Source organism: Pseudomonas sp. MM227, assembly GCF_947090715.1.
Taxonomy (GTDB): Bacteria; Pseudomonadota; Gammaproteobacteria; order Pseudomonadales; family Pseudomonadaceae; genus Aquipseudomonas; species Aquipseudomonas baltica.
The window spans coordinates 3,492,944-3,542,500 of sequence record NZ_OX352319.1; the positions used below are offsets into that span (position 1 = coordinate 3,492,944).

Genomic DNA, 49,557 nt, shown 5'->3' on the forward strand with positions numbered 1-49,557 from the left:
TCCAAACATCTAGAGCAGACAGAAGTTATTGGAGTCGTTGATAATCCCGACGACAAGTAAACCTGTAGATCAGACTTCAGCAAAAACGTAGACGATGCGGATTCATCCGACTAAACGATGACTGAATCGTCCCAAATGCGCATAAAGCACCAGTAACGTGACTCGAGGATGCAACTCTTCTAGTATGCTCCTTTGACAGGAGACTCTTGAATGGATGCCGCGCTTCTCGATAACGCCTTGGGCACGATGTGTTTGCTCCTTGATGCAGAGGGAGAGTCGGAGGCGGCTCAAATCCTTCGCGTTGCAAATGCACGTTGCGAGGAGGTTGGTTTTGACAATTGGAATGGGGGTACGGAGCTGTGGGACGTCATCCTGTCGCTGGATACCGCGGAATATGCGAAGCTCGGGAATAGACGCGAGGGCATCATCGCCATCCTAGAGCGCAGCCTTAAAGAAGTTACGTCTAATCTAACGCCTCACTGGTATTCGATAAAAATTGCCCCGCTTATCAATGTCAAACCAAACTGGCGGGCGGTGGGTCCGACGCTTTCGATCGAAGCTCGTCAAGACATCGCAGACACCTTTCGTGACGGAGTGTCTTGGTCCGGGGCTTTAGATGAAGTAACTTTTCTGAAGCGTCTCTACGATCTCCAAAACCTGCCATCCAACGATTCACGATACGCGTCTGCTGAGGGCGACATCTTCCAGCACCGCATAAACAATGATACTGGGACGAATTCTGGATATTCGACGACTCACGATTCGGCCTGATGACAAGTTCCGCTGACAGCTTCTTGAGATTCGTGTGCGAAACCCTCAACCCTCTCGTGCGCCCAACTCAAGCCGAAGCAAGATCTATCGCTGAGAACATCAACAAACCGCTGCGTTCTGAAGGGTGGGAGATCGTAGAACAACACAGAATGGGGGCACGATGGCGCTACACAGCACGCCGAACGACCCAGTCGAACGCCCGGGCAATTAGCCGGGCGAAATCAGCAGCCGATCTGCTTGATGCTAACCACATGGAGATGGAAATTGAGCGCCTAGAACGGGCTATCGAATCCGATCCAGGGCTCGCTATTGGCACCGCGAAAGAACTCGTCGAGAGCTGCTGCAAATCGATCCTAACAATTCGCGGAATCGCATTTACCCGAACTGCTGACGTTGGTGATCTCACTAAGCTCTTGGCAAAAGCGTTGGACCTCGTACCGGATGGTATTTCTGATCAAGCCAAAGGCGCTGAAAACATCAAGAGCATCCTCAGAAGCCTCACAGCAATACCTCACCACCTCGCCCTTCTCCGAGGTCTGTATGGAAGTGGGCACGGCCGAGATGGAGCGCATAGAGGCTTAGAAGCACGTCACGCTCGCCTCGCCGTCAACGCGGCCGTAAGTTTCATCGACTTTGTCACAGAGACGCATAAGCATAGAGGCCAGTAACGGCGAGGCTATAGGTAGCCCCTGCTGGTTCCATCCCACGCAAGCAGGTCCACACCAGCAGCCTAGGAAACCTTCTTAAGGAGTACGCGGAGGCTATCTTAGGAAGATCCTGGCATACACCGAGCCTCTCACATTGGAAAGGTCTACCGAGGATTAACTGGGCTCGAAAATCGAGGCATGCATTAGCCATGTACGAGATTTCAGCTATGAAATTCGGGCACGATCTTGCGGACGAAAAAAAGCCCAACCGTGGGGTCGGGCTTTTTCAACAAGTGGGATCATTGTGGGATCACCGCCAATTTTACTGCACACCCAAAAGTCTGAAAAAAATCAAACCCTCGATAAATAATGGCGGAGAGATAGGGATTCGAACCCTAGGTACCGGTGAAGGTACAACGGATTTCGAATCCGTCCCATTCGGCCACTCTGGCATCTCTCCAACGGCGCGAATCATACCAGCGTCTGCGCCAAACGCGAAGCCCCTGATGCAAAATAATTTGCGAATTCAGGCGCTTGCGCGTCTGCAGCGGTGTTACAGCGGCACGCCCAGGCGGTTGGCCACTTCTTCGTAGGCTTCGATGACGTCGCCCAGGCCCTGACGGAAGCGGTCCTTGTCCATTTTCTTGCGGGTGTCCTTGTCCCACAGGCGGCAGCCGTCGGGGCTGAATTCGTCGCCCAGAACGATAGAGCCGTCGCTGAACACGCCGAACTCGAGCTTGAAGTCGACCAGCAGCAGGCCGACGTCGTCGAACAGCTTGGTCAGCACGTCGTTGACCTTGAGCGACAGCTCTTTCATCTTCGCCAGTTGCTCGGCGGTGCCCCAGCCGAAGGCGACGACGTGGGATTCGTTGATGAACGGGTCACCCTTGGCGTCGTCCTTGAGGAACAGCTCGAAGGTGTACGGGTTCAGCTTCATGCCTTCTTCGACGCCCAGGCGCTTGACCAGGCTGCCGGCGGCGTAGTTGCGCACTACGCATTCGACCGGAATCATGTCGAGCTTCTTGACCAGCACTTCGTTGTCGGCCAGCAGCTTGTCGAATTGGGTCGGGATGCCAGCGGCTTCCAGTTTCTGCATGATGAAGGCGTTGAACTTGTTGTTCACCATGCCCTTGCGGTCGAGCTGTTCGATGCGCTTGCCGTCGAACGCCGAGGTGTCGTTGCGAAACAGCAGGATCAAGCGGTCGGCGTCGTCGGTCTTGTACACCGACTTGGCTTTGCCGCGGTAGAGTTCTTCACGTTTTTCCATGATGGGCTCCGCTTGCTAAAAGTATGGGCTAGGCGCCCCTTTGGGACGCTAGGCGATGTGGCGCCAGTCGAGCCCTGAATCTTGGTCGGCCAGTTGCAGCCAGTCCGCATCGCACCCCAGGGTGTCGACGAAGCATTGCCGGGCCAGCTGCGGCAGGTTGTTCTTGCTGCTCAGGTGGGCCAGCACCAGGTGTTGCAGGTTCTGCCAGCCCAACTGTGCCACCAGGCCGGCTGCCTGGTGATTGTTCAAATGGCCCCAGTCACCGCCGACGCGCTGCTTGAGAAAATAAGGGTAGTGCCCACGGGCAAGCATGTCGCGGCAGTGGTTGCTTTCGATCATCAGGGCATCCAGGCCCTGGTAATGGTCACGCACCCTGGCGCAGTGGGAGCCCAGGTCGGTCAGCAGGCCGAAGCGTCGCTTGCCGTCGCTGAACACGTACTGCGTAGGCTCCAGGGCGTCATGGGCCACGGCAACCACTTCGATACGCAACGCACCGATTTCCAGCACGTCGCCGCAGCGCACATGGGTGCGTACCGGCACCGGCTTGCGCAGGCCGCGCTCGGTGCCGAGGCTCATGTAGACAGGCACGCCATGGCGGCGCGCCAGCAGCTCCACGCCATGCACATGGTCGGCATGTTCGTGGGTCACCAGCACGGCGCTCAATTGCGCGGCGCTCAGGCCCAGGCGGGCCAGCCGACGTTCGGTTTCGCGCAGGGAGAAACCGCAATCGACCAGCACATGGGTGTCTTCGCTGCTGATCAGCGTGCCATTCCCTTGGCTACCGCTGCCGAGAACGGCAAAACGCATCGCTTAACCCAGGTTGTCTTGAATCACACCCAACACGCGGCGGGCAACATCTGCCGGGGCCACGGTGTTGATGTTCTTCTCGACGGTGACCTGGACGCTGTCGCCCACCTTGCTCAGGCGCACCTGATAACGCTCGGCGCGGGCTTCGATTTCTTCCTTGCTCGGCGCATTGCCGAACACGCGGCTGAAGAAGCCGGGCTTGTCGTCGGCGCGCTGGGCGGACTCGGCAACGTTGATGTAGTACAGGCCCAGGCTGCGGTTGATGTCTTCGATGCGCCACTGGCCCTGCTCCAGGGCACGGCCCACGCTGGACCAGGCACGGTCCAGGTCGGCACCGACGTTGAGCACCGGGTTGCCGCTGCCGTCTTCGCTCATGGCCACACGGCTGGGCGCGTCGAAATCACGCGCGGCAACCAGAGATACGGAGCCACCGCGCTCTGAGTCGCGGGTCATGCTGGCGAGCATCTGGTCGACCAGGATCGAGTCCAGGCCGGTGTTCACCGAGCGCGCCGGGAAATCGGGCTCGGTGCTGCTGCCGGCCGGGCGCTCGACGCTGACCACGTAGATTTCGCTGCTGTTGCGCTGTACGCCTGGTTCGATGCGCACGCGCACGCGGGTTTCGCTTGCACTGGAGGTGGTAGCACCGCTCAGGCGCTGTGCCATGGACGCGGAGAGCTCGTCGAAGCGCTGCCAGGTGGTGGTGAATTCACCGGTTTGCGGACGTTCTTCGGCGATGCGGAAACCGTTGTCCTCGAAGAACTGGTGAGCGATCGGCCAGACCTCGGCAGGCGCACGCTGGGCCATGATCCAGCGGTTTTCGCCGCTGCGCTGCAGCGAGAAATCACTGGCCTGCGCAGCCACCTGCAAAGGCAGTGGGCGCGGCACTTCGAATTCGGAAGCCTTGGCGTTATCGTCGGCGACGTTGCGCGGGATCGGCAGCAGCGGATCCAGACGCTTGTCGGTTTGCACGCCGGGCGGCAGTTGCATCGGGGCGGTTTGGGTCGCCTCGAGGTAATCATTGCCACGATCGCGGAAGTAACCGTTTTCGCCCCAGAGCCACCCGCAACCGCTGGTGCTCGAAATGACCAAGGCAAGGGCAGAAAGGCCAGCCAATCGCTTCATGCGTCTTACTTCCTCAATTAAACCAGGACGCCGGACTGGCGCAGGGCCTGCCGCAGCGGTTCATGACAGGTGGCGCTCAACCAGGTGAGCGGCAGGCGAATGCCTTCGGGCATCAAGCCCATTTCATGCAACGCCCATTTGACCGGAATCGGGTTGGCTTCCAGGAACAGGTTCTTGTGCAGCGGCATCAGCTTGTCGTTGATGGCGCGGGCCAGTTCGGCCTCGCCCTTCAACGCCGCATTGCACAGGTCGGCCATGGCGCGCGGGGCGACGTTGGCGGTGACCGAAATATTGCCCTTGCCACCCAGCAGAATGAGCTCGACGGCAGTGGGATCATCGCCCGACAGCACGAGGAAGTCGCTGTCGACACGGCTGATGATGTCCTTGGCACGGGCCAGGTCGCCGGTGGCTTCCTTGATGCCGATGATGTTGGGCACGCTGGAAAGGCGCACGACGGTGTCGGCCAGCATGTCGCAGGCGGTGCGTCCGGGAACGTTGTAGAGGATCTGCGGAATGTCGACGGCTTCGGCGATGTGCTTGAAGTGCTGGTACAGGCCTTCCTGGGTCGGCTTGTTGTAGTACGGCGTGACCAGCAGGCACGCATCGGCGCCGGCCTTCTTGGCATTGCGGGTCAGCTCGACGGCCTCGCGGGTGGAATTGGCGCCGGTACCGGCGATGACCGGGATACGCCCGTTCACCTGCTTGACCACGTGCTCGATGACCTTGATGTGTTCTTCGTAGTCGAGCGTCGCCGATTCGCCGGTGGTGCCGACCGCGACGATGGCATGGGTGCCCTCCTTCAGATGGAAGTCCACCAGTTTGCTCAGGCTGTCCCAGTCCAGACGCCCTTGGGCGTCCATGGGTGTGACCAGTGCCACCATACTGCCCGCAATCATGCAACCGCTCCTGCCGGAAAAAGAGAGCGGTAATGGTACTGGCGCTATCCACCTTGCACAAGCGAAGTACCACGCCGCGAGCATTCCCCTTGGCGCCGGTTTTCTATACCCTTTCAGACTTTGATCGGCAGGGGTTGCCTTTCTTGCCTGGTCATCGCCTGCCGTAACGGCGCTTCGAACCCCGTCCCTGAGCCTTGCCACCTGGCTTTACCCCGTATTTGCGGGCGTTGCCGGGCGGTTGGCAGGGGTACGCACGAGGTACGGCGCAGGCCTTGAACCAGTCATCCGGCCCCTTGACGCCGCCGACCGCTCATCGCTTTAGGAATGCTGCATGTCCACCCCCACAGTTCGCGAACAATTCCTCGTCATCAGCGCCCTGGGCCGCAATCCCATGGAACTGACCAATGTACTGTGCCGCGCGGCCCACGACGCCCGCTGCTCGGTGTCCACCTCGCGCCTGACCCGCCACGGCGAATACAGCGCCCTGGTGCTGCAGGTAGCAGGCAACTGGGACGCCCTGGCGCGCCTGGAAACCAGCCTGGCTTCGCTGGCCAAGAAACACGACTTCACGGTCAGCCTGGTGCGCAGCGCCACCCTCGACAGCCGCCCGCAGGCGCTGCCGTACGTGGCCTACGTCAGTTCGGCGTACCGCTCGGACATCATCAACGAGCTGTGCCAGTTCTTCATCGACCACAACGTCGAGCTGGAGAACCTGACCTGCGACACCTACCAGGCGCCGCAGACCGGTGGCACCATGCTCAATGCCACGTTTACCGTGACACTGCCCGCCGGCGTGCAGATCAGCTGGTTGCGCGACCAGTTCCTGGACTTCGCCGATGCCTTGAACCTGGATGCGCTGATCGAACCCTGGCGCCCACAGAACCCCATGTAAGGACTGACCGATGGCTGTCGCTCTCAACGAACCTGTAGCCGATTTCCAAGCCCAGGCCACCGGCGGCCAGACCGTCCACCTGAGCGAGCTCAAGGGCCGCCAGGTGGTGGTCTACTTCTATCCCAAGGACAGCACGCCGGGCTGCACCACCCAGGGTCAGGATTTCCGTGACCTGCTCGAGCAGTTCAAGGCCGCCGACACCGAGGTATTCGGGGTGTCGCGCGACGGGCTCAAGTCCCACGAGAATTTCAAGGCCAAGCAGGGCTTCACCTTCGAGCTGATCAGCGATCAGGACGAGGCGTTGTGCCAGCTGTTCGACGTGATCAAGTTGAAGAAGCTGTATGGCAAGGAATACCTGGGCGTGGATCGCAGCACCTTCCTGATCGACCGGGACGGTGTGTTGCGCCAGGAATGGCGTGGCGTGAAGGTGCCGGGGCATGTGCAGAGCGTGCTGGAGGCGGCACAGGCGTTGAGCAAGGGTTGAGAGGGGGTTGGATTTTTCGCGGCTACTGACCGCTCCTGCGACGATCGTGTGTAGGAGCGGTCAGCGGCCGCGAAGGCCGCGCCGCGGTTTCAGAGCATCGGCGCCACGGTGGGCTCCTGGCGCGGCCAGGCATCGAGCACGGCCTTGAACAAGGTTGCCAGGGGGATGGCGAAGAAGATTCCCCAGAACCCCCACAGCCCGCCGAACAGCAACACCGCGCAGATGATCGCCACCGGGTGCAGGTTCACCGCCTCGGAGAACAGCAGCGGCACCAGCACGTTGCCGTCCAGGGTCTGGATGATGCCGTACACCACCATCAGGTAGATGAACTGGTCGCCCCAACCCCACTGGAACAGTGCGATCAAGGTCACCGGTACGGTCACCACCACGGCGCCCACATAGGGCACCACTACCGACACGCCTACCAGCAGGGCCAACAGCGCCGCGTAGTTCAAGCCCAGCGCAACGAACGCGATGTAGGTCACCACCCCGCAGATGAAGATCTCGATGACCTTGCCACGGATGTAATTGGCGATCTGCCGGTTCATCTCCTGCGCCACCCGAGTCAGCAGCGCCCGCTCGCGCGGCAGGTAACCGCTGACCCAGCGGCCGATCATCACCCGGTCCTTGAGAAAGAAGAACACCAGGATCGGCACCAGCACGAAATAGATCATGATGTTCACCAGCAGTGGCAGGCTGGACAGGGAAAAGGTCAGTGCCCACTGGCCGAACTTGCCGATCTCGCCGCGCGCCGCTTCGATGGCCTGCAGCACCTGTTCGTCGCTGACCAGGTGCGGATAGCGTTCGGGCAGCAGCAACAGCAGTGACTGCCACTTGCCCAGCATGCCGGGCAACTCGTTGAACAGCGTGATCAACTGGTGCCAGAGCAGCGGCACGAGCACCAGCATGAACAGCGCCAGCGCACCCATGAAAAGCGCGAACACCGCTCCCACGGCCACGCCCGAAGGCACCCGCAAGCGTTCCAGGAAATTGACCAGGCCCTGCATGAGAAACGCCAGCACCATCCCTGCCAGCACCGGCGCCAGCATGCCGCCCAGGGTCAGTACGGCGGTGAACGCCAGCACCAGCAGCACCGCCAGGACGACGGCCTCTTCGTCGGAGAAGTACCGCTGGATCCAGTTGCGTAACACTTTGAACATTGAAATTCCCTTGAATGGCCCAGCTACCGAAGGTGGTGGCTCAGGCCTTGCGCAACCAATACGAGTAGACCCCGTCCAGCGCCTGTTCATGTAACAGCGCGTGACCTGCCAACGTGGCGAACGAGCGGAAGTCGCGCTGCGAGCCGGCGTCCGTGGCGATCACCTTCAATACCGTGCCACTGGCCATCCGGTTCAGTTCCAGCTTGGCCTTGAGCAGTGGCAACGGGCAATTAAGACCGCTGGTGTCCAGCTCGGCGTCACATTCAGGCGCATCGCTCATCGATATCTTCTCCAACCAAAGAAAGCCGTGATGCCGCCTCGATCGCGGCAGCCAGCGGCGCGACAGGATAACCCAAGGCCGGCGCCTCTGGTGGTCGTCGGATGGGGCGGCTACAGTAGGGCCTTTCATCTGCCGAGCTCAGTGCATGCCCTTTCTGCGCCCTACCCTGCTGACACTTGCCTGCCTGCTGGCGCTGCCGGGCCACGCCAGCGATCTGCCGTCACTTGGCGACGCCAGTTCCGCGATCGTCTCGCCCCAGCAGGAGCATCAGTTGGGTCGTGCCTGGCTGAGCCTGCTGCGCGGTCAGGTCAAACAGCTCAATGACCCACAGCTCAAGGATTTCGTCGAAACCAGCGTGTATCGGCTCTCTGAAACCAGCCAGCTGAACGACCGGCGCCTGGAGTTCATCCTGATCGACAGCAAAGAGCTCAATGCCTTCGCTGCGCCAGGGGGCATCGTCGGGGTCAATGGCGGGTTGTTCTTCAATGCCGAAACCGAGGGTGAGTACATCGGTGTGCTGGCCCACGAACTGGCGCACTTGTCGCAACGCCACTTCGCGCGCGGGGTCGAGGCGCAGCAGCGCATGCAACTGCCGATGATGGCGGCGCTGCTGGCCGGCATCGTGATCGCCGCGTCCGGTGCCGGTGACGCCGGCATTGCGGCAATCGCCGGCAGCCAGGCTGCGGCGATCCAGGAACAGCGACGCTTCTCCCGGCAGAACGAGCAGGAGGCGGACCGCATCGGCATCATCAACATGGAAAAGGCCGGCTACGACCCGCGCAACATGCCGACCATGTTCGAACGCCTGATGCGCCAGTACCGTTTCGATGCACGGCCGCCGGAATTCCTCCTGACTCACCCGGTCAGCGAATCGCGTATCGCCGACACGCGCAACCGCGCCGAACAGGCCGCCAAAGGGGGCAAGGAAGACAGCCTGTGGTACCAACTGATGCGCGCGCGCGTTCAGCTGTACTACGAGGAAACCCCAGGGCTGGCAGCCAAGCGCTTCCGCGCGCAACTGGATGAAAACCCCAATGCGCTCCCCGCGCGCTATGGCTTGGCGCTGGCTCAGGTCAAGGCTGGCCAACTCAACGAAGCGCGGGAGAACCTCAAGCAGCTGCTCGGCAAACAGCCGGACGACATCACCTTCAACCTGGCGCAGGTCGATCTGGACATCACCAACAACCGCATTCCCGATGCCCAGCAGCGCATCGATCGGCTGGTGACGCAGTATCCCGGCAACTACCCGATCAACCAGAAGCGGGTCGACGTGCTGCTCAAGCAGAACCGCATGGCGGATGCCGAAAAAGGCCTGGAAAACCTGCTCAAGAGCCGCTCGGACGACCCGGACGTGTGGTACCTGGTGGCCGAAACGCGCGGGCAGAACGGCAACATCATCGGGCTGCATCAGGCACGCGCCGAGTTTTTCGCCCTGGTCGGCGAGTTCGACCAGGCCATCCAGCAACTGGACCTGGCCAAGCGCCGGGCTGCGGACAACTTCCAGCTCGCCTCGCGAATCGATGCACGGCAACGCGAGTTGATCGAGCAGGATCGGTTGGTCAAGGAAATGCTGCGCTGAGACCCCGGCGGGCCGAATCGGGCCCGCAGAGTCGATCGGAATGAACCGACATATCCGACACATTGATTTTCACATTTTTTTCACGCAACTGCTCTAGCGTCTAGACTTGCTCCAGGTGCGATGAATTTTCCGTGACCGGTGTGAATATCTATGGGCGTTTTGTGGCAAACCGAACCTGACAAGACTGCAACCCCGGCTGGCAGTCCTGACCCGTCTCCATTGCCAGATAGCCCACGTCAACGTCACCTGTGGTGGCGTCTGTTCTGGTTGCTGGTGGTGATCACTGTCGCGGCACTGGCGTATGCGATGTACGCGGAAATGCGGACGTCGCGACTGCAGGCGCGCGAATTCAGCCGTTGGGCGGCGTCGCTGACCTACGAGCTGCAGCCGGGGCCAAGCGAAGCTATCGTCTATCCAGGCGAGGGCCCGTTCGACAAGCGCCTGGGCTACAGCGCCCTGGGCGATTTCATTCCACGGCTGCTCAAGCGCAATTACGTGGTCGAACGACAGACGCATTTTTCGCCGGCGCTGATGCGTTACGCCGGGCACGACCTGTTCGTGCCCTATCAGGAAAAACCCCAGGCCGGGCTGGTGATCACCGATTGCCGGGGCGACCCGTTGTACCTGTATCGCTACCCCCAGCAGCTCTACACCGAGTTCGCCCAGATTCCGCCAGTCATGGTCAACAGCCTGCTGTTCGTCGAGAACCGCGGCCTGCTCGACAGCCCCGAACCCCTGCTCAACCCTGCCGTGGATTGGCCGCGCTTTGCCAAGGCGGCCTGGTCGCAGGTAGCCAAGATGTTCGCCCTCCCCGGGCAGTCGGCCGGTGGCAGCACCCTGGCCACGCAATTGGAGAAGTATCGACACTCGCCCGACGGCCTGACCGGTTCCGGGCCGGAGAAGATTCGCCAGATGATCTCGGCCAGCGTGCGTGCCTATCAGGACGGTCCGCAGACCCTGGAGGCACGCCAGCGCGTCGTGCGCGACTACCTCAACAGCGTGCCGCTGTCGGCCGTGCCCGGCCATGGTGAAGTGCACGGCATGGCCGAAGGCTTGCGGGTCTGGTATGGCGCCGATTTCGAGCAGGTCAACCGCGCCCTCGCCAGCACCACCACCGACCCCGCCAGCGAAGCCGCGCGTGGGCTCGCCCTGCGCCAGGTACTGTCGCTGATGATCGCCCAGCGCCGTCCTTCGTACTTCCTCAACAAGGGCCATGACGACCTCGCCGAGCTGACCGACAGCCATATTCGCCTGCTGGCCGCCAACGGTATCGTTGACCCGACCCTGGCCACCGCAGCCCTGGCCAGCCAGGTCATGTACCGCGATTGGGTGCAGGAGCCTACCTGGCAACCCAACGAGTCGAACAAGGGCATCAGCGTGGCGCGCAACCGCCTCTCGTTCATGCTTGACCGACCGTTGTACGACCTGGACCGGCTGGACCTCTCGGCCACCACCACCCTGCATGCCGATCTGCAGAAACAGGCCAGTGATTATCTGCGCCACCTTGCCGACCCGGCCTTCGCCCAGCAGATCGGCCTGATCGGCGAGCGCCTGCTGACCTCGGCCAGCACCCGAGAGGTCAGCTACAGCTTCACTCTGTTCGAACGGACGGCCGACGGCTCGCGGGTACGAGTGCAGACCGACAACACCGACCAGCCCTTCGACATCAACGAAGGCAGCAAGCTGGAGCTGGGGTCGACGGCCAAGATGCGCGTGCTCACCACCTACCTCGAGATCATTCACGAACTGCATGAGCGCTATGCCGGGCAGACACCCGCGCAACTGCGCCAGGTGAAGATCGAAGAAGCCGATCGGCTGTCGCGCTGGGTGCTCGACTACATGATCCAGAACCCCGGCGTCGATGCGCGGGCACTGCTCGGCGCCGCCCTGGAGCGCAAGTACTCGGCAAGCCCTGCCGAGAGTTTCTTCACCGGCGGCGGGATCCACACTTTCGGCAACTTTCGGCGCGAGGACAACGGCCGCATTCCCACGCTCAAGGAAGCGCTGCAGGAGTCCATCAACCTGCCCTTCATCCGCCTGATGCGCGACCTGGTGCGCTACAGCACCTACTCCGCGCCAAGCAACAGCGGGCAGTTGCTCAGGGACGACGACGATCCGCGTCGCCAGGAATACCTGGCCCGCTTCGCCGATCGCGAAGGCACGGAGTTCCTCCAGCGCTTCTGGAAGAAGTACCAGCGCAAGACCACCGAGCAGCGCCTGGAAACCTTCCTCGACGGCATGCGTCCTACCCCGCAGCGGCTGGCGGCCGTGCATCGCTACCTGTACCCCAATGCGCCCCAGGCGCAATTCGATCGCTTCGTGCGCGAGCACAGCAAAAGCGACAACGTCACCGACAAGCGCCTGAACGAGATGTACACCGGCTATGGCCCAGGCCGCTACAACTTGCCGGATCAGGGCTACATCGCGCGCGTCCACCCGCTGGACCTGTGGCTGCTGGGCTACCTGCTCAATCATCCGGATGCCAAGTTCGGCGAGGCGGGCGCGGCCAGCCGGTTCGAACGGCAGGAGGTTTACAGCTGGTTGTTCAACAGTCGCCACAAGCGCGCCCGCGACAACCGTATTCGCACCATGCTCGAGATCGAAGCGTTTACCGATATCCATCAGCGCTGGCAGCGCGTGGGTTATCCGTTCGATCATCTGGTGCCATCGCTGGCGACCGCCATCGGCAGCTCGGGTGACCGCCCTGCGGCCTTGGCCGAGCTGATCGGCATCATTCAGAACGATGGCATCAAGCTGCCTACCGTGCGCATCGACACCCTGCATTTTGCTGCCGACACCCCCTACGACACTCGGGTGATCAGCGATCCGGACCGCGGCAAGCGAGTTCTGCCCGCCGAGGTCGCGGCGGCCATGCGCGAGGCGCTGTCGCAGGTGGTGGACGCCGGCACCGCGCGGCGGGTATCGGGCAGTTTCAAGACCGATGACGGCACGGCGCTGGTGATGGGCGGCAAGACCGGCACCGGTGACAACCGCATTTCCAGCTTCGGTGCCGGGGGCCGGGTGATCAGCTCGAAGGCCATCAACCGTACCGCCACGTTCGTGTTCTTCATCGGCGAGAACCACTTCGGCACCCTGACCGCATTCGTGCCGGGCAAGGCGGCGGAGGGCTTTCGCTTCACTTCGGCGCTTCCGGTGCAGGTGCTCAAGGGCATGGCTCCGATTCTCACTCCCTACCTGCAGCCGGGTGCACACACCCAGTGCAGTGCGCCCTTGCAGGCTGCACGTTGAATGGCAGGGCGCGCGGCGAACGAATTCATTCACGCGGGCCTGGCGGCGTAATAAGCTATGTCGATAGCCCCCTATCGGACCAGGAGCCCCGCAATGAAGGCAGACAACCCATTCGGTATTCATCGTGTCATGCACGAGATCAAACGTCGCCGCCTGCAGGTGTTGCGTGTTGTGCAGCTCACCCCACGCATGCGCCGCATCACCCTCGGCGGCCCCGAGCTGGCCGGTTTCGTGAGCGAAGGCTGCGATGACCACATCAAGCTGATGTTCGCCACCACCCCGGAGCAGCAAGCGGCGCTCGACACCATGGTGCTGGGAGCACCGACGCCGGACGAAGCCAAGCCCGACATGCGCGACTACACCCCACGGCGCATCGACCTTGCAGCCGGCGAGCTGGACATCGACTTCGTCCTGCACGGCGACGGCCCCGCCGCAACCTGGGCGGCCCAGGCCGAGCCGGGTCAATTCCTGCACATCGGCGGCCCACGCAGCTCGATGCATGTACCGGATGTGTTCGACGCCTACCTGCTGATCGGCGACGAAACGGCGATCCCAGCCATGGCGCGCCGTCTGGAAGAACTGTCGGCCAACCGTCGTGCTCTGCTGGTGGTCGAGGTAGAGAACGCCGACGAGCAGCAGTCGTTCGACAGCGCGGCGGCATTCGAGGTGATCTGGGTCGACCGTCGCCATGGCGACCTGCTGCAGACGGTCAGCGACCTGCGCCTGCCCGAAGGCGTGGTCTACGGCTGGATCGCGACCGAGGCGGGGCTCTCGCGCAAGTTGCGGCGCGTGTTGCTCGACCAGCATGGGCTGAGCGAAGAGCAGATCAAGGCCGCCGGCTACTGGCGGCTCGAAGGTGACGACGGCGAGTGACGCTGGCGCCTGGTCGGTGCACGGGGTCGCCTAGCGCGTGCCCCGACGCCCCCACCAGCGGTCCACAGCCAACACCAGCACGGAGCAGCCAAGGAAGGCCATCAATACGCCCAGTGCATTCAACCAGACCTGCCCCATGCCCAGCTTCGAAACGTCCAGGAACGGATAAGGGTAGACGCCGATGCTCTGTCCACGCAGCAACAGGTAGGCGAAATACACCAGTGGATAGATCGCCCACGCCGGTACGTGCCACAAGCGCAACGTACCTTTGGGCACGCAGAGTGCCCAATACAGCACGAAAGCGACCGGCAGCACATCGTGCAGCAACTCGTTGGCCAGCCATTGCCAACCCTGGGGCTGCCACAGGTTGCGCAGCAACAGGCTGTAGGCCACGCCGACCACAACGATACTGACCATGACCCCACTGCTCACCGCGGGCCGCAGGCAGATACGCCGCCATTTCGAGTCGCACGTCGACACGTGAGCGGTCAACACGCCAGCCACTGCCGTATTGGTAAGAATGGTGAAGAAGCTGAAGAAATGCACCAGCCCACCCAGCAGGCTCGCTTCGATCTGCCAGCGCGACCACAGCACCAGATACAGCTGCAGGGCCAGAGCAAACCAGGTGGCGGCCGCCGCCAGCGCAACCAACCGGCGTTCGCCAGGGATCAACGCTTGCCGCGCTGCAGTTGCACATAGAGCCGTTCGACTTTTTCCCGCGCCCAAGGCGTCTTGCGCAGGAAGGTCAGGCTCGACTTGATGCTCGGGTCACTCTTGAAGCAGCGGATGTCGATCCGCTGCGCCAGTCCTTCCCATTGGTAATGCGCCACGAGCGCAATGAGGATCTGCTCCAGCGTTACGCCGTGCAGGGGGTTGTGTGTAGGCTCATGCATGCCAGGCTCCAGAAACGGCGGGGCAGAAGGTGCGCACCTTAACCAACGGGCACGGCGGCGCAAAGCTTTTATTGGGCGCTCGCCATCGGCCGCAATGCCCATTCGGGCAGGCGCCAGACCGCGCCGTGCGTGCGCGCCGCCTGCGGCAAGCCGCCGCACTGTTGCAGTTTCGGCAACTGACCCTCTTTCAAACCCGGCTTTAAAAGCGGGGCCTCGAGCTATATCCTTCCGCCGCAACAAACTGAAACGTTTCACTTTTGAAAAATAACGAAGCGCTTCTCGAACAGCTTCGGACCCACCAGAAGAACCCTCTGCCAATGCCTCTTACTGCCCCCTCACGCCCCATGGCGTTTTTGCCGTTCACCGCGTTACTTGCACTGGGTACCCTGGGCACCAGCCAAAGCGCTGTTGCCCTGCCCGCCTTCGATTCGCAGTCTCCGTTCATGTTCGGCGACTGGAACGGCACCCGCGGAGATCTTTCCGCCAAAGGCTACGATTTCAAGCTCGACTACACCGGCGAAGTCGGCAGCAACCTGCACGGCGGTTACAACCACGACCATGCCACGCGCTACAGCGACCAGTTTGCGTTGGGCGTGCACATGGACCTGGAGAAGATCCTCGGTTGGCACGACGCCGAGTTCCAGCTCACCCTGACCGACCGCAACGGCGACAACATCAGCAACGACCGGATCAACGATCCGCGTGTCGGCGGTTTCACATCGGCGCAGGAAGTCTGGGGGCGCGGCAACATTACGCGGATCACCCAGCTGTGGTACCAGCAGAAGTTCTTCGACCAGCGCCTGGACATCAAGGCCGGTCGCTTCGGTGAAGGCGAAGAATTCAACAGCTTCCCGTGCGACTTCCAGAACCTGGCGTTCTGTGGCTCACAGGTGGGCAACTGGGTCGGCAGCGTCTGGTACAACTGGCCGGTGAGCCAGTGGGCGTTGCGCATCAAGTACAACATCACACCGCAGCTGTACGCCCAGGTCGGCATTTTCGAGCAGAACCCCTCGAACCTGGAGAACGACAACGGCTTCAAGCTCAGCGGCAGCGGTACCGAAGGCGCCATGCTGCCAGTCGAGCTGATCTGGAAGCCGACGCTCGGCGGGCTGCCGGGCGAGTACCGTGCCGGCTACTACTACAGCACCGCAGACGCCGACGACGTCTACAAGGACCGCAGCGGTCAGCCTGCTGCAATCACCGGCCAGGATTACCGCAGTGCTTCCAGCCGCCACGGTTTCTGGCTGGGTGCCCAGCAACAGCTGACCCGTGTCGCCAGCGACAACTCGCGGGGCCTGAGCGTGTTCGCCAACGCCACCCTGCATGACAAGAAAACCAACGCCATCGACAACTACGTCCAGGCCGGCGTCGTCTACAAGGGTCTGTTCGATGCGCGTGCGCGCGACGACATCGGTTTCGCCGTGGCCAGGGTCCACGTCAACCCGGCGTATCGCAAGAACGCCGAGTGGCACAACCGTACCCTCGCGCTCAGCGATTACAACGATGCCGCGTACCTGCCGATCCAGGACACCGAGTACAGCGCCGAGCTCTACTACGGGGTTCACATGGCCAACTGGCTGGTGCTGCGACCGAACCTGCAGTACATCCGCCACCCGGGCGGCGTCAGCCACATCGACGACGCATTGATTGGCGGCTTGAAGATTCAAGCATCGTTCTGAAACTAAACGGCGCTGAAATACCCTTACACACACGAGCTCAGAAAAACTTGAACTCTGCTGAACCATTTGAACATGACGGAGAAAACTCACTATGAGCACTGACGGTGCTTTGCGTCGGTCGCGCCTGCTGCCCAAACTTCTGGGTATCGTGATGCTGCTGATGGGTCTGGCCTTGCTGGCCGGCGGTATCAAACTGGCCACCCTGGGTGGCTCGCTGTACTACTTGATCGCCGGTATCGGCGTAGGCTTCACCGGCGTGCTGCTGCTGCAGGGTCGTCGCTCGGCCATCGGCCTGTATGCAGCGGTATTGTTCGCCAGCACCGTCTGGTCGTTGTACGAAGTGGGTCTGGACTGGTGGCAACTGGTGCCGCGCCTGGCCCTCTGGTTTGCCTTGGGCGTGGTCCTGCTGCTGCCCTGGTTCCGCAAGCCACTGCTGCGCCAGCCTGCACCCAAGGCCACGGCTGCGCTGAGCATCGCCGTGGTTCTGGCGGGCCTCTGCGCACTGGCCAGCCAGTTCACCAACCCTGGTGAAATCAAAGGCGAGCTGGACCGCGAAACCGCCAACATGCCCAACACCGCACCGGCGATGCCCGACGGTGACTGGAACTCCTACGGTCGCAGTGCCCACGGCGATCGCTACTCGCCACTGGCGCAGATCACCCCGGAAAACGTCAGCAAGCTGACCCCGGCCTGGACCTACCGCACCGGCGACATCCCTGGCCCGAACGATCCGGGCGAGACTACTGCGGAGAACACCCCGCTCAAGGTCAACGGCATGCTCTACGTATGCACGCCACACAGCCAGGTCATCGCCCTGGACCCGGACACCGGCAAGGAAATCTGGCGTTTCGACCCGAAGATCAGCACGCAGAACGCGCCGAACTTCAAGGGCTGGGCCCACATGACCTGCCGTGGCGTGTCGTATCACGATGACGCTGCCTACGCCGCCGCCAGCCCGGCCACCGACGCCACCGCACCTGCGGCTGCGCCGACTGCCTGCCCGAAGCGCATCTTCGTGCCGACTGCCGATACCCGTCTGATCGCTCTGAATGCCGACACTGGCAAGATGTGCGAAGACTTCGGCGACAAGGGCCAGATCGACCTGCGCGCCAACATCGGCGAGTTCGCTGCGGGTGGTTACTACTCCACTTCGCCACCGGCCGTGACCAAGAACCTGGTCGTGATTGGCGGCCACGTGACCGACAACGTTTCGGTGGACGAGCCTTCGGGCGTGATCCGCGCCTATGACGTGCACGACGGTCACCTGGTATGGAACTGGGACAGCGGCAACCCCGACGACACCACGCCGATCGCTGCGGGCCAGACCTATACCCGCAACTCGCCGAACATGTGGTCCATGTTCAGCGTCGATGAAAAGAACGGCATGCTGTACCTGCCCATGGGCAACCAGATGCCCGACCAGTGGGGCGGCAACCGCACTCCCGAGTCGGAGAAGTACAGCGCTGGCCTGACCGCGCTGGACATCGACACCGGCCATGTGAAGTGGACCTACCAGTTCACCCATCACGACCTGTGGGACATGGACGTGGGCGGCCAGCCTACCCTGATGGACCTCAAGACCGCCGATGGCGTTAAGCCGGCCGTGCTGGCCTCGACCAAGCAGGGCAGCATCTACGTGCTGAACCGCTTGACCGGCGAGCCGATCGTGCCGATCCACGAAGTGCCGGTGCCCCAGGGCGCGGTGGAAGGCGACCACACCTCGCCCACTCAACCAAAATCCGACCTCAACTTCATGCCACCGGTCATGCAAGAGCGCGACATGTGGGGTGTGACGCCATTCGACCAGATGCTGTGCCGGATCGACTTCAAGTCGCTGCGCTATGAAGGTCCGTTCACGCCACCTTCGCTGCAGGGCACCTTGGTGTACCCAGGCAACTTCGGCGTGTTCGACTGGGGTGGCCTGTCGGTCGACCCGGTGCGTCAGGTGGCGTTCGTCAACCCAAGCTACATGGCTTTCCGCTCCAAGCTGGTGCCTGCTGCAGAAGTGGCCGGCGGCCCTGGTCGCAAGAGCGAAACCGAGGGTGTGCAGCCCAACAAGGGCGCGCCGTACGGGGTAATCCTGGAGGCGCTGCTGTCACCGATGGGCCTGCCTTGCCAGGCGCCTGCCTGGGGCTACGTGGCTGCGGTCGACTTGACCACTCACCAGACCATCTGGAAACACAAGAACGGTACCGTGCGCGACAGCTCGCCTGTGCCAATCCCGTTGAGCATGGGCGTGCCGAGCCTGGGTGGCGCTTTCACCACGGCCAGCGGCGTGTCGTTCCTCAGCGGTACGCTTGACCAGTACCTGCGTGCCTACGATATCCGCAACGGCAAGCAGCTGTGGGAAGGTCGCCTGCCTGCAGGCGCACAGACCACGCCGATGACCTACACCGGCAAGGATGGCCGTCAGTATGTACTGGTGGTCGCTGGCGGGCACGGCTCGCTGGGTACCAAGCAGGGTGACTACGTGATGGCGTTTGCACTGCCTGAAAACAAGTGATGTCGATGTAATGAAAAACGGCTCCCTCGGGAGCCGTTTTTTTGAGTGTGTCAGTGACGACCATTCACCCCGCTACTTCTCAATCACCTCCCCCCGCTGCGCCGCCAGCCTGACCAACAACCGATTCTGCGCCGGCACCGGAACTCCCTGGGCTTCCATGGCCTTGATCAGATCCTCCACCAGCGCGTTGAACTCGCTGCGGCTGATCTGCTGGCCCTTGTGCGCTTCCACCATGTCATCCCCGGTGTACTCGCACGGCCCGCCCGCCTCGACACAGAACTTGTCGATCAACTGCACACGCAGCAACTCGATGTTGACGTTGCGAAAGTGCGCCACGATTCGCTCATCCCGAGCCACGTTCAGCAACATCCCCTCCACGATCCGGCTGATCCCCGGTTTGCCACCCAGCGCCTGGTACAGGCTGTCGTCCTTGGCCGGCTGCTGGTGACCCGTGCAGGCACCCAACAGCAGAACCATGCCCAGCACACACATGCGCATGTCAAAAACTCCCTTGCACGGACAGGTAGGTGCCGTTCTGGTTGTCCAGCGTGGCGATCTCGCCCAGTTTCGCGTAGGCCAGCACGATCGCCAGATGCTTGTTGGGGAAATACCCCAGGAACACATCCGCCCAGTCGCTTTCGCCGGCGAACGACAGGTTGTCCGGCTTCTCTCGGTACTCCACGCCCAACGCCCAGCGCGGGTTGAACAGCACGGCCAGCGAACCCTCCTTGAGCAGGCTGCGGCTGTCGCGGCAATCACCGCCGAAGCCCAACAGGCCCAGTTCGTTGGCGCGGCTGTAGCGCACTCCGCCATTGACCAGCAGGTTGTAGCCAAACGCTGCGCCCATGAACAGGCGACTGGCCGTCAGGTAACCCTCGACATCTTCGTCACGCTTGGCGCCGACCAGGCTGGGAATGAGGAAATCCTTCTGCCGCTTGTAAGCCAGGCCCAGCGCCACCTGTGGCAGTTGGTCGTAGATCAGGTCACCGAACAGGCGCACCTTCACCCCGAAAACGTCCTGGCTGAGGCTGTCTTCGGGCAGCCCCAGCTTGTGCACCAGCGAGCCCAGGTCGAAGCGTTGTCGGGCGTAGGAGAATTCGATGCGATTGTCGTAGCTGGCGGCCATGCCTGCCACGTCGAGCCGGTAGTCCGGCAGGTCCACGCGGGTGGCAAATGCCGTCGCGCCCCACTCGCCCTGCTCGCCATAGCCGGAAAGCACGGCCCAGGGCGTGATCCCCCCACCGGCAGCGCCGTCGATACTGCTGGCACCGCCGGTGGCCAACAAACGGCCCTCGTTGGCGTAGAGCGACGGTTGCCAGCACAAGGCCAGCGAGCACAACAACACGGCTTTTCGCATCATGACATCAGTGAACCACGGCAATTGAAATGGGCGAGGACTGCTGCATCCAGGCTTCGAAGGCGACAGCGGTCAGCGGCCGGCTGATCAGATAGCCCTGGGCGGTGTCGCAGTTCCAGCGTTCGAGCAAGCGCAGGCTGTGTTCGTATTCGACGCCCTCGGCCACCACTTTGAGGCCCAGGTTGTGGCTCATTTCGATGGTGGACCGCACGATCACCGCATCCTCGCTGGTTTCGTCGAGGTTGCGCACGAACGACTGGTCGATCTTGAGCTCCTGCACCGGCAGGCGCTTGAGGTGGGCCAGCGACGAATAGCCGGTGCCGAAGTCGTCGACAGACAAGCTGATACCGCAGTCGCGCAGGCTGTTGAGCACCTTCAGCGCCTTCTCGGGCTCGCGCATGATCGCGCTTTCGGTGATCTCGAAAATCAACTGCTCGGCCGGTACCTGGTGCAGGCCGAGCAGGCGCACGACCCGCTCAGGCAGGTCGGACCCCAGCAGGTCATCCGCCGAGATGTTCAGCGACAACTGCACGACCAGGCCGCGCGTGTTCCATTCGCTCAACTGTCGAATGCCTTCCTCGATCACCCACCGGGTCAGCGTCTGGATACTGCCGGTGCGCTCGGCCAGCTCGATGAATTCACCGGGCGAGACATTGCCCAACTGTGGATGCTGCCAACGCAGCAAGGCTTCGGCCTGGCGTACCTGCTTGTCGCGCAGGTCCAGCTTGGGCTGGTAGTGCAGGGACAACTCGTTGTTCGCGGCGGCCCGACGCAGGTCGCGGATCAGCCGCACCTGACGCTGGTGCGCGAGGTCGCGACCGTGCTGATACACCTGCAGGCGACCCGGCATGTCGGCGGCGTCTTTCATCGCGATTGCCGAACGCGCCAGCAACTCCTCGGCGCTCAGGCCGTCGGAGGGGAAGGCCGCGATGCCGATACGGCAGTCGATGGCAACGTCGTGGCCACCGAAACGGTGGGGTTGCAGCAGCACCTGTTGCAGTTTGTCGGCCACCGCCACGGCGCTGTCGCTGTCGAGGTTTTCCAGCAGCAGGAGAAACTCGTCGGTGATCAGGTGCGCGACCGTGTCGCCGGGTCGCACCAGCTCCAGCAGCGTCTGCGCGACTTGCTGGAGCAGTTTGTCGACGAAGGTCGGTCCACCGCTTTCACTGAGTTCGCGCAGGTTATCGATACCGATGTACAGCAGTGCGATCGGTCGGTCGGCGGCAATGGCGCTGCCCAGGCGCTCCATCGCCAGCGTGCGGTTGGGCAAGCCAGTCAGCGCGTCGTGCAAGGCATTGTGGGCCAGTTGCAGCTCGCGCTCGGCGATCCCGGCCTGCATGCGACTGATGGCCTTGGCCAGCACGCCCAGTTCGTCGGTGCGGTCCAGCGGCACGTCGGTCTGGTAGTCGCCATGGCCGATGCGCCCAGCGGCCCGCGCCAGGCTCTGCACCGGCAGCGAGACACTGCGCGCCAGCAGCAAGGCACCCACCAGGGAGGCCAACAATGCGGCGAAGGCAATACCGAAGATATTGCGATCCAGGGCGACGAACGCGCGCATCGCTTCATCCAGCGGGCTTTGCAGCAGTGCCATGACTTTTCCGCCCTCCGGGCCACTGCTGCTGGCCAGCAGCAAGGGCTGGCTGAGGTAGGTACGATCATTGTGTTCGGAAAGGGAAATGTGCTGCGCCGCCGATTCATTGACCTGCATCCACTGACTGATGCTGGCGGACAATTCGGTCGGCTGGGTGCTCACCAGCGTGCCGACCTTGCCGGCCTCGGTAGTCAGGAAGGACACCTGCAAGTTGGTCAGCGAGTGCAATTCCTGGGCAAGGGTCACATCCATGCTGAAACCCATCACCACCCGCGCGATCGGCAGCGGTGCCAGCACTGGCGCTTCCACCAGCAAGTGCGGCAGCCCCTGCAGCGGCACGAACAGCATCGACTGGCTGGTTCGGCGGGCTTCGCGCAGCGCCGTGTCATAGGGAAACACGCTGCCGGTGGGGACCTGGTCCACGGTACTGGCCAGGACACGACCGTCCATGCCCAACACGAACATGTCGGTGGCGCCGATGCGCGCGCCCTGGTTCTGCAGCGCCGAACGGATGGTCGGCGAGTCGCCGCTGGACACCGCATCGCGGAAACCGAAGTCGGCAGCCAGCAACTGCACGCCGTCGCGCAGGCGCCGACCGCGCACATCCAGCAGACGCTCGAACACTCGCGTGCCCACTTGCAGCTGCTCGCGGGCCTGGGCGCGCACGGCATCGTTGGTGGCCACTTTCACGGCCACGGTCAAGGCCCCCACTACCACCGACAGCAGCAGAATGAGTACGCAGGCGATGCGCGCCTGGAAACTATTGCGCAGCTTCACCGGCAGCCTTTTTGAACGCATCGCTGAACGCGCCGGTCGCCGGCTCCTGGGCAGCGTCGTCTGCTGTTGCCTCGACCTTCAGGGTGTAGTTCTGCGTCATGGCCGTCGCCGTCATGTCGATCTCGCCTCCTGGCTGTACTTGCGCATCCACGCTGCGCGGATGCCACAGGCTCACGTGGTAGCGGCCTGCGGGTAATTGATCGAAACGCACGCGCCCTTGCTCGTCGCTGACGGCGAACCAGGGATCATCGGTGACATAGATATAGCCAAGCATCCAGTCGTGAATATTGCAACCCAGGACTACCACACCAGGCTTGTCGAACAGCTCCGGCTTGCTCGGCGTGCCCTCATAGAGCCGCAGCTCGAAGCGCTTGGCGGGCGAAAAGGAATACACCTGATGGCGGATATTGTCGCTGTTGGGAAATGAAACCGAGGTACCGGTGGCCACGGCCAGCACGTGCGGCAGGTACTTCTGCGCGCGCTGGTCCATGACCGCCGTGGCCTGCCTGGATCCGGCGGCCGCCGGCCCTCCGGACAGGCTGAACACTGCGTCGGCCAGAGGCTTGCCGTCGGCCTGGGTGATACGTGCCTCGAAGGAGGCCGCGCTGACCCACGTACTGAGGACGAGACTGCCGAGCAAGGCGCCAAACCTGATCATGAAAATTTACCTGACGGATGAAAGTGTCGCCTGTTGCGGCCCACTTGGGCCACAAGCCCGGTTACAACCTTATCGGCAGCCGGCCGCAAAGCTTCAGTGCAACCATTGAAACCAGTCGCACCCTGCCCCATCTAAGCAGCATAGTCATTGACGCAGGTGCCCCATGAGCGACCAGCAGGAATCCAACGAGAATCCGTCCGAAGATCTGGACAACGAGCACATCGAGCACTCGACCCACTCCAGCACCGAGCTGGCCCTGCCTGGGCAGAACCTGCCGGACAAGGTCTACGTCATCCCGATCCACAACCGCCCGTTCTTCCCCGCGCAGGTGCTGCCGGTCATCGTCAACGAAGAGCCCTGGGCGGAAACCCTGGACCTGGTCTCCAACACCGAGCACCACTCGCTGGCGCTGTTCTTCATGGACACCCCGCCCGACGATCATCGCCATTTCGACACTTCCAGCCTGCCGCTGTACGGCACGCTGGTGAAGATCCACCACGCCAGCCGCGAAAACGGCAAGCTGCAATTCGTCGCGCAGGGGCTGTCGCGCGTGCGTATCCGCACCTGGCTCAAGCACCATCGCCCGCCGTATCTGGTAGAAGTCGAATACCCGCAGCAGCCCATCGAGCCCACCGACGAGGTGAAGGCCTACGGCATGGCGCTGATCAACGCCATCAAGGAGCTGCTGCCGCTCAATCCGCTGTACAGCGAAGAGCTGAAGAATTACCTCAACCGTTTCAGCCCCAACGACCCGTCCCCATTGACCGACTTCGCCGCCGCGCTCACCTCGGCCACGGGCAACGAGCTTCAGGGCGTGCTCGACTGCGTGCCGATGCTGCGGCGCATGGAAAAAGTCCTGCCGATGCTGCGCAAGGAAGTCGAAGTCGCACGGCTGCAGAAAGAAATTTCCGCCGAAGTGAACAAGAAGATCGGCGAGCACCAGCGTGAGTTCTTCCTCAAGGAACAGCTCAAGGTCATCCAGCAGGAGCTGGGCCTGACCAAGGACGATCGCAGCGCCGACGTCGAGCAGTTCCAGCAGCGTCTGCAGGACAAGACCTTGCCGCCCGCCGCGCAGAAGCGCATCGACGAGGAAATGCAGAAGCTGTCGATCCTGGAAACTGGCTCGCCGGAATACGCCGTCACGCGCAACTATCTGGACTGGGCCACGGCCCTGCCATGGGGTGTGTACGGCAAGGACAAGCTCGATCTGAAGCATGCGCGCAAGGTGCTCGACCAGCACCACGCCGGCCTCGACGACATCAAGACACGCATCATCGAATTTCTCGCGGTGGGCGCCTACAAAGGCGAGATCAGTGGCTCCATCGTGCTGCTGGTGGGCCCGCCGGGCGTGGGCAAGACCAGCGTCGGCAAGTCCATCGCCGAATCCCTGGGTCGTCCGTTCTATCGCTTCAGCGTCGGCGGCATGCGTGACGAAGCCGAGATCAAGGGCCATCGCCGCACCTACATCGGTGCCCAGCCGGGCAAGCTGGTGCAGGCGCTCAAGGACGTCGAGGTGATGAACCCGGTGATCATGCTCGACGAGATCGACAAGATGGGTCAGAGCTTCCAGGGCGACCCAGCGTCGGCGCTGCTGGAAACCCTGGACCCGGAACAGAACGTCGACTTCCTCGACCACTACCTGGATCTGCGCCTGGACCTGTCCAAGGTGCTGTTCGTATGTACTGCCAACACCCTGGATTCCATCCCCGGCCCGCTGCTCGACCGTATGGAAGTGATCCGCCTGTCCGGGTACATCACCGAAGAGAAAATGGCCATCGCCAAGCGCCATCTATGGCCCAAGCAACTGGCCAAGGCCGGTGTCGACAAGAATCGCCTGACCATCAGCGACAGTGCGCTGCGCACGGTGATCGAAGGCTATGCCCGCGAGGCCGGCGTGCGCCAGTTGGAAAAACAGCTGGGCAAACTGGTACGCAAGGCCGTGGTGCAGTTGATCGACAAGCCTGATGTACCGATCAAACTTGTGCCCAAGGACCTCGAAGCTTCCCTGGGGATGCCGGTGTTCCGCAGCGAGCAGGTGCTGTCGGGCAAGGGCGTGATCACCGGCCTGGCCTGGACCAGCATGGGCGGCGCCACCTTGCCGATCGAGGCGACACGTATCCATACGCTGAACCGTGGCTTCAAGCTGACCGGGCAATTGGGCGAGGTGATGAAGGAGTCGGCGGAAATTGCCTACAGCTACGTCAGCTCCAATCTTGCGCAGTTCGGCGCCGATTCCAAGTTCTTCGACGAGGCCTTCGTGCACTTGCACGTACCCGAAGGCGCCACGCCCAAGGACGGCCCGAGCGCGGGTGTGACCATGGCCAGCGCGCTGCTGTCCCTGGCCCGCGACCAGGCGCCGAAGAAGGGCGTGGCCATGACCGGCGAGCTGACCTTGACCGGGCACGTGCTGCCGATCGGCGGCGTGCGCGAAAAAGTCATCGCCGCGCGGCGGCAGAAGATCATGGAGTTGATCCTGCCCGAGCCAAACCGTGGCAATTTCGAAGAGCTGCCGGATTACCTCAAGCAGGGCATCACCGTGCATTTCGCCAAACGTTTCGCCGACGTCGCCAAGATTCTCTTCTAACCCATCCACCCCCTGTAGCGGCGGCGCAAGCCGCGTCAGGGGGCATTGCCCCCCTTCAGACATACTTCATCTACCGCCGACGCGGCTCGCGCCGCTGCTACGACGGCCCCATCCGCCACACCCTTGCGCCCTGACGCGGCTCGCGCCGCTGCTACGACGGCCCCATCCGCCACACCCCTTGCGCGCCGACGCGGCTCGCGCCGCTGCTACGACGGCCCCATCCGCCACACCCCTTGCGCCCCGACGCGGCTCGCGCCGCTGCTACAACGGCCTCATCCGCCACACTCCTTGCGCGCTGACGCGGCTCGCGCCGCTGCTACAACGGCCTCATCCGCCACACCCTTGCGCGCTGACGCGGCTCGCGCCGCTGCCACAACGGCCCTATCCGCCACACCCCTTGCGCCCTGACGCGGCTCGGGCGGTGGCTGCAACGCCCCGAAACGACACGACCCCCTGTAGCAGCGGCGCGAGCCGCGTCCGGCCCCACCACCGCCCCACCAGACTCACCACAATCTCCCCAAACGCGGCTCATACGCCTCACTCCTGCACATTCGACGAACTGGGTTATGCTTTCCAGATCCTCGTCCGTTCGGAGCCACCATGTCCGTCGTCCGCCTGATCCTTCCCGCCAGCCTTGCCGCGCTTACAGCCTGCGCCCAGCAACCGCTTCACAGCGTCGTGCTGGAAAGTCAGAGCCAATGCCCGGTTTTCCTCAACGTCGACCAGACCGTCACCCTGCAATTGCCGACCAACCCTAGTACCGGCTACCGCTGGCTGGTGCAGAATCCGGGCGCGAGCGTTTTGCGCAGCCTCGGGCCAGAGGTCTACAGCCATCCAGAAGAAGCCGGGGTGGTCGGGGCTGCCGGGCAATCCACCTGGCGTTTCCAGGCGCGCACCCCAGGCAAGGGTCACCTGATGCTCGTGCTGCAGCAACCCTGGGCCCCGGAAATCCCCCCAGCTCAAACCTTCAGCTGCGACATCACCGTAAAATAATCCGTAGGAGCGGTCATCGGCCGCGAAATGGGCACCGCAGTCCAACTGCTACACCGCGGGGGCCCTTCTCGGCCACAGACCGCTCCTACAGCAATCGTCATCCCCCGTAGGAGCGGTCATCGGCCGCGAAACGGGCACCGCAGTCCAACTGCTACACCGCGGGGGCCCTTCGCGGCCACAGACCGCTCCTACAGGAATCGTCCCCCCCGTAGGAGCGGTCATCGGCCGCGAAATGGGCACCGCGGTTCCACTACCACACCGCACATCCCACAAAAAATGCACCCCCGCCCTACATCCGCTAAAATGCCGCCCCGATTTCCCGCAACCCGCCTGGATCGCCCCGTGAGCAAAGAGCCCGACCGCCTATTCGCCCAGCCCCTGAGCCAGGTCCCCGACTTCGCCTTCAACGAAGACGTGGTGCGCGTGTTCCCGGACATGATCAAACGCTCGGTCCCCGGCTACCCCACCATCGTCGAAAACATCGGCGTGCTCGCGGCGCAATTCGCCCAGCCCAACACCACACTCTACGACCTGGGCAGCTCCCTGGGCGCCGTCACCCAAGCCTTGCGCCGCCACGTGCGCGCCGAAGGCTGCCAGGTGATCGCCATCGACAACTCCCAGGCGATGGTCGAGCGCTGCCGCGAATACCTCAACGCGCAGAACTCCATGTTTCAGGAACTGCTACCGGTCGACGTCATCGAGGGCGACATCCTGGCCCTGGGCTTCAAGCCCGCGTCGGTTATCGCGCTCAACTTCACCCTGCAGTTCATCCCCCCGGCCCAGCGCCTGGAACTGCTCACCCGCATACATCAGGCCCTGGTCCCCGGCGGCGCACTGATCCTCTCGGAAAAACTGCGCTTCGAAGACGACCAACAACACGACTTGCTCACCGACCTGCACATCGCCTTCAAACGCGCCAACGGCTACAGCGACCTGGAAATAGCGCAGAAACGCAGCGCCATTGAAAACGTCATGAAGCCCGACAGCCTCGAAGAAAACCGCGACCGCCTGCTCGCCGCCGGCTTCAGCAAGGTCGTGCCCTGGTTCCAATGCCTCAACTTCGCCTCGATGATCGCCCTGCCATGATTGACCTGTCCCCGCTCGTCCGCCGCCTTGCCAACACCCCGCTGGCTAACTGGGCCAATGGCCTGCAAGCCCAGCTCGACACCAAGATGGAAAAAGGCCACGGCGACCTCCAGCGCTGGCAGAGCGCCCTCGACGCCCTGCCCCCGGTAACCGCCTGCAACATAGACTTGGTCAACGGCCTGCGCCTGGACTGCGAAGACAACCCCGGCACCTACGACCAGATGCGCGCCGCTCTAATGGGCCTGTCCCCGTGGCGCAAAGGCCCTTTCGACCTGTTCGGCGTCCACGTCGACACCGAATGGCGCTCGGACTGGAAATGGGACCGCGTCGCCCCCCACCTCGACCTGCGCGGCAAACGCGTGCTCGACGTCGGCTGCGGCAACGGCTACTACCAGTGGCGCATGCTCGGCGCCGGTGCCGACAGCGTCATCGGCGTCGACCCCAACTGGCTGTTCTTCTGCCAGTTCCAGGCCGTGCAACGCTACCTGCCCGACCTCCCCGCCTGGCACCTGCCCTTCGCCCTGGAAGACCTGCCCGCCGGGCTGGAAGGCTTCGACACCGTGTTCTCCATGGGGGTGTTCTACCACCGCCGTTCTCCGATCGAGCACTTGTTGGCGCTCAAGGATTGCCTGGTCAAAGGCGGCGAACTGGTCCTGGAAACACTGGTAGTGCCCGGCGACGAGCACCAAGTGCTGGTTCCCGAAGACCGCTACGCGCAGATGCGCAACGTCTGGTTCCTGCCTTCCGTCCCAGCCCTGGAAAAGTGGGTGCGCCGCGCCGGCTTCACCGACGTGAAATGCGTGGACGTGAGCATCACCACCGTGGCCGAGCAACGCGGCACCGAATGGATGAAATTCCAGTCACTGAGCGACTTCCTCGACCCCGACGACCACAGCAAAACCGTCGAAGGCCTGCCGGCGCCGATGCGCGCGGTGATCACTGCCCGGAAATAGGCCGTGAGGCTGGAAGGGGCAAATGGACGGTGAAATAAACGCCGTCGCACTTCCCTTCTTGCCGCTCATCGACTCCTTCACAGAACCATAAAAAAACTTGAAATGGTTGCATTTGCTGCAAGCCAAGCAGGGCAAGGTTTTGCGCCCAGCACATCGATAATCTGGCTGATTTCTAACCAGCTCATTGGGTTTTCAACCCGAACTCAAGCCTATATCCTGTGTCCACTTCTTACCAAAACCACCACATAGGCGATTTTTGGTGCAAACCAGGGCTTTCAGGTCCTGACCGGACGACTGGCATCAAGGTTGTAAGAAATATCCGTTTCGGCGGTTTTTTTGTGTCCTGGCGTGAACACGAGCAGGCAAAAAACCCTATAATCGCCGCCCACTTCAAGGACCTGAGACATGACCCATCGCGACATCGAAGCCGGCACGAGCACCTCGACCGAAGCTTGCCCGCGAAGTCAGCGTCTCAGCGCGCTCCAACCGGATCGTTGATAGCCCACGCCAGGGCACCACGCTGAAAAAGCCTGGACCCGGCGACGCAACACGCACACCAAGCCAGCTTGCGCCACGCAACCTCGGCAATCAGATTTCTAAATTCATCAGCCGCCCACAGCGGCCTCGAGCAGGAGCCTCCCCCATGCTGAGCTGGGACGAATTCGACAAAGAAGACGCAGCCGAACCCGCCAAAGGCGCCAACGCCGGCCACGCCAGCGAAGCTGCGATGGACAAGCTCGACAGCGCCGGCGGCGCCGCCGCCCAAGAGGCCCGCGCCGCCAGCGCCAGCGACTCCGCTGCCGTAGCCCGCGCCAAAGCCGCGCTGAACAAACTCGACATCGCCGAAGGCCTGGCCGAGCTCGAAGGCTCCGCCGCCCGCGTCGCCGTCGACGAGAAGCGCATGATCAACTGCCGCGCCGACCTCAACCAACTCGTACCCTTCAAGTACGACTGGGCCTGGCAGAAGTACCTGGACGGTTGCGCAAACCACTGGATGCCGCAAGAAGTCAACATGAACGCCGACATCGCCCTCTGGAAAAACCCGGAAGGCCTGACCGACGACGAACGCCGCATCGTCATGCGCAACCTGGGCTTCTTCAGCACCGCCGACTCCCTGGTCGCCAACAACCTGGCCCTGGCCGTGTACCGCCTTATCACCAACCCGGAGTGCCGCCAGTACATCCTGCGCCAGGCCTTCGAAGAAGCGATCCACACCCACGCCTACCAGTACTGCATCGAATCCCTGGGCATGGACGAAGGCGAAATCTTCAACATGTACCACGAGATCCCATCGGTCGCTAAAAAAGCCGCCTGGGGCCTCAAGTACACCCGCGCCATCTCCGACCCGGAATTCAACACCGGCACCGTCGAAACCGACAAAGAACTGCTGCGCAACCTCATCGGCTACTACTGCGTACTCGAAGGCATCTTCTTCTACTGCGGCTTCACCCAGATCCTCTCCATGGGCCGCCGCAACAAGATGACCGGCGTCGCCGAGCAGTTCCAATACATCCTGCGCGACGAATCCATGCACCTGAACTTCGGCATCGACGTGATCAACCAGATCAAGATCGAAAACCCACACCTGTGGGACGCCGAACTCAAGGAAGAAGCTTCGCAGATGATTCTGCAAGGCACCCAGCTGGAAATCGAATACGCCCGCGACACCATGCCCCGCGGCGTGCTGGGCATGAACGCGGCGATGATGGAGGACTATCTGAAGTTCATCGCCAACCGTCGCCTATCGCAGATTGGGTTGAAAGAGGAATACCCAGGGACCACGAACCCGTTCCCTTGGATGAGCGAGATCATGGACTTGAAGAAGGAGAAGAACTTCTTCGAGACGCGGGTTATTGAGTATCAGACGGGTGGGGCTTTGAGCTGGGATTGATGGTGGATCCTGCTTAGCACTACTAGGAAGAGGCCGCCTTTGGGCGGCCTTTTTTTGTGCCGGGAATTCAGGGGGTTTTGACCCATCGGCCGCGCAAGATGCTCTTCAGTTCATCAAGGGAAAAGGAACATATTGAGAGTTACGTGGCATCAGGGAGGCCCATGCTGTCAGCGTCGAGTGACTACTACTTTCCTCGATGTGATCCATGACCTAGTCTCGATGCCTCAGACCGATCGAGGCGCGGCAGTTCCGGGACTCGACACTTCCCTGCCTATAAGGCCAACACGCACGTTCTTTCATGCTGCGCGATTGCCGAATGATTGTCAGATCCACTCCCTTTGGAGCCGCTTTCGCTGGGAAAGGATCAGAGCCAGTTCGAAAGGCAACGACGTTGTCAGCACCTCTCGGAATGAAGTTCTGCTCGTTGAATACGGTTTGCCGAGCTGTATTGGCTGGCAAAGGTATTTCGGATGATGCTCGAGGCAGAGAGAACTCGGGGACTTGCCTGGAAGGCATTTCATTTGCTCGGCCCGTTTCCTCGACGCTAACGACTGCGCCGATTGACTGTTTGTGTGTTGAGTCGAGGCTGAGGGGTCGGCTGATCAGCAGGAACGCACTTATTGTGGCTATGCCTCCAATCGCCAGACAGGCGACTGTGTAGAGAACGCTATGTTTTCGACGTCTTCGAATGACTCGTTCCGGCGCGTCGCTAATGTCAGCTTTCATCCACTGTCCTGCTCGTCCTTGGGTAGGTAAGGGCCTTAAGCCCTTAGCTCAGCTCCGCAAAATCCAGCCTAGCGGATGCGACGGTCACTCAGGCCGATTGAATCATATCAGCGAGATGCGGAGCGACTGCTTTTGCCGATTGCAGCCTGTCGCGAAGGTCCGCAACAGACCCATAGCTGACGTTGGTGACAGGCAGGAATCGGCCAAAAGCAGACAACAAACTACACTTTATCGAAGATCTCGCTACAGGTAAGATTTGACGCTAGCTCGTATCTTGTTAAGCAGAATAAGTAGTTTCCTTTTTTGAATCGACGGACGGAATACTCATGACACAAGAGAAGCACGGAATCCAAATCTTTGATCAGACGGGAGGCCCTGTCCTAGAAATTGGGCCGCATCTCGTTCGTGAGAATTCTGAGTTTGCTGAGACAATAGGCATAATCGCCGCATCATGGGCACAGGCAGAGGTTAATTTGAATTGCCTATTCGCAATCCTACTGGATACAACTCCGGACGAGGCCGCGGATCAGCTCAAAAGATACAGGAGCGCAGCAAGAGCGGCAGATGGAGCAAGGAAGCTCGCTGCGGAATACCTGACAGGAGCAGAGCTTGAGTCCGTCACAAAAGCTCTGAACCAACTCGATTTGGTACGGTTACGACGTAATCGAGTGCAGCATGACGTATGGGCTAAGAAAGACGACGACAATCAAACAATGTTTGCCATTCACGCTGATCAATACTTAGCTTTCACTACCAACTTTGTAGCGGCAACAGAGTTAGCGATCCCTGAGGACGAAAAAAGTGAGATAGTCCTAAATTTAGCGAACGAGTTCGCGGCGACAATAACAAAAGGCCACACCATTAGAGACCTTCAAGAAATTGACCACGAGTTGAACCTTGCAAGCAAGTCTCTCATGGAGGCGATGTTCTTCCGTATATCCCAGCGTTTGAAGGAAAAAGGTGCTGCGCTGGCTCAGCGTTAAATCTCGACGACAGTCCGCTTCTGGCTTGTATCAGCCGCCTACCGATGTCTACTATTGGCCGGTTAGCGACCGTTGCTCCGATTAGCCATCCTTGTCCCTCCACGTGTGGAAGGACAAGGATCGGTCAATAGCTGCCCTTCGCGGATGTGAGCTATCGGCCATTAGCGGACGTTCGCAAGCGACCGCTACGGACGAAAAGCGGCAACTCCGAGCTTCTACCAAACTAGGGGCGGTTCACTCCGCCTTCCGTAACCGGATAAGATTGTAATAAGATAGTGACTTAGTGCCTGCGTGTTTGGTACGTTTCGTTTCTAAAAGCGATTAACCTGCTGAGGTTGTGATGGAAAAGGATTTGGTTGCAGATTTCGATGCAAAGAGGGAAGTTTATAATTCGTTTGCAAAAACGGTTGCCGATCTTTTGGAACGATTACTGCTAGCCAAAAAAACCTCGTATCACTCTATCTCCTTCAGATGCAAAGCACGAGATAGCCTTGAGCGAAAAGTAGATGCTAAGCAGCGCTATAATACGCTAGAAGAAATAACCGACTTGGCAGGCGCCAGGATAATCACACATTTCTCAGATGATGTAGATGTAGTGGCCTCAATGGTGGAAAGCGAGTTTAAAGTCGATAGGGCCAACTCTATCGACAAACGCGCATCGCTAGACCCTGATAGATTCGGTTATTTGTCTCTGCACTACGTAGTATCATTAAAGCGTGAGCGAGAAAAACTTCAAGAATATTCTGCTTTTAAAGGAATGAAGATCGAAATTCAGATACGTTCGATTTTGCAGCATACTTGGGCAGAAATAGAGCACGACATAGGATATAAAAGCTCAATTGAGGTGCCTCGAGCCACAAGACGAAAATTTTCTCGAATGGCTGGTTTATTGGAGCTGGCCGATCAAGAGTTTGTATCTATAAGGTCAGAGTTACAGAAATATGAGAAGTCTATAAAGTTGGAAATCCTTAGGAATCCAGAAAAGGTCGCGCTCGATAAAATTACGTATCTGGACTTTATCTGCTCTGATCAGAAATGTGTATCAATGGATTCTGAAATTGCTAGCTTATGTAATTTTAAATTTTTTGAGGAACCAAAAAATGTCGCCAAACAGTTGGATGGGCTCCTGTTTTTCGGTTTGAGAACTATTGAGCAGCTCAAAAAATCATTAGTTGAGAATGAACGGTCAATAATGCGTCGCGCCGCGGACGTTAATGCTCAGCTAGATACAATTGATAAGCCTAGGCTTGTATCAAGAGGGATTTCTATCTTTTATCTTTCGCAGGTTCTGGCTGCGAATAGCAAAGATCCTGAAGTGATTGAAGCGTACTTTGCCGCAAGAGGGATAAGCGGTACTAAATTCAAAGAGTATCTTCTTCAGTTCGCACGATGAGTTAGCTTTTTTAGCAGCATATTTCTGGTCGTAGAATTATCAGCACCATTGTTTATAAATATTGAAAGGGGACAGATTGATTTTTCTATCACTGTCCGCTTCTGGCCGATAGCAGACGCTCGCAAAACCGCGTCGATCCAGGCTCGCCAAGCCCACCAGACTCCAAGTCCCGCTTCAAACGTCAATACTCAGCATAACTCAACAACTGCGATCGCTCCCAACAAACGCGGATGCCCCACCCAAAACTGAGTGGCGAAAGTTTCAGAAAAGTCCTAAGCACCTCTCCATTGCCTCATCCCACCATCCGCCCTACCCTGCCATCGCGCCGAAGAAACGCAACCACACAGCGGTCTACCGCCCCCGACAGATGCGGCTTCTGGAGCCTACGGTTACACTTCGCCTCCAGAAAATCTCTGTTATGTCGGGAGTGGGCTAATACAAGACCTGAAAGGGGAATATGTCCGGCCCTCTGTGTGGGGTTTCTTAGCTCCCGACACCCAGCCCTAAGAAGCTGCAATTACGCAGAGGTAAAGGAAATGCCTATTCATTGCACCCCCACCCTTTTCACCCGCCACAACCGCCCCCTCCACACCCTCTGGCTCGAATCCCAAGCCTGGTTCCACGCCCGCGACCTCGGCCGACTCATGGGCCGCTTCCTCGACGCTCACGCCGTACGCAAGCTCGACCCCGACCAATACCGCACCCTTACGCTCCTGCAATACGGCAAATACCTCGACACCTTGATGATCAGCGAATCCGGCGCTTACGCTCTGCTCGCCCAGCACTGCATCCCGGAGAACCGCAGCCTCCGACGCTGGCTCACCCATGAGGTGATTGCAGTGATTCGTGATGCCGAGCTGCTGGCTAGTGATTCAGTGCCGAGTTTGAGTGTGATGCAGTGGCCAGGGTTGCGGCTGAGTCTGTTGCAGTGGCAGAGCGAGAGTTGGATGCGGATGAGGGATTTACCGGTGGTGTTGGAGAGTGATGAGATTGATCGGGGCCGAGCTAAGCTGCGCGTACAGGCTGGTTGGCGGAAGGCTTCAGCGTGGCTGTTCATGTGAAGCTCGCAGGCGTGCCTGCAGCGGCTTATCCAGGTCTGCCCTACGACGAAGCCCTCGCATGGCGCTATGGTCATGTCGCTGAAATCGGTTTTCAGCGACATGACATGGGCGCATCGCCTCGGAAATGGCACCCATTCATGCGTACCACCCAGCGTCATGCAGCCTTGTGTGTTAGCTGTCGAGTTCGGTGCTGCGAGCTTGAGTTTGTTGTTGTTCCAAGGTGGTTAGCCGTTCGGTGAGGGCGCTGTGAACACGGTCGTAGGCGTCGCTGCCGAGCAACAGGCGTTTAGGCGCTGGGGTTGAGGCGGCTACGAGGATCATCTCGCGCGCCATTTTCTCGGGATCGCCTTTCAGCGCAAAAGCACCACTGGCCACCGCTCGGCGGACGTCCCCGGCTGGAGTCTGCTCATAAACGGCCATCGGCGATGGGCTGACCAGTGCAGCGCCGAAGTTGGTGCGGGTCGGGCCTGGCTCGACCAGAGTGAGCTGGATACCGAATGGCGCGACTTCCTGGGCAACGGCTTCGACGAAGCCTTCGATACCCCATTTGCTCGCGTGGTACAGGCTGAAGTTCGGATACGCCAACTGCCCGCCCTCGGATGACACTTGCAGGATCCGTCCACCGCCCTGCTCCCGCAGGTGTGGCAGGCAGGCGCGGATCAGTTGGATGGAGCCGATCAGGTTGGTTTGCAGTTGCTGTTCGATCTGTTCGTCGCTGACTTCTTCGGCGGCGCCGAACAGGGCATAGCCTGCGCTGCTGACTACTACGTCGATATGGCCGAGGTCGTTGAACGCTTGCTGGACTACTTGGCGAATGGCGGCGGGGTCGTTGACGTCCAGTGCGCCCAGCCACAGTTGTTCGCCGTATTGAGTTTGCAGTTCGCTCAACACGTCGGTGCGGCGCAAGGTGGCCGCTACTCGATCACCGCGTGCGAGCAACTGCTCGACCAGCGCGCGGCCTATGCCTGATGAACTGCCGGTTATCAGCCATGTGGTGCTCATGTTCGTGCCCTCTCGTGTTGGCTATCAGAACATCCACCCTAGCCTTCGAGCACTGCTGTTACTATCCGGTGAATCTCGGATGCACTGGTGAAATATCCCCATGAATAAACCGTCACCGTCTCTGGCCGAGCTCAACGCTTTGGCGTTGATCGTGTCCCATCGCAGCTTTCGCAAGGCGGCGAGTGAGTTGGGGCTGTCGGCGTCGACCTTGAGCCACATGATGCGCACGCTGGAGGCGAATCTGGGCGTACGGCTGCTTAACCGCACTACGCGCAGCGTCGCGCCTACGGCGGTGGGTGAGCGGCTGGTGGCGCGTCTCACGCCGTTGATGCGCGGCTTCGCGCTGGCGCTGGAGGAGCTCAACGAGTTCCGTGATTCGCCCAGTGGTGTGCTGCGCATCAGTGCCAGCGAGCCGGCGGCGCGGGTGCTGATGGAGCACGTGGTGCCGACGTTTCTGGAGCGTTACCCGAACATGGCGATCGATCTGAAGACCGATGGCCGGCTGATCGATATCGTCGCCGAAGGTTTCGATGCCGGCATTCGCCTGGGCGAGTCGGTGCCGCAGGACATGATTGCGGTGCGGCTGGCGCCGGATACCTGTTTCATGACCGTGGCATCGCCGGGCTATCTGGCTCGGCACGCGGCGCCGGTCACGCCGGATGATCTGCGTGAGCATCAGTGCATCTGCATTCGTATGCCCAGTGGCACGCCGTATCGCTGGGAGTTCGAGCAGCATGGGCAGCCGATGACTCTGGAGGTGTCGGGCAATCTTACGTTGGATAATTTGGAGATTATGGCGGACGCAGCAGCACGCGGGCTGGGGATTGCGTATTTGCCCGAGCATACGGCGGGGCGGTATCTGCGGGATGGGCAGCTGGTGCAGGTGCTGGAGGATTGGAGCCCACAGGTGCCGGGGTTGTTTTTGTATTACCCAGGGCATCGACATGTGCCGGGTGGGCTGCGGGCATTGATTGAGGTGGTGCATGAGTTGACTTGAGAGGCAGTACGCTGGGCGGGGGTGTCAGAAATTTTGTGTTCGGGCATAACATGAGTAAGAGGTGCATGTATGCCAACGGGGGTGTCAGAAATTTTGTGTTCGGGCATAACATGAGTAAGAGGTGCATGTATGCCAACCAAAAAGAAACCCGAGTTACGGAAGCTACCGAAAATCCCAAAAGAACTGCTTGAGCAGTTCAGCGAAGGGATGATGACCGCGGAAGCCATCGAGGACGCCTCTGCGGCGTTCAAGAAGGCTTTGATCGAGCGAGCTCTGGGTGCCGAACTCGGCCATCACCTGGGCTATCCGCCGGGCGCGCAGCGCCCCGAGGATGAGACCAACCAGCGCAATGGCAAAAGTGGCAAGACGGTTCTGACCGGAGATGGCCCCATCCGACTGGATATTCCGCGCGACCGGGACGGCAGTTTCGCGCCCATCCTGATCCCCAAACACGAGCGCCGTTATACCGGTTTTGACGACAAGATCATCGCCATGTATGCCCGTGGAATGACGGTCAGAGAAATCCGTGCATTCCTCTCCGAGCAGTACGGTACGGACGTTTCGCCCGACTTCATTAGCTCGGTAACCGACGAGGTCATGGCCGAGATCGGCGCATGGCAGCAGCGGCCTCTAGAGCCGATGTATCCGGTGATTTTCTTCGATGCCCTGCGGGTCAAGATCCGTGAAGAAGGGCTAGTTCGCAACAAGGCGATCTACTTGGCCTTAGGCGTTTTGCCCGACGGAACGCGCGATATCCTCGGCATCTGGATAGAAAATACCGAAGGCGCGAAGTTCTGGATGAAGGTTTTTAACGACCTCAAGACACGCGGCGTCGAAGACGTACTAATTGCCGTCACCGATGGCCTCAAAGGCATGCCAGAAGCCCTTGGAGCCGTGTTCCCGGATACGACATTGCAGACCTGTATCGTTCATCTGATCCGCAACAGCCTTGATTACGCGGCTTGGGATAAACGTCGCGAACTGGCGAAGGCGCTCAAACCGATCTATCAGGCGGTCACCGCCGAAGCGGCTGAGCAAGCCCTCGATGCGTTTGAAAACGGGCCATGGGGCAAGCAGTATCCAACAGTAGTGGCGGCTTGGCGTCGGGCTTGGGATCGAGTGATTCCATTCTTTGTTCCCGCCAGCGATCCGAAAAGTGATCTACACGACCAACGCCATCGAGAGCATCAACGCTCAGCTGCGCAAGATCATCAAGACCCGCGGCCACTTCCCGACCGATGATGCGGCGACGAAACTGATCTGGCTTGGGCTACGCAACATCACGGCAAACTGGGGCTCAGCGGCCCATGATTGGAAGAGTGCGATGAATCAATTCGCGATTCTGTACGGAGATCGATTTATCAGGCCGACCTGGTAAAAGCACGGCCTGCCTGGCGGCAGGCCGTTAACGCCCCGCACACAAAAAATCTGACAGTCCCCGCTGGGCTAATGACATACCCAACATACCCCAGCGCTACAGCTCAACGCAGAGGCGCCAAACTAAACCGCCCCTCCCCCAACGATCGCGCATCATTCCCCCTATCATCCCGCGCATCCAAATCCGCGCCCTTCGCCGCCAACGCCTCGAGAATATCCTTGCGCTGAAACAGCGCCGCATACATCGCCGCGGTTTGCCCCGAGTTATTACGCTCATCCGGCGCACAGTCTGCGCCGAGCAATCTATGGGCGATGCTCACTTCACCCTTGAAGATGGCGCCCATCAACGCAGTGTTGCCGCGCTTGTCCTGGCTACACGGGTTGGCGCCCGCTGCGAGCAACTGTTCCACGGCATCTTTATGGCCGTGATAAGCCGCCAGAATCAGTGCGGTGTAGCCGCTTTCATCGCGGCTGTCCAAATCATAATGAGCGTCGATGAACGCGCCCAAGCGGTCGGTACTGCCCGTGCGTGCGGCTTCAAAGTACAGTGCTCGAAGTTGCTGCCGGGTATCGGAAGGCGGTGTGTCATCGGCCAAGGCGACCGTTGCGACCATCATCGCCGAGCAGATCCAGGGAATGAAATAGCGCATTAGGTTTTGCTCCTGAAGATCACCGACCGTTGTTGCACGGCCGGTGATCGGATGCATCAGTCCTGCAGCTTGGCGGCCAACTGTTTGACCTTTTCCAAGTCGCCTTTGGCAACTTCGGTTACGCCTGTGCCATAGGCCGGATCGGCCTTGTACAGATACGACAGCATGATGTTTTTGCTCTCGGTATCGGTGTCAGCCAGAGAACCGCCGAAGCTGTTGACCAGGTCCTGCTGCTCCTTGGGCGAATAGGAGCGGTACAAGTCGCCCGCTTGTTTGAAGTTCTGCTCGCGCTGAATCTTCGCCTGTTGGGTAGTGCCGCTCAAAGCCGTTTGGCTATAACGCGCACTGTCGTCACTTGGGCGCGGCGCAAGACGGCTCGGCTCGTAGTTCACCCCACCGGTGGTATGGCCGCTGTTCAAGGCGCCATCCTGGTTACCGTTGTTGACGGCCACGCGAGGGCGGTTGATCGGCAGGCTCATGCCGTTGGCGCCCAGGCGGTACATCTGGGTATCGGCATACGAGAACACACGGCCTTGCAGCAGACGGTCTTCCGACGGTTCTATACCCGGCACCACGTTGGACGGTGCCATGGCAACCTGCTCGGTTTCCTGGAAGAAGTTGTCGACGTTCTTGTTCAGCACCATCTGCCCGATCTTCTGCTCCGGCACATCTGGCCAGATCTTGGTCGCGTCCAGCGGGTCGAACGCAAACTTGGCCAGGTCTTCAGGCTTGAGCACCTGGATGTACAAGTCCCACTTGGGGAAATCGCCCTTGTTGATTGCGCTGACCAGGTCATGGGTCATGTGCGCGTAGTCTTTGCCCTGGGTTTGCACAACCTGATCCGGGTCCAGATTCTTCAGACCTTGCAGGCTTTTCCAGTGAAACTTCACGTAGTGCACTTCGCCCTTGTCGTTGACGAACTTGTAGGCGTGCACGCCATTGCCGTCCATGAAGCGATAACCCGCAGGCGTGCCTTCATTGGAATACAGCAGCGTGAGGGTACGCGTCGCTTCCGGCACGTGGGAGAAGAAATCGAAACGACGGGAGTCGTCGTCGAGGTTGGTGCGCGGATCGGGTTTGAACGCGTGCACCATGTCTGGAAACTTGATCGCGTCACGAATGAAGAAGGTCGGGAAGTTATTGCCGACCAGATCCCAGTTGCCGTCCGCCGTATAGAACTTGGTCGCGAAACCACGTGGGTCGCGCAGCGTTTCCGGCGAGTGGTTGCCGTGGACGACCGACGAAAAGCGCACGAACACCGGTGTGTGGGTTCCTGGCGTGAACACCTTGGCCTTGGTCAACTCACTGATGTTGCTGGACGCGACGAACTCGCCATGTACGCCGGTGCCCCGGGCATGCACTACGCGCTCCGGAATGCGTTCGCGGTCGAAGCGCTGCAGTTTCTGCAACAGCTGAACGTCTTGAAGCAGCGCCGGCCCGTTGGGTCCGGCTGTCTGTGAATTCTGATTGTCGCCAACGGCGGCACCGTTGTCGCGGGTCAAAGTGTCGGCAAAAGCGGATGATGAGAATATGCCGATGGCCAATGCCGTGACCGCATACCCTGATAAGGTTCTGATTTTCATAGTGAATCCCTCACGCTTCTTATGTTATGAAGAAACCTTGAGGGTAACGGCAGCCACCAGCATGGCTAAATTGGAAGAGCCTATTGGCCCGATAGGCAAAGATGCCTGCCGGTGTTATTGGACGGACCCGTACCCCTAATCCGGTACCGCCTACGCCCGCAACCCATCCTCCGGCACGAATATCCACCCCTCCACCGGATCGATATCCGCCATCGGTTGAGCCAGCCACTGCGGCTTGTGCTCGAACGCCCACGCCAGCAGCGCGCAGGTCAGCGCATCCTGTGCATCGACATGTTCGAACCCCGGCACGAAACTTCGCGGCACACTCGCCTTCTCGACATGGAAAGGCACTCGCAAGGCCTCGATACACGCCGAGCGTTTGCATGCCGAGGGATAGGCTTCGATCGCTCGCAGCATCTGCCCGTCCGTCCATACGCCACAGGCTTCACGAATGGGTGCGAATCGCCCCAGCACATGCATGCCCTTGGTCGCCTGGCTTCCGATCATGTCCTTGATCGGCGACAGCGGATAAAGCCCGCGTTCGAACAGGAAATGCTCGGTGCGGCGGTGCAGGTAGGGATTGCTGGATGATTCGCCAACGGTGGGCACAGCGATGCCGCGGGTAATGAGGTCTATGAAAGGCCTGGAGAAGCCGAGCGGAGTGTCGATGCCGATGAGCACGCGTGGCGCCTGGTGAAGTGCCGGGGCTATTTCACACAGTCTCAACAGCCCATCAACGAATTGCTCGGTCGAACTTGCTTGGTTGATCGTCCGCCGCAGATTACCCCGCCACGGCTTGCCCACGAGTCGGCGCTCGGCGTTCAACACGACCAAGGCATCGCGGCTCGCCGGGTTTCGATCGCAATTCCACCCGCCTACGTCCCAGCCTACGAACAGTGTGGTGGGGTTTGGGTAAGTCATGGTGAACACTCACGTAAGTAGATTCGGGTTGCCATCGGGCATCCGCGTAGCACGGCGCCTCTCAGCAGGTTCCCCATACGGAACATCAGACGCAAAGTTAAGACAGTCCCCTCAACCCTCCACCTGCGCCAACGCCTGTGCCCGGCAGGTTTCCAGGATTTCGTCAGCCAGCGCGGAGTCATCCGGACAGGCTCTGGAAAGCATCAATGCGCCGACCAGATGCGCCAGTGCATTGATTCGTTCGGCCCGGGCGCTCTGCTGCGTGAGCTTGTCTGCATCGGGGTCAACGGGCGTCGCGTTGGCCAACAGCCGTTCCATTCCCTGCGCGAATACCGCTTTGATCTCTTCGGGCTGCCGTGCGGCATCGGCCGACAATGCGGCAAGGGTACAGCCATCACCGGGTGCGTCGCGGTGCTCGCGCGACAGGTAGCGCTCGATCAGCGTTGCACGTTCCGCCTCACCGGTGCTGGCTTCCATCTGCGCGAAACCACACGCCGCCGCCTCGCTCATGAGGTCTGCCTTGGAGCGAAAATGCTTGTAGAAACCACCGTGGGTAAAGCCAGCGGCTGCCATCAGATCAGCCACGCTCACACCGTCGTAACCCCGTTCGCGAAACAAGGTGGAGGCGGTTTCAACGATGTGCGCACGGTTGGCCTGCGCCTGTGCCTTGGAGACTTTCATGCCGGTGCCTGTGAAATAGAACCAGGGACCAGCATACATTGATGTTGATCAACATCAAAACGCTTGACCGTTTAGATTTCGATCATCATCATAAAAACGTCACTGCCCATCCTTGCCGCGCGTCTCTCCCAGGAATGAATCCCCATGAGCAATCTCCCTGCAGTACTGATCACCGGCGCCTCCAGCGGCATCGGCGCTACCTACGCACGACGCTTCGCCAGTCGTGGCCACGCGCTGGTGCTGGTAGCGCGCAATCGCGAACGCCTGGACGTCCTGGCTGCACAGTTACGCGAAGAAAGCGGCGTGAACGTCGATGTCATCCAGGCTGACCTCACCCGCGCTGAAGACCTTGCGCAAGTAGAACGACGCTTGACCGAAGATGCCAGCATTGGGGTCTTGATCAACAATGCCGGCGTAGGCCAATCAGGCGGCTTTTTGCAACAGCGCGTCACTGCTCTCGACAGCCTGCTGGCACTGAACGTCACCGCAGTGACCCGCTTGGCGGCAGCCATCGCTCCGCGCCTGATTCAAGCGGGCGCTGGAAATATCGTCAACGTCGGCTCGGTCGTAGGGCTCGCCCCGGAAATGCAAATGACCGTCTACGGCGCCACCAAAGCCTTCGTATTGTTCCTGTCCCAGGGCCTGCAGGCGGAACTGGGCCCCAAGGGCGTCTACGTGCAAGCCTTGCTGCCCGCAACCACCCGCACCGAGATCTGGCAGCACTCCGGGATCGATATTGCAACCTTGCCGGAAATCATGGAGGTGGATGATCTGGTAAACGCCGCCTTGGTGGGCTACGACCGTCGCGAGCTTGTGACCATTCCACCGCTGCACGTGGCCGAGCGTTGGGAAGCGTTGGAAGGTGCCCGTCGCCTTCTGCTTTCGGATCTACGCCAGGCAAGTCCAGCCGAGCGCTACCTGGCTTCTGCCCCTGTCGGGCAATAACCCATGAAAGCCTTCGTCATCGATCGTTACGGCAAACGTGTCATCGGCCGGATAGCTGACATGCCAGAGCCCACCTTGGCGGCCGACGATGTCCTGGTGCAGGTACACGCGGCGAGCGTCAATGCGCTGGACGTCAAGATTCGCAACGGCGAGTTCAGGCTCATCCTGCCCTACACCCTGCCGCTGATACTGGGCAATGATGTGGCAGGCACGGTGCTCGAAGTGGGTAAGAACGTCACCCGCTTCAAACCGGGCGACGATGTGTTCGCCCGGGTCCATCAAACGCGTATCGGCACGTTCGCCGAACGCATTGCCATCAATCAAACCTGTGTGGCCAACAAACCCGTCAACCTGACCATGGTCCAGGCGGCATCGCTGCCCCTGGTGGCATTGACTGCCTGGCAAGTACTGGTTGAAACCGCAAAAGTCACACCCGGCCAGAAGGTTCTGATTCACGCAGGATCCGGCGGTGTAGGCACGGTGGCGATACAGCTCGCCAAACACCTGGGTGCCTATGTCGCCGCTACCACCAGTACGGCCAATGTCGAGTGGGTGAAGGCCCTCGGAACCGACCAGGTGATCGACTACACGACTCAGCACTTCGTAGAGCAGCTTCACGATTACGACGTAGTGCTCAATAGCTTGGGACCAGACGTATTGGGCAAGTCAGTGAAGGTGTTGAAGCGTGGCGGCCGACTGATCTCGATCTCAGGCCCACCGACTGCGGAATTTGGCGCCAGACAAGGTCTTGGCTGGCCCTTGATACAAGTAATGCGTGCATTGAGCTACCGCATTCGCAGCCAGGTCAGGCAACGGGGCATGTCTTATGATTTCGTGTTCATGCGTGCGAGCGGCGGCCAACTCGGGGAGATAGCTTCACTCATTGAAGCCAGCGTCATCACGCCCGTAGTCGAGAAGGTCTATGCCTTCGAGGCCACTGCAGATGCCCTGGCCCATGTTCAAGACGGCCGCGCAAAGGGAAAGTGGTCATCCAACTGCAGCGCTCATAGCACCGTTTGGATCAGGTTGCGCATGAATGAAGTTTCTCGCAGTCAACGTTTTGCATATGGACCCATCAGGCGCAAGCGCTTAGGCTGACCCGTGCTCAGCCCGGTACGTTGGCCGGGCTGGACGCGATGCTTCTCATCTCATTCAAAGGACTTGAAATTCGTGAAAGCGCTAATCGTCATCGATGTACAACAAGGCCTGTTCCAAGCGGACCCAGCGCCGGCCTTCGCCGCTGAAGTCATTGAACGCATCAACACACTGACGGCACGTGCCAGAGCTGAAAACGTTCCGGTCATTTTCGTTCAGCATGAACTTGCCAGTGGCGAATTTTTGGTGCGCGGCAGTGAAAGCTGGAAAGTCGACAACCGGCTCGTGACAGCTGACACTGATCACTACGTCAGCAAGACCACGCCAGACTCTTTCCTCAGGACCGATCTTCAGCCGCTGTTGCAGCAAGCCGATATTTCACACCTGGTAGTGTGCGGCTATGCGACCGAGTTCTGTGTGGACACGACGATCCGTCGTGGCGCAGGCCTGGGTTACGAAATCACCTTGGTGAGCGACGCTCATACCACCCAGTCCAAGGCGGATGCCGATGCGGCGCAGATCATCGCTCACCATACCGCCACGCTGCCGAGCATCAAAAGCTTCGGTGTACGCATCCAGGCGCAGGAAACCGCAGCGGTCGATTTCGTCAGCTGACTGTGGGCACGTCTGCTGCCTTGGGTAAATAACTCGATCGCAGCTCAGCGGGACGTCCGTGCATTCAATTCGAATGTACGGATGCGCACAGCATCTGTACGAACCCTTCCCTGACCGGATGCCCATCAGTGCGCTTGTGGGTCAGCAGAAAGTTGTCCACGCTGTCGAACTCGAGTGCGTCACAGACAGCCAGTCCTTCGAGGGCGCGGTGGTTGCAGTAGACGCCCCTGGGAACCACCGCCATGCCTATGCCTTGCGCCACGCACGTCAGAATGCCCCCCCAACTTCCACATACCACCCATTCCACCCCTTGCAATGACTCCTCGCACCAAGCCTGCGCAACAGCGTGAAACGGACAACCCTCAGGCCACGCCAGGACTTTTCTATTGTTCAGATTCAAGGGTCCGTGTTGCAACCACGTCTGCGGATAAACCAGCACCGGTCGATCACCGGGTAATCTGCGGCTGACAAGTCTCGGGTTGGCCGTATCCATCGCCACCACTGCTACATCCAGCTTCCCGTCCAGAACGTGTTCTACAAGTTCTGGCCAGGTATCGGTAACGATCTCCAGGATAACCTGCGGATAGTCCCGCTCGAATGCTGCAGCGATGGCCGCAAGCCGCGTACTGACGAAGGAATCTATACCCCCTATCTTCAAAGTCCCGCCAAATGTTTTACTGTCGTTGAAACAAGACTGTGCCTCGCCAAAGGCCTGCAGTACTTTCTCTGCATGCATAAGCAGGTGTTTACCCGCAGCACTTAGTTCCACGCCCTTATCGCCTCTATTCAACAGGCAACATCCAACTTCGGCTTCCAAAGCCTTCATGCGCGCAGTGACATTCGATGGTACGCAGTGTACGGACTTGGCGGCCTTGACGATACTTCCCGCTTTGTAGATAGCGGTGAGCATGCGCAATTGCGAAATATCCATATACACCTCGAGTGAATCACTGATTCATTTTTTGTTGGTTGTGCGAGTCCCCTTGCCCGTGGATTCTACTGCCAATGCCAAGCTGATACCAAAAACCAAACGGCAACTTCGAAGCACTAGGTTACAAATAAGGAGCTGCGCATGTCAGGTTATTATGAAGAGATCACTAAACTTGCAACCTCTGTGCATCAGCACGGGGCGCTGAACAACGCGTTCTATGCACGTTGGATGGACGCACCCCTGCCTTTTGACGAGCTGGCCCTGTTTGCCAAGAATTATCTGGTAAGAACTTCACAAACGCCGACGATGATTGCATTGTCACTGCTGCACACCGACAACCTGTGCGCGCGTGTCGAGATCGCCAAGAATCTGTACTCAGAATATGGCTACGGCCAACCGCAAAAAGCACACATTCATATGCTCGAGAACTTCCTCACTGATCTACTCAGTCGAGTGGCTGTTGCCTACAAACCGGTGACCAAGCTGAGTGATGAGCTGATCCTGCCCAGTACCCGACAATTCATCGAGGAACAGCAAACCCTATACACCCGCCGCCCTGACGAGCGTGGCTGTCAGCGCATACTGGGGACACTGTTGGCTCAGGAATGGTTGGCCTTTTCCATGCTCACGCGCTTGTACGAAGGCGTGCGGCACTACCAGCACCTATACGCCTCAAACGACGAGTTCCACGAACACTGCGAGTACTTTTACGTGCATATCGGCAATGCCGAAAAGGAGCACAAGATACAGGCCATCCACGCTGCCACACTCGAATGCCGCAACGACGATGAATTTGCGGCGTTGGCAGATGGCTTCTACGACTTCATGACCCTTACCGATCAGTACTGGAATGGCATTGCCCATGCCATGGGGTATCGTCCCCGCTAAGGAGAGGCCTACCGACAGCCAGGCGTGGAATACCACGCCGGAAAAGACAAAACCCCTACCTGCTCACGCAGATAGGGGTTTCGAATTGAATCTTGACGATGACCTACTCTCACATGGGGAAACCCCACACTACCATCGGCGATGCATCGTTTCACTGCTGAGTTCGGGATGGGATCAGGTGGTTCCAATGCTCTATGGTCGTCAAGAAATTCTGTAGCCAGGATGCCCTTGGGAGGCACTCCAGCGAATCGGGTATGTGATGTTTGTAGGTTGTCTTGCTGCGAACTTTCGGTTCGTGTCATCTCCACAGTCACCGCAATCTGGTCGTTCGACACAAATTGCTTGGGTGTTATATGGTCAAGCCTCACGGGCAATTAGTATGGGTTAGCTCAACGCCTCACAGCGCTTACACACCCCACCTATCAACGTCGTAGTCTTCGACGGCCCTTCAGGGAACTCAAGGTTCCAGTGAGATCTCATCTTGAGGCAAGTTTCCCGCTTAGATGCTTTCAGCGGTTATCTTTCCCGAACATAGCTACCCGGCAATGCCACTGGCGTGACAACCGGAACACCAGAGGTTCGTCCACTCCGGTCCTCTCGTACTAGGAGCAGCCCCTCTCAAATCTCAAACGTCCACGGCAGATAGGGACCGAACTGTCTCACGACGTTCTAAACCCAGCTCGCGTACCACTTTAAATGGCGAACAGCCATACCCTTGGGACCGGCTTCAGCCCCAGGATGTGATGAGCCGACATCGAGGTGCCAAACACCGCCGTCGATATGAACTCTTGGGCGGTATCAGCCTGTTATCCCCGGAGTACCTTTTATCCGTTGAGCGATGGCCCTTCCATACAGAACCACCGGATCACTAAGACCTACTTTCGTACCTGCTCGACGTGTCTGTCTCGCAGTCAAGCGCGCTTTTGCCTTTATACTCTACGACCGATTTCCGACCGGTCTGAGCGCACCTTCGTACTCCTCCGTTACTCTTTAGGAGGAGACCGCCCCAGTCAAACTACCCACCATACACTGTCCTCGATCCGGATAACGGACCTGAGTTAGAACCTCAAAGTTGCCAGGGTGGTATTTCAAGGTTGGCTCCACGCAGACTGGCGTCCACGCTTCAAAGCCTCCCACCTATCCTACACAAGCAAATTCAAAGTCCAGTGCAAAGCTATAGTAAAGGTTCACGGGGTCTTTCCGTCTAGCCGCGGATACACTGCATCTTCACAGCGATTTCAATTTCACTGAGTCTCGGGTGGAGACAGCGCCGCCATCGTTACGCCATTCGTGCAGGTCGGAACTTACCCGACAAGGAATTTCGCTACCTTAGGACCGTTATAGTTACGGCCGCCGTTTACCGGGGCTTCGATCAAGAGCTTCGCTTGCGCTAACCCCATCAATTAACCTTCCGGCACCGGGCAGGCGTCACACCCTATACGTCCACTTTCGTGTTTGCAGAGTGCTGTGTTTTTAATAAACAGTCGCAGCGGCCTGGTATCTTCGACCGGCATGAGCTTACGGAGCAAGTCCTTCACCCTCACCGGCGCACCTTCTCCCGAAGTTACGGTGCCATTTTGCCTAGTTCCTTCACCCGAGTTCTCTCAAGCGCCTTGGTATTCTCTACCCAACCACCTGTGTCGGTTTGGGGTACGGTTCCTGGTTACCTGAAGCTTAGAAGCTTTTCTTGGAAGCATGGCATCAACCACTTCGTCGTCTAAAAGACAACTCGTCATCAGCTCTCGGCCTTAAGATCCCGGATTTACCTAAGATCTCAGCCTACCACCTTAAACTTGGACAACCAACGCCAAGCTGGCCTAGCCTTCTCCGTCCCTCCATCGCAATAACCAGAAGTACAGGAATATTAACCTGTTTTCCATCGACTACGCTTTTCAGCCTCGCCTTAGGGACCGACTAACCCTGCGTCGATTAACGTTGCGCAGGAAACCTTGGTCTTTCGGCGTGGGTGTTTTTCACACCCATTGTCGTTACTCATGTCAGCATTCGCACTTCTGATACCTCCAGCAAGCTTCTCAACTCACCTTCACAGGCTTACAGAACGCTCCTCTACCGCATCATCCTAAGATGATACCCGTAGCTTCGGTACCTGGTTTGAGCCCCGTTACATCTTCCGCGCAGGCCGACTCGACTAGTGAGCTATTACGCTTTCTTTAAAGGGTGGCTGTTTCTAAGCCAACCTCCTAGCTGTCTAAGCCTTCCCACATCGTTTCCCACTTAACCAGGATTTTGGGACCTTAGCTGACGGTCTGGGTTGTTTCCCTTTTCACGACGGACGTTAGCACCCGCCGTGTGTCTCCCATGCTCGGCACTTGTAGGTATTCGGAGTTTGCATCGGTTTGGTAAGTCGGGATGACCCCCTAGCCGAAACAGTGCTCTACCCCCCTACAGTGATACATGAGGCGCTACCTAAATAGCTTTCGAGGAGAACCAGCTATCTCCGAGCTTGATTAGCCTTTCACTCTGATCCACAGGTCATCCGCTAACTTTTCAACGGTAGTCGGTTCGGTCCTCCAGTTAGTGTTACCCAACCTTCAACCTGCCCATGGATAGATCGCCCGGTTTCGGGTCTATACCCAGCGACTAAACGCGCTATTAACACTCGCTTTCGCTACGCCTCCCCTATTCGGTTAAGCTCGCCACTGAATATAAGTCGCTGACCCATTATACAAAAGGTACGCAGTCACCCAACAAAGTAG

Annotated in this window: 39 protein-coding genes, 1 tRNA gene, 2 rRNA genes and 2 pseudogenes (1 of these 44 running past the window's edge); 23 read left to right on the forward strand and 21 right to left on the reverse strand. The window is 59.9% G+C overall.

The features are described from left to right. Window positions 1–246: 246 nt before the first annotated feature. Both ONG87_RS15855 and ONG87_RS15860 read left to right on the forward strand, forming a co-directional pair. Window positions 247–959: pseudogene (locus ONG87_RS15855) on the forward strand (hypothetical protein); the annotation flags it as partial. A gap of 69 nt (window positions 960–1,028) precedes the next feature. Beyond that, entirely contained in the window at window positions 1,029–1,439 is a 411-nt protein-coding gene (locus ONG87_RS15860) for an abortive infection family protein (RefSeq protein WP_264382870.1), read from the forward strand. 349 nt (window positions 1,440–1,788) lie between these two features. Here the strand turns inward: ONG87_RS15860 and ONG87_RS15865 are convergent. From ONG87_RS15865 to dapA, 5 genes are all read right to left on the reverse strand, one after another. Further along, a tRNA-Ser gene (locus ONG87_RS15865) sits at window positions 1,789–1,878 on the reverse strand. Between the two features lie 93 nt (window positions 1,879–1,971). Continuing rightward, a complete protein-coding gene (gene purC, locus ONG87_RS15870; protein WP_264381620.1) occupies window positions 1,972–2,685 on the reverse strand; it encodes a phosphoribosylaminoimidazolesuccinocarboxamide synthase in 714 nt (237 codons plus the stop codon). Window positions 2,686–2,733: 48 nt separating this feature from the next. Then, complete coding sequence (locus tag ONG87_RS15875; protein WP_122714075.1) at window positions 2,734–3,492, reverse strand: MBL fold metallo-hydrolase; 759 nt, start codon at window positions 3,490–3,492, stop codon at window positions 2,734–2,736. A 3-nt stretch (window positions 3,493–3,495) separates the two neighbouring features. Continuing rightward, a complete protein-coding gene (gene bamC / locus ONG87_RS15880) occupies window positions 3,496–4,614 on the reverse strand; it encodes an outer membrane protein assembly factor BamC (protein ID WP_264381621.1) in 1,119 nt (372 codons plus the stop codon). 17 nt (window positions 4,615–4,631) lie between these two features. Next, on the reverse strand, window positions 4,632–5,510 hold the full coding sequence (gene dapA / locus ONG87_RS15885; RefSeq protein WP_122714077.1) for a 4-hydroxy-tetrahydrodipicolinate synthase: 879 nt from the start codon (window positions 5,508–5,510) through the stop codon (window positions 4,632–4,634). A gap of 331 nt (window positions 5,511–5,841) precedes the next feature. Here dapA and ONG87_RS15890 point away from each other — a divergent pair, with 331 nt between their 5' ends. Together ONG87_RS15890 and ONG87_RS15895 are read left to right on the forward strand one after the other, a co-directional pair. Next, complete coding sequence (locus ONG87_RS15890; protein ID WP_122476686.1) at window positions 5,842–6,402, forward strand: glycine cleavage system protein R; 561 nt, start codon at window positions 5,842–5,844, stop codon at window positions 6,400–6,402. A 10-nt stretch (window positions 6,403–6,412) separates the two neighbouring features. Then, window positions 6,413–6,886, forward strand: a complete 474-nt coding sequence (locus ONG87_RS15895; protein WP_192052739.1) for a peroxiredoxin — start codon at window positions 6,413–6,415, stop codon at window positions 6,884–6,886. A gap of 89 nt (window positions 6,887–6,975) precedes the next feature. Here ONG87_RS15895 and ONG87_RS15900 read toward each other — a convergent pair whose 3' ends face one another. Beyond that, the gene (locus ONG87_RS15900) at window positions 6,976–8,046 is read right to left on the reverse strand and encodes an AI-2E family transporter (protein ID WP_122476688.1); all 1,071 of its coding nucleotides are present in this window, start codon (window positions 8,044–8,046) and stop codon (window positions 6,976–6,978) included. A gap of 40 nt (window positions 8,047–8,086) precedes the next feature. Next, window positions 8,087–8,326, reverse strand: a complete 240-nt coding sequence (locus ONG87_RS15905; RefSeq protein ID WP_122476689.1) for a sulfurtransferase TusA family protein — start codon at window positions 8,324–8,326, stop codon at window positions 8,087–8,089. A 145-nt stretch (window positions 8,327–8,471) separates the two neighbouring features. Between ONG87_RS15905 and ONG87_RS15910 the strand changes: the two genes are divergently transcribed. From ONG87_RS15910 to ONG87_RS15920, 3 genes are all read left to right on the forward strand, one after another. Next, a complete protein-coding gene (locus ONG87_RS15910) occupies window positions 8,472–9,905 on the forward strand; it encodes a M48 family metalloprotease (protein ID WP_264381622.1) in 1,434 nt (477 codons plus the stop codon). A 150-nt stretch (window positions 9,906–10,055) separates the two neighbouring features. Next, entirely contained in the window at window positions 10,056–13,154 is a 3,099-nt protein-coding gene (locus tag ONG87_RS15915) for a transglycosylase domain-containing protein (RefSeq protein ID WP_264381623.1), read from the forward strand. Window positions 13,155–13,247: 93 nt separating this feature from the next. Continuing rightward, on the forward strand, window positions 13,248–14,027 hold the full coding sequence (locus ONG87_RS15920) for a siderophore-interacting protein (RefSeq protein ID WP_122476693.1): 780 nt from the start codon (window positions 13,248–13,250) through the stop codon (window positions 14,025–14,027). 30 nt (window positions 14,028–14,057) lie between these two features. On the opposite strand, the gene ONG87_RS15925 is transcribed toward ONG87_RS15920, so the two are convergent. Both ONG87_RS15925 and ONG87_RS15930 read right to left on the reverse strand, forming a co-directional pair. Next, the gene (locus tag ONG87_RS15925) at window positions 14,058–14,699 is read right to left on the reverse strand and encodes a Pr6Pr family membrane protein (protein WP_264381624.1); all 642 of its coding nucleotides are present in this window, start codon (window positions 14,697–14,699) and stop codon (window positions 14,058–14,060) included. Beyond that, window positions 14,696–14,920: a VF530 family DNA-binding protein gene (locus ONG87_RS15930; RefSeq protein WP_122476696.1), complete on the reverse strand. Its 225-nt coding sequence runs from the start codon at window positions 14,918–14,920 to the stop codon at window positions 14,696–14,698. Before ONG87_RS15930 ends, ONG87_RS15925 begins: the two co-directional genes overlap by 4 nt. Before the next feature lie 344 nt (window positions 14,921–15,264). Between ONG87_RS15930 and ONG87_RS15935 the strand changes: the two genes are divergently transcribed. Then, window positions 15,265–16,599, forward strand: coding sequence for a carbohydrate porin (locus ONG87_RS15935; protein ID WP_264382871.1), 1,335 nt, complete (start codon window positions 15,265–15,267; stop codon window positions 16,597–16,599). Window positions 16,600–16,690: 91 nt separating this feature from the next. Beyond that, a complete protein-coding gene (locus tag ONG87_RS15940) occupies window positions 16,691–19,102 on the forward strand; it encodes a glucose/quinate/shikimate family membrane-bound PQQ-dependent dehydrogenase (RefSeq protein WP_185794228.1) in 2,412 nt (803 codons plus the stop codon). Between the two features lie 72 nt (window positions 19,103–19,174). Here ONG87_RS15940 and ONG87_RS15945 read toward each other — a convergent pair whose 3' ends face one another. The 4 genes from ONG87_RS15945 to ONG87_RS15960 are packed head-to-tail and all read right to left on the reverse strand — an operon-like array spanning window position 19,175 to window position 23,485. Then, entirely contained in the window at window positions 19,175–19,600 is a 426-nt protein-coding gene (locus tag ONG87_RS15945) for a group 1 truncated hemoglobin (RefSeq protein ID WP_192102523.1), read from the reverse strand. A 1-nt stretch (window position 19,601) separates the two neighbouring features. After that, a complete protein-coding gene (locus ONG87_RS15950; RefSeq protein ID WP_192058279.1) occupies window positions 19,602–20,459 on the reverse strand; it encodes a DUF3034 family protein in 858 nt (285 codons plus the stop codon). A gap of 7 nt (window positions 20,460–20,466) precedes the next feature. Beyond that, window positions 20,467–22,827 carry a bifunctional diguanylate cyclase/phosphodiesterase gene (locus ONG87_RS15955; protein WP_122476702.1) on the reverse strand — a complete coding sequence of 787 codons (2,361 nt, stop codon included), beginning with the start codon at window positions 22,825–22,827 and terminating at the stop codon, window positions 20,467–20,469. Beyond that, complete coding sequence (locus ONG87_RS15960) at window positions 22,811–23,485, reverse strand: methylamine utilization protein (protein ID WP_192138136.1); 675 nt, start codon at window positions 23,483–23,485, stop codon at window positions 22,811–22,813. The genes ONG87_RS15955 and ONG87_RS15960 overlap by 17 nt, the downstream gene beginning before the upstream one ends. Before the next feature lie 163 nt (window positions 23,486–23,648). On the opposite strand from ONG87_RS15960, the gene lon reads away from it, so the two are divergent. From lon to ONG87_RS16000, 8 genes are all read left to right on the forward strand, one after another. Further along, window positions 23,649–26,069: an endopeptidase La gene (gene lon / locus ONG87_RS15965; protein WP_122476705.1), complete on the forward strand. Its 2,421-nt coding sequence runs from the start codon at window positions 23,649–23,651 to the stop codon at window positions 26,067–26,069. A gap of 600 nt (window positions 26,070–26,669) precedes the next feature. Further along, on the forward strand, window positions 26,670–27,062 hold the full coding sequence (locus tag ONG87_RS15970; protein ID WP_185794224.1) for a protease inhibitor I42 family protein: 393 nt from the start codon (window positions 26,670–26,672) through the stop codon (window positions 27,060–27,062). A gap of 303 nt (window positions 27,063–27,365) precedes the next feature. Further along, window positions 27,366–28,148 (forward strand): carboxy-S-adenosyl-L-methionine synthase CmoA, encoded by a 783-nt coding sequence (gene cmoA / locus ONG87_RS15975; RefSeq protein ID WP_192138137.1) that lies wholly within the window; start codon window positions 27,366–27,368, stop codon window positions 28,146–28,148. After that, window positions 28,145–29,101 (forward strand): tRNA 5-methoxyuridine(34)/uridine 5-oxyacetic acid(34) synthase CmoB, encoded by a 957-nt coding sequence (cmoB, locus tag ONG87_RS15980; RefSeq protein WP_264381625.1) that lies wholly within the window; start codon window positions 28,145–28,147, stop codon window positions 29,099–29,101. Before cmoA ends, cmoB begins: the two co-directional genes overlap by 4 nt. A gap of 643 nt (window positions 29,102–29,744) precedes the next feature. Continuing rightward, window positions 29,745–30,992 carry a ribonucleotide-diphosphate reductase subunit beta gene (locus ONG87_RS15985; protein WP_122476712.1) on the forward strand — a complete coding sequence of 416 codons (1,248 nt, stop codon included), beginning with the start codon at window positions 29,745–29,747 and terminating at the stop codon, window positions 30,990–30,992. Window positions 30,993–32,044: 1,052 nt separating this feature from the next. After that, the gene (locus tag ONG87_RS15990) at window positions 32,045–32,701 is read left to right on the forward strand and encodes a hypothetical protein (protein ID WP_192176520.1); all 657 of its coding nucleotides are present in this window, start codon (window positions 32,045–32,047) and stop codon (window positions 32,699–32,701) included. A gap of 340 nt (window positions 32,702–33,041) precedes the next feature. After that, window positions 33,042–34,094, forward strand: a complete 1,053-nt coding sequence (locus ONG87_RS15995) for a GTP pyrophosphokinase family protein (RefSeq protein WP_264381626.1) — start codon at window positions 33,042–33,044, stop codon at window positions 34,092–34,094. A 536-nt stretch (window positions 34,095–34,630) separates the two neighbouring features. Beyond that, a complete protein-coding gene (locus ONG87_RS16000; RefSeq protein ID WP_264381627.1) occupies window positions 34,631–35,155 on the forward strand; it encodes a Bro-N domain-containing protein in 525 nt (174 codons plus the stop codon). A gap of 171 nt (window positions 35,156–35,326) precedes the next feature. On the opposite strand, the gene ONG87_RS16005 is transcribed toward ONG87_RS16000, so the two are convergent. Then, on the reverse strand, window positions 35,327–36,157 hold the full coding sequence (locus tag ONG87_RS16005) for an SDR family oxidoreductase (RefSeq protein ID WP_264381628.1): 831 nt from the start codon (window positions 36,155–36,157) through the stop codon (window positions 35,327–35,329). A gap of 100 nt (window positions 36,158–36,257) precedes the next feature. Between ONG87_RS16005 and ONG87_RS16010 the strand changes: the two genes are divergently transcribed. Continuing rightward, a complete protein-coding gene (locus tag ONG87_RS16010; protein ID WP_264381629.1) occupies window positions 36,258–37,154 on the forward strand; it encodes a LysR family transcriptional regulator in 897 nt (298 codons plus the stop codon). 129 nt (window positions 37,155–37,283) lie between these two features. Continuing rightward, window positions 37,284–38,532: pseudogene (locus ONG87_RS16015) on the forward strand (IS256 family transposase). 103 nt (window positions 38,533–38,635) lie between these two features. Here ONG87_RS16015 and ONG87_RS16020 read toward each other — a convergent pair. The 4 genes from ONG87_RS16020 to ONG87_RS16035 all read right to left on the reverse strand — a co-directional run bounded on the left by ONG87_RS16020 (window position 38,636) and on the right by ONG87_RS16035 (window position 42,366). Further along, window positions 38,636–39,148 (reverse strand): ankyrin repeat domain-containing protein, encoded by a 513-nt coding sequence (locus ONG87_RS16020; RefSeq protein ID WP_264382872.1) that lies wholly within the window; start codon window positions 39,146–39,148, stop codon window positions 38,636–38,638. Window positions 39,149–39,237: 89 nt separating this feature from the next. Beyond that, entirely contained in the window at window positions 39,238–40,764 is a 1,527-nt protein-coding gene (gene katB / locus ONG87_RS16025) for a catalase KatB (RefSeq protein WP_264381630.1), read from the reverse strand. Between the two features lie 150 nt (window positions 40,765–40,914). Further along, window positions 40,915–41,592, reverse strand: a complete 678-nt coding sequence (locus ONG87_RS16030; protein ID WP_264382873.1) for a hypothetical protein — start codon at window positions 41,590–41,592, stop codon at window positions 40,915–40,917. Window positions 41,593–41,796: 204 nt separating this feature from the next. Further along, on the reverse strand, window positions 41,797–42,366 hold the full coding sequence (locus ONG87_RS16035) for a TetR/AcrR family transcriptional regulator (RefSeq protein WP_264381631.1): 570 nt from the start codon (window positions 42,364–42,366) through the stop codon (window positions 41,797–41,799). Between the two features lie 144 nt (window positions 42,367–42,510). Between ONG87_RS16035 and ONG87_RS16040 the strand changes: the two genes are divergently transcribed. The 3 genes from ONG87_RS16040 to ONG87_RS16050 all read left to right on the forward strand — a co-directional run bounded on the left by ONG87_RS16040 (window position 42,511) and on the right by ONG87_RS16050 (window position 45,021). After that, window positions 42,511–43,311: an SDR family oxidoreductase gene (locus ONG87_RS16040; protein WP_264381632.1), complete on the forward strand. Its 801-nt coding sequence runs from the start codon at window positions 42,511–42,513 to the stop codon at window positions 43,309–43,311. Between the two features lie 3 nt (window positions 43,312–43,314). Further along, window positions 43,315–44,409, forward strand: a complete 1,095-nt coding sequence (locus ONG87_RS16045) for an NADP-dependent oxidoreductase (protein ID WP_264381633.1) — start codon at window positions 43,315–43,317, stop codon at window positions 44,407–44,409. A gap of 72 nt (window positions 44,410–44,481) precedes the next feature. Further along, window positions 44,482–45,021: a cysteine hydrolase family protein gene (locus tag ONG87_RS16050; protein WP_264381634.1), complete on the forward strand. Its 540-nt coding sequence runs from the start codon at window positions 44,482–44,484 to the stop codon at window positions 45,019–45,021. A 64-nt stretch (window positions 45,022–45,085) separates the two neighbouring features. On the opposite strand, the gene ONG87_RS16055 is transcribed toward ONG87_RS16050, so the two are convergent. Beyond that, window positions 45,086–45,952, reverse strand: a complete 867-nt coding sequence (locus tag ONG87_RS16055) for a LysR family transcriptional regulator (protein WP_192138144.1) — start codon at window positions 45,950–45,952, stop codon at window positions 45,086–45,088. Window positions 45,953–46,093: 141 nt separating this feature from the next. Here ONG87_RS16055 and ONG87_RS16060 point away from each other — a divergent pair, with 141 nt between their 5' ends. Next, a complete protein-coding gene (locus ONG87_RS16060) occupies window positions 46,094–46,840 on the forward strand; it encodes an iron-containing redox enzyme family protein (RefSeq protein WP_264381635.1) in 747 nt (248 codons plus the stop codon). A gap of 90 nt (window positions 46,841–46,930) precedes the next feature. Here the strand turns inward: ONG87_RS16060 and rrf are convergent. Next, window positions 46,931–47,046 (reverse strand): 5S ribosomal RNA (gene rrf / locus ONG87_RS16065). A gap of 147 nt (window positions 47,047–47,193) precedes the next feature. Continuing rightward, window positions 47,194–49,557 (reverse strand): 23S ribosomal RNA (locus tag ONG87_RS16070); it runs 531 nt beyond the window's last position.

Excerpts from the sequence above, each read along its gene's own strand:
- ONG87_RS15970 (WP_185794224.1), top strand. The coding sequence starts at position 26,670 with ATGTCCGTCGTCCGCCTGATCCTTCCCGCCAGCCTTGCCGCGCTTACA.
- ONG87_RS15950 (WP_192058279.1), bottom strand. The coding sequence starts at position 20,459 with ATGCGAAAAGCCGTGTTGTTGTGCTCGCTGGCCTTGTGCTGGCAACCG.
- purC (WP_264381620.1), bottom strand. The coding sequence starts at position 2,685 with ATGGAAAAACGTGAAGAACTCTACCGCGGCAAAGCCAAGTCGGTGTAC.
- ONG87_RS16060 (WP_264381635.1), top strand. The coding sequence starts at position 46,094 with ATGTCAGGTTATTATGAAGAGATCACTAAACTTGCAACCTCTGTGCAT.
- ONG87_RS16010 (WP_264381629.1), top strand. The coding sequence starts at position 36,258 with ATGAATAAACCGTCACCGTCTCTGGCCGAGCTCAACGCTTTGGCGTTG.
- katB (WP_264381630.1), bottom strand. The coding sequence starts at position 40,764 with ATGAAAATCAGAACCTTATCAGGGTATGCGGTCACGGCATTGGCCATC.
- cmoB (WP_264381625.1), top strand. The coding sequence starts at position 28,145 with ATGATTGACCTGTCCCCGCTCGTCCGCCGCCTTGCCAACACCCCGCTG.
- ONG87_RS16035 (WP_264381631.1), bottom strand. The coding sequence starts at position 42,366 with ATGAAAGTCTCCAAGGCACAGGCGCAGGCCAACCGTGCGCACATCGTT.
- dapA (WP_122714077.1), bottom strand. The coding sequence starts at position 5,510 with ATGATTGCGGGCAGTATGGTGGCACTGGTCACACCCATGGACGCCCAA.
- ONG87_RS15920 (WP_122476693.1), top strand. The coding sequence starts at position 13,248 with ATGAAGGCAGACAACCCATTCGGTATTCATCGTGTCATGCACGAGATC.
- ONG87_RS15940 (WP_185794228.1), top strand. The coding sequence starts at position 16,691 with ATGAGCACTGACGGTGCTTTGCGTCGGTCGCGCCTGCTGCCCAAACTT.
- ONG87_RS15875 (WP_122714075.1), bottom strand. The coding sequence starts at position 3,492 with ATGCGTTTTGCCGTTCTCGGCAGCGGTAGCCAAGGGAATGGCACGCTG.
- bamC (WP_264381621.1), bottom strand. The coding sequence starts at position 4,614 with ATGAAGCGATTGGCTGGCCTTTCTGCCCTTGCCTTGGTCATTTCGAGC.
- ONG87_RS15915 (WP_264381623.1), top strand. The coding sequence starts at position 10,056 with ATGGGCGTTTTGTGGCAAACCGAACCTGACAAGACTGCAACCCCGGCT.
- ONG87_RS16020 (WP_264382872.1), bottom strand. The coding sequence starts at position 39,148 with ATGATGGTCGCAACGGTCGCCTTGGCCGATGACACACCGCCTTCCGAT.
- ONG87_RS16000 (WP_264381627.1), top strand. The coding sequence starts at position 34,631 with ATGCCTATTCATTGCACCCCCACCCTTTTCACCCGCCACAACCGCCCC.
- ONG87_RS16040 (WP_264381632.1), top strand. The coding sequence starts at position 42,511 with ATGAGCAATCTCCCTGCAGTACTGATCACCGGCGCCTCCAGCGGCATC.
- ONG87_RS15910 (WP_264381622.1), top strand. The coding sequence starts at position 8,472 with ATGCCCTTTCTGCGCCCTACCCTGCTGACACTTGCCTGCCTGCTGGCG.
- ONG87_RS15945 (WP_192102523.1), bottom strand. The coding sequence starts at position 19,600 with ATGCGCATGTGTGTGCTGGGCATGGTTCTGCTGTTGGGTGCCTGCACG.
- ONG87_RS15930 (WP_122476696.1), bottom strand. The coding sequence starts at position 14,920 with ATGCATGAGCCTACACACAACCCCCTGCACGGCGTAACGCTGGAGCAG.
- ONG87_RS15860 (WP_264382870.1), top strand. The coding sequence starts at position 1,029 with ATGGAAATTGAGCGCCTAGAACGGGCTATCGAATCCGATCCAGGGCTC.
- cmoA (WP_192138137.1), top strand. The coding sequence starts at position 27,366 with ATGCCGCCCCGATTTCCCGCAACCCGCCTGGATCGCCCCGTGAGCAAA.
- ONG87_RS16005 (WP_264381628.1), bottom strand. The coding sequence starts at position 36,157 with ATGAGCACCACATGGCTGATAACCGGCAGTTCATCAGGCATAGGCCGC.
- ONG87_RS15890 (WP_122476686.1), top strand. The coding sequence starts at position 5,842 with ATGTCCACCCCCACAGTTCGCGAACAATTCCTCGTCATCAGCGCCCTG.
- ONG87_RS15905 (WP_122476689.1), bottom strand. The coding sequence starts at position 8,326 with ATGAGCGATGCGCCTGAATGTGACGCCGAGCTGGACACCAGCGGTCTT.
- ONG87_RS16055 (WP_192138144.1), bottom strand. The coding sequence starts at position 45,952 with ATGGATATTTCGCAATTGCGCATGCTCACCGCTATCTACAAAGCGGGA.
- ONG87_RS15935 (WP_264382871.1), top strand. The coding sequence starts at position 15,265 with ATGGCGTTTTTGCCGTTCACCGCGTTACTTGCACTGGGTACCCTGGGC.
- ONG87_RS15990 (WP_192176520.1), top strand. The coding sequence starts at position 32,045 with ATGACACAAGAGAAGCACGGAATCCAAATCTTTGATCAGACGGGAGGC.
- ONG87_RS15995 (WP_264381626.1), top strand. The coding sequence starts at position 33,042 with ATGGAAAAGGATTTGGTTGCAGATTTCGATGCAAAGAGGGAAGTTTAT.
- ONG87_RS15895 (WP_192052739.1), top strand. The coding sequence starts at position 6,413 with ATGGCTGTCGCTCTCAACGAACCTGTAGCCGATTTCCAAGCCCAGGCC.
- lon (WP_122476705.1), top strand. The coding sequence starts at position 23,649 with ATGAGCGACCAGCAGGAATCCAACGAGAATCCGTCCGAAGATCTGGAC.
- ONG87_RS16045 (WP_264381633.1), top strand. The coding sequence starts at position 43,315 with ATGAAAGCCTTCGTCATCGATCGTTACGGCAAACGTGTCATCGGCCGG.
- ONG87_RS15985 (WP_122476712.1), top strand. The coding sequence starts at position 29,745 with ATGCTGAGCTGGGACGAATTCGACAAAGAAGACGCAGCCGAACCCGCC.
- ONG87_RS15900 (WP_122476688.1), bottom strand. The coding sequence starts at position 8,046 with ATGTTCAAAGTGTTACGCAACTGGATCCAGCGGTACTTCTCCGACGAA.
- ONG87_RS15960 (WP_192138136.1), bottom strand. The coding sequence starts at position 23,485 with ATGATCAGGTTTGGCGCCTTGCTCGGCAGTCTCGTCCTCAGTACGTGG.